General features: G+C 59.6%; 51 protein-coding genes (2 of these 51 cut by a window edge). 23 read left to right on the plus strand and 28 right to left on the minus strand.

Going from position 1 to position 57,671, the window contains the following annotated elements; translation table 11 throughout:
- On the plus strand, positions 1–750 hold the 3' portion of the coding sequence (locus ACTWLJ_RS00320) for a DMT family transporter (RefSeq protein ID WP_445179459.1). The gene continues 141 nt to the left of window position 1, outside the view; only the last 750 of its 891 coding nucleotides appear in the window; its start codon lies off the left edge, out of view; it ends in the stop codon at positions 748–750.
- Positions 751–839: 89 nt separating this feature from the next.
- Here ACTWLJ_RS00320 and ACTWLJ_RS00325 read toward each other — a convergent pair whose 3' ends face one another.
- The 4 genes from ACTWLJ_RS00325 to ACTWLJ_RS00340 all read right to left on the minus strand — a co-directional run bounded on the left by ACTWLJ_RS00325 (position 840) and on the right by ACTWLJ_RS00340 (position 4,208).
- Complete coding sequence (locus ACTWLJ_RS00325) at positions 840–2,066, minus strand: class I SAM-dependent methyltransferase (protein WP_445179460.1); 1,227 nt, start codon at positions 2,064–2,066, stop codon at positions 840–842.
- Between the two features lie 104 nt (positions 2,067–2,170).
- Positions 2,171–2,788: a TPM domain-containing protein gene (locus ACTWLJ_RS00330; protein ID WP_445179461.1), complete on the minus strand. Its 618-nt coding sequence runs from the start codon at positions 2,786–2,788 to the stop codon at positions 2,171–2,173.
- Positions 2,789–2,821: 33 nt separating this feature from the next.
- The gene (locus tag ACTWLJ_RS00335) at positions 2,822–3,574 is read right to left on the minus strand and encodes a TPM domain-containing protein (protein ID WP_401215773.1); all 753 of its coding nucleotides are present in this window, start codon (positions 3,572–3,574) and stop codon (positions 2,822–2,824) included.
- Positions 3,575–3,599: 25 nt separating this feature from the next.
- The gene (locus ACTWLJ_RS00340; RefSeq protein ID WP_401215775.1) at positions 3,600–4,208 is read right to left on the minus strand and encodes a LemA family protein; all 609 of its coding nucleotides are present in this window, start codon (positions 4,206–4,208) and stop codon (positions 3,600–3,602) included.
- A gap of 261 nt (positions 4,209–4,469) precedes the next feature.
- On the opposite strand from ACTWLJ_RS00340, the gene bglX reads away from it, so the two are divergent.
- The gene (gene bglX / locus ACTWLJ_RS00345) at positions 4,470–6,761 is read left to right on the plus strand and encodes a beta-glucosidase BglX (RefSeq protein WP_445179462.1); all 2,292 of its coding nucleotides are present in this window, start codon (positions 4,470–4,472) and stop codon (positions 6,759–6,761) included.
- Positions 6,762–6,874: 113 nt separating this feature from the next.
- Here bglX and ACTWLJ_RS00350 read toward each other — a convergent pair whose 3' ends face one another.
- The 5 genes from ACTWLJ_RS00350 to ACTWLJ_RS00370 all read right to left on the minus strand — a co-directional run bounded on the left by ACTWLJ_RS00350 (position 6,875) and on the right by ACTWLJ_RS00370 (position 11,180).
- Positions 6,875–8,032 carry a phospholipase D-like domain-containing protein gene (locus ACTWLJ_RS00350; RefSeq protein ID WP_445179463.1) on the minus strand — a complete coding sequence of 386 codons (1,158 nt, stop codon included), beginning with the start codon at positions 8,030–8,032 and terminating at the stop codon, positions 6,875–6,877.
- A gap of 1 nt (position 8,033) precedes the next feature.
- Complete coding sequence (locus ACTWLJ_RS00355; protein ID WP_445179464.1) at positions 8,034–8,624, minus strand: YceI family protein; 591 nt, start codon at positions 8,622–8,624, stop codon at positions 8,034–8,036.
- Between the two features lie 114 nt (positions 8,625–8,738).
- Positions 8,739–9,044, minus strand: coding sequence for an amidase (locus ACTWLJ_RS00360; RefSeq protein ID WP_445179465.1), 306 nt, complete (start codon positions 9,042–9,044; stop codon positions 8,739–8,741).
- Entirely contained in the window at positions 9,041–10,120 is a 1,080-nt protein-coding gene (locus tag ACTWLJ_RS00365; protein ID WP_445179466.1) for a serine hydrolase domain-containing protein, read from the minus strand. Before ACTWLJ_RS00365 ends, ACTWLJ_RS00360 begins: the two co-directional genes overlap by 4 nt.
- A gap of 181 nt (positions 10,121–10,301) precedes the next feature.
- Entirely contained in the window at positions 10,302–11,180 is an 879-nt protein-coding gene (locus ACTWLJ_RS00370) for an acyl-CoA dehydrogenase (RefSeq protein WP_445179467.1), read from the minus strand.
- Positions 11,181–11,333: 153 nt separating this feature from the next.
- On the opposite strand from ACTWLJ_RS00370, the gene olsB reads away from it, so the two are divergent.
- Together olsB and ACTWLJ_RS00380 are read left to right on the plus strand one after the other, a co-directional pair.
- Positions 11,334–12,089, plus strand: a complete 756-nt coding sequence (gene olsB / locus ACTWLJ_RS00375) for an L-ornithine N(alpha)-acyltransferase (RefSeq protein WP_401215787.1) — start codon at positions 11,334–11,336, stop codon at positions 12,087–12,089.
- Entirely contained in the window at positions 12,089–12,883 is a 795-nt protein-coding gene (locus tag ACTWLJ_RS00380) for a lysophospholipid acyltransferase family protein (RefSeq protein WP_445179468.1), read from the plus strand. Before olsB ends, ACTWLJ_RS00380 begins: the two co-directional genes overlap by 1 nt.
- A gap of 106 nt (positions 12,884–12,989) precedes the next feature.
- Here ACTWLJ_RS00380 and ACTWLJ_RS00385 read toward each other — a convergent pair whose 3' ends face one another.
- Positions 12,990–13,568, minus strand: coding sequence for an acyl carrier protein phosphodiesterase (locus ACTWLJ_RS00385; protein WP_445179469.1), 579 nt, complete (start codon positions 13,566–13,568; stop codon positions 12,990–12,992).
- Between the two features lie 170 nt (positions 13,569–13,738).
- Between ACTWLJ_RS00385 and ACTWLJ_RS00390 the strand changes: the two genes are divergently transcribed.
- From ACTWLJ_RS00390 to ACTWLJ_RS00400, 3 genes are read left to right on the plus strand one after another with little or no spacing between them, the layout of a single operon-like run.
- The gene (locus tag ACTWLJ_RS00390) at positions 13,739–14,041 is read left to right on the plus strand and encodes an ArsR/SmtB family transcription factor (RefSeq protein WP_401215792.1); all 303 of its coding nucleotides are present in this window, start codon (positions 13,739–13,741) and stop codon (positions 14,039–14,041) included.
- A 34-nt stretch (positions 14,042–14,075) separates the two neighbouring features.
- Entirely contained in the window at positions 14,076–15,242 is a 1,167-nt protein-coding gene (locus tag ACTWLJ_RS00395; RefSeq protein WP_445179470.1) for an MFS transporter, read from the plus strand.
- Positions 15,243–15,273: 31 nt separating this feature from the next.
- Complete coding sequence (locus ACTWLJ_RS00400) at positions 15,274–16,323, plus strand: alkene reductase (protein WP_445179471.1); 1,050 nt, start codon at positions 15,274–15,276, stop codon at positions 16,321–16,323.
- Positions 16,324–16,530: 207 nt separating this feature from the next.
- On the opposite strand, the gene emhR is transcribed toward ACTWLJ_RS00400, so the two are convergent.
- The gene (gene emhR / locus ACTWLJ_RS00405) at positions 16,531–17,163 is read right to left on the minus strand and encodes an efflux system transcriptional repressor EmhR (protein WP_445179472.1); all 633 of its coding nucleotides are present in this window, start codon (positions 17,161–17,163) and stop codon (positions 16,531–16,533) included.
- A gap of 267 nt (positions 17,164–17,430) precedes the next feature.
- Between emhR and emhA the strand changes: the two genes are divergently transcribed.
- The 5 genes from emhA to ACTWLJ_RS00430 all read left to right on the plus strand — a co-directional run bounded on the left by emhA (position 17,431) and on the right by ACTWLJ_RS00430 (position 25,969).
- Entirely contained in the window at positions 17,431–18,588 is a 1,158-nt protein-coding gene (gene emhA, locus ACTWLJ_RS00410) for an efflux RND transporter periplasmic adaptor subunit EmhA (protein WP_445179473.1), read from the plus strand.
- A 3-nt stretch (positions 18,589–18,591) separates the two neighbouring features.
- Positions 18,592–21,744, plus strand: a complete 3,153-nt coding sequence (gene emhB, locus ACTWLJ_RS00415) for an efflux RND transporter permease subunit EmhB (protein ID WP_445179474.1) — start codon at positions 18,592–18,594, stop codon at positions 21,742–21,744.
- Positions 21,741–23,201 carry an efflux RND transporter outer membrane subunit EmhC gene (gene emhC, locus ACTWLJ_RS00420; RefSeq protein WP_401215803.1) on the plus strand — a complete coding sequence of 487 codons (1,461 nt, stop codon included), beginning with the start codon at positions 21,741–21,743 and terminating at the stop codon, positions 23,199–23,201. Before emhB ends, emhC begins: the two co-directional genes overlap by 4 nt.
- A gap of 421 nt (positions 23,202–23,622) precedes the next feature.
- Positions 23,623–24,882, plus strand: coding sequence for an OprD family porin (locus tag ACTWLJ_RS00425; protein ID WP_445179475.1), 1,260 nt, complete (start codon positions 23,623–23,625; stop codon positions 24,880–24,882).
- Between the two features lie 283 nt (positions 24,883–25,165).
- Positions 25,166–25,969: a methyltransferase domain-containing protein gene (locus ACTWLJ_RS00430; protein WP_445179476.1), complete on the plus strand. Its 804-nt coding sequence runs from the start codon at positions 25,166–25,168 to the stop codon at positions 25,967–25,969.
- A gap of 104 nt (positions 25,970–26,073) precedes the next feature.
- Here the strand turns inward: ACTWLJ_RS00430 and pcaC are convergent, their stop codons facing one another.
- The 11 genes from pcaC to pcaR all read right to left on the minus strand — a co-directional run bounded on the left by pcaC (position 26,074) and on the right by pcaR (position 37,089).
- Positions 26,074–26,466 carry a 4-carboxymuconolactone decarboxylase gene (gene pcaC / locus ACTWLJ_RS00435; protein ID WP_003222417.1) on the minus strand — a complete coding sequence of 131 codons (393 nt, stop codon included), beginning with the start codon at positions 26,464–26,466 and terminating at the stop codon, positions 26,074–26,076.
- Between the two features lie 10 nt (positions 26,467–26,476).
- The gene (pcaD, locus tag ACTWLJ_RS00440; RefSeq protein ID WP_445179477.1) at positions 26,477–27,268 is read right to left on the minus strand and encodes a 3-oxoadipate enol-lactonase; all 792 of its coding nucleotides are present in this window, start codon (positions 27,266–27,268) and stop codon (positions 26,477–26,479) included.
- A gap of 11 nt (positions 27,269–27,279) precedes the next feature.
- Positions 27,280–28,644, minus strand: a complete 1,365-nt coding sequence (locus ACTWLJ_RS00445) for a 3-carboxy-cis,cis-muconate cycloisomerase (RefSeq protein ID WP_445179478.1) — start codon at positions 28,642–28,644, stop codon at positions 27,280–27,282.
- 46 nt (positions 28,645–28,690) lie between these two features.
- Complete coding sequence (locus ACTWLJ_RS00450) at positions 28,691–29,986, minus strand: MFS family transporter (RefSeq protein WP_401215811.1); 1,296 nt, start codon at positions 29,984–29,986, stop codon at positions 28,691–28,693.
- Between the two features lie 192 nt (positions 29,987–30,178).
- Entirely contained in the window at positions 30,179–30,745 is a 567-nt protein-coding gene (gene pcaG / locus ACTWLJ_RS00455; RefSeq protein WP_445179479.1) for a protocatechuate 3,4-dioxygenase subunit alpha, read from the minus strand.
- Between the two features lies 1 nt (position 30,746).
- The gene (gene pcaH / locus ACTWLJ_RS00460; protein ID WP_445179480.1) at positions 30,747–31,451 is read right to left on the minus strand and encodes a protocatechuate 3,4-dioxygenase subunit beta; all 705 of its coding nucleotides are present in this window, start codon (positions 31,449–31,451) and stop codon (positions 30,747–30,749) included.
- Positions 31,452–31,487: 36 nt separating this feature from the next.
- Positions 31,488–32,693 carry a 3-oxoadipyl-CoA thiolase gene (gene pcaF / locus ACTWLJ_RS00465; RefSeq protein WP_445179481.1) on the minus strand — a complete coding sequence of 402 codons (1,206 nt, stop codon included), beginning with the start codon at positions 32,691–32,693 and terminating at the stop codon, positions 31,488–31,490.
- Positions 32,690–33,469 (minus strand): CoA-transferase subunit beta, encoded by a 780-nt coding sequence (locus ACTWLJ_RS00470; RefSeq protein WP_445179482.1) that lies wholly within the window; start codon positions 33,467–33,469, stop codon positions 32,690–32,692. The genes pcaF and ACTWLJ_RS00470 overlap by 4 nt, the downstream gene beginning before the upstream one ends.
- Complete coding sequence (locus ACTWLJ_RS00475; RefSeq protein ID WP_445179483.1) at positions 33,469–34,326, minus strand: CoA transferase subunit A; 858 nt, start codon at positions 34,324–34,326, stop codon at positions 33,469–33,471. The genes ACTWLJ_RS00470 and ACTWLJ_RS00475 overlap by 1 nt, the downstream gene beginning before the upstream one ends.
- A gap of 279 nt (positions 34,327–34,605) precedes the next feature.
- Positions 34,606–35,952 (minus strand): MFS transporter, encoded by a 1,347-nt coding sequence (locus ACTWLJ_RS00480; protein ID WP_445179484.1) that lies wholly within the window; start codon positions 35,950–35,952, stop codon positions 34,606–34,608.
- A 294-nt stretch (positions 35,953–36,246) separates the two neighbouring features.
- Positions 36,247–37,089 (minus strand): pca regulon transcriptional regulator PcaR, encoded by an 843-nt coding sequence (gene pcaR / locus ACTWLJ_RS00485; protein ID WP_096819491.1) that lies wholly within the window; start codon positions 37,087–37,089, stop codon positions 36,247–36,249.
- A 652-nt stretch (positions 37,090–37,741) separates the two neighbouring features.
- Here pcaR and ACTWLJ_RS00490 point away from each other — a divergent pair.
- The gene (locus ACTWLJ_RS00490) at positions 37,742–37,942 is read left to right on the plus strand and encodes a hypothetical protein (protein ID WP_401215820.1); all 201 of its coding nucleotides are present in this window, start codon (positions 37,742–37,744) and stop codon (positions 37,940–37,942) included.
- A 373-nt stretch (positions 37,943–38,315) separates the two neighbouring features.
- Positions 38,316–39,791, plus strand: a complete 1,476-nt coding sequence (locus tag ACTWLJ_RS00495) for an inorganic phosphate transporter (protein ID WP_445179485.1) — start codon at positions 38,316–38,318, stop codon at positions 39,789–39,791.
- 461 nt (positions 39,792–40,252) lie between these two features.
- Here the strand turns inward: ACTWLJ_RS00495 and ccoM are convergent, their stop codons facing one another.
- The 3 genes from ccoM to ACTWLJ_RS00510 form a co-directional block, all read right to left on the minus strand.
- Complete coding sequence (gene ccoM, locus ACTWLJ_RS00500) at positions 40,253–40,369, minus strand: cytochrome c oxidase subunit CcoM (RefSeq protein ID WP_007959205.1); 117 nt, start codon at positions 40,367–40,369, stop codon at positions 40,253–40,255.
- Between the two features lie 146 nt (positions 40,370–40,515).
- Positions 40,516–40,677, minus strand: a complete 162-nt coding sequence (locus tag ACTWLJ_RS00505; RefSeq protein ID WP_445179486.1) for a hypothetical protein — start codon at positions 40,675–40,677, stop codon at positions 40,516–40,518.
- 93 nt (positions 40,678–40,770) lie between these two features.
- Entirely contained in the window at positions 40,771–41,112 is a 342-nt protein-coding gene (locus ACTWLJ_RS00510) for an aspartate-semialdehyde dehydrogenase (RefSeq protein ID WP_445179487.1), read from the minus strand.
- A 251-nt stretch (positions 41,113–41,363) separates the two neighbouring features.
- On the opposite strand from ACTWLJ_RS00510, the gene rapA reads away from it, so the two are divergent.
- Complete coding sequence (gene rapA / locus ACTWLJ_RS00515; RefSeq protein ID WP_445179488.1) at positions 41,364–44,210, plus strand: RNA polymerase-associated protein RapA; 2,847 nt, start codon at positions 41,364–41,366, stop codon at positions 44,208–44,210.
- Positions 44,211–44,757: 547 nt separating this feature from the next.
- Here rapA and ACTWLJ_RS00520 read toward each other — a convergent pair.
- Complete coding sequence (locus tag ACTWLJ_RS00520) at positions 44,758–46,107, minus strand: spinster family MFS transporter (RefSeq protein ID WP_445179489.1); 1,350 nt, start codon at positions 46,105–46,107, stop codon at positions 44,758–44,760.
- A gap of 302 nt (positions 46,108–46,409) precedes the next feature.
- Between ACTWLJ_RS00520 and ACTWLJ_RS00525 the strand changes: the two genes are divergently transcribed.
- Positions 46,410–46,778: a YkgJ family cysteine cluster protein gene (locus tag ACTWLJ_RS00525; RefSeq protein ID WP_445179490.1), complete on the plus strand. Its 369-nt coding sequence runs from the start codon at positions 46,410–46,412 to the stop codon at positions 46,776–46,778.
- 148 nt (positions 46,779–46,926) lie between these two features.
- A complete protein-coding gene (locus tag ACTWLJ_RS00530; protein WP_445179491.1) occupies positions 46,927–49,209 on the plus strand; it encodes a putative bifunctional diguanylate cyclase/phosphodiesterase in 2,283 nt (760 codons plus the stop codon).
- On the opposite strand, the gene ACTWLJ_RS00535 is transcribed toward ACTWLJ_RS00530, so the two are convergent.
- Positions 49,100–49,996 (minus strand): NAD(P)-dependent oxidoreductase, encoded by an 897-nt coding sequence (locus ACTWLJ_RS00535; protein WP_445179492.1) that lies wholly within the window; start codon positions 49,994–49,996, stop codon positions 49,100–49,102. The two genes, ACTWLJ_RS00530 and ACTWLJ_RS00535, sit on opposite strands and share 110 nt — an antisense overlap.
- 197 nt (positions 49,997–50,193) lie before the next feature.
- Here ACTWLJ_RS00535 and ACTWLJ_RS00540 point away from each other — a divergent pair, with 197 nt between their 5' ends.
- The gene (locus ACTWLJ_RS00540) at positions 50,194–52,395 is read left to right on the plus strand and encodes a hypothetical protein (RefSeq protein ID WP_445179493.1); all 2,202 of its coding nucleotides are present in this window, start codon (positions 50,194–50,196) and stop codon (positions 52,393–52,395) included.
- 290 nt (positions 52,396–52,685) lie between these two features.
- Here ACTWLJ_RS00540 and ACTWLJ_RS00545 read toward each other — a convergent pair whose 3' ends face one another.
- The gene (locus tag ACTWLJ_RS00545; RefSeq protein ID WP_445179494.1) at positions 52,686–53,006 is read right to left on the minus strand and encodes a DUF2288 domain-containing protein; all 321 of its coding nucleotides are present in this window, start codon (positions 53,004–53,006) and stop codon (positions 52,686–52,688) included.
- Between the two features lie 353 nt (positions 53,007–53,359).
- On the opposite strand from ACTWLJ_RS00545, the gene ACTWLJ_RS00550 reads away from it, so the two are divergent.
- The 5 genes from ACTWLJ_RS00550 to ACTWLJ_RS00570 all read left to right on the plus strand — a co-directional run.
- The gene (locus ACTWLJ_RS00550) at positions 53,360–54,487 is read left to right on the plus strand and encodes a branched-chain amino acid ABC transporter substrate-binding protein (protein WP_445179495.1); all 1,128 of its coding nucleotides are present in this window, start codon (positions 53,360–53,362) and stop codon (positions 54,485–54,487) included.
- Positions 54,488–54,717: 230 nt separating this feature from the next.
- Complete coding sequence (gene livH, locus ACTWLJ_RS00555) at positions 54,718–55,641, plus strand: high-affinity branched-chain amino acid ABC transporter permease LivH (protein ID WP_401216550.1); 924 nt, start codon at positions 54,718–54,720, stop codon at positions 55,639–55,641.
- On the plus strand, positions 55,638–56,894 hold the full coding sequence (locus ACTWLJ_RS00560) for a high-affinity branched-chain amino acid ABC transporter permease LivM (protein WP_445179496.1): 1,257 nt from the start codon (positions 55,638–55,640) through the stop codon (positions 56,892–56,894). Before livH ends, ACTWLJ_RS00560 begins: the two co-directional genes overlap by 4 nt.
- Positions 56,891–57,658 (plus strand): high-affinity branched-chain amino acid ABC transporter ATP-binding protein LivG, encoded by a 768-nt coding sequence (gene livG / locus ACTWLJ_RS00565; RefSeq protein WP_401216553.1) that lies wholly within the window; start codon positions 56,891–56,893, stop codon positions 57,656–57,658. The genes ACTWLJ_RS00560 and livG overlap by 4 nt, the downstream gene beginning before the upstream one ends.
- Positions 57,659–57,671, plus strand: partial view of an ABC transporter ATP-binding protein gene (locus tag ACTWLJ_RS00570; RefSeq protein ID WP_445179497.1) — the 5' end (the start) only. It continues 689 nt past the right edge of the window; 13 of the gene's 702 nt are visible here — the first part of the coding sequence; its start codon is at positions 57,659–57,661; the stop codon falls past the right edge of the window.

Raw genomic sequence — 57,671 nt, forward strand, 5'->3', positions numbered from 1 at the left:
ATTCCGGCGGCGTTGCTGTTGCTTTGGCATCGAGAGAAATGGCCGACCTGGACGCAGATCAAAGGTCTGAGCCTGGTGATTGCCGGGGTAATCCTCGGCTTCCCGGTGCTGTCGGCGTGGGCGATGCAGACCTTGCCGGCGTCTCACGGCGCGCTGGTCAATGGTTTACAGCCACTGTGCGTGGCGCTGTATGCCGCGTGGTTGTCCCATGAGCGACCATCAAAAGCGTTCTGGGCCTGCGCCGCACTGGGCAGTGCGCTGGTGCTGGGTTATGCGTTGTATACCGGCGCGGGCAGCATTCAGGCTGGCGATTTGCTGATGCTCGGGGCGATTGCCGTTGGTGGGCTGGGTTATGCCGAGGGTGGCCGACTGGCCAAGGAGATGGGCGGCTGGCAGGTGATTTGCTGGGCCCTGGTGCTGTCGACGCCGCTGCTGATCGGCCCGGTTTTGTATCTGGCACTGCAACATCAGGGCGCGGTGTCGGCCAAGACCTGGTGGGCCTTCGGCTACGTCGCGCTGTTCTCGCAGTTTCTCGGTTTCTTTGCCTGGTACGCCGGTCTGGCGATGGGCGGCATTGCCCGGGTCAGTCAGATCCAGTTGTTGCAGATCTTCTTCACCATCGCGTTTTCGGCGCTGTTCTTCGGTGAACATGTCGAGCCGATCACCTGGGTGTTTGCCTGCGGCGTGATCGCGACAGTCATCCTCGGCCGCAAAACCGCCATCCGCCCGGCTCGCATAGCCACTGCCTAATCTGTAGGAGCTGCGGCACGCTGCGATCTTTTGACTTTGTTTTCAAGATTAAAAGATCGCAGCGTGCCGCAGCTCCTGCATGAATGGGGTCAGTTCAGGTAACCGTCTGCGCGCAGCAGGGTTTCCAGGCAGTGTTCGCTGATGTTGTAGAAGTCCTTCAGCTCCTGAATCTTCACCAACAGCTGAGCCGGGTCCACCGGTTCGGCGCGTTTCACCGCGAGGATCATCTTGTTCTTGTTGGTGTGGTCCAGCGAGATGAACTCGAACACCTTGGTCTCGTAACCGCAGGCTTCGAGAAACAACGCACGCAGGCTGTCGGTGACCATTTCCGCCTGCTGACCGAGGTGCAAACCGTATTGCAGCATCGGCTTGAGCAACGCCGGGCTCTGGATTTGCAGGCGAATCTGTTTGTGGCAGCACGGCGAGCACATGATGATCGACGCGCCGGAACGGATACCGGTGTGGATCGCGTAATCGGTAGCGATGTCGCAGGCATGCAGCGCGATCATCACGTCCAGCTCGCTCGGCGCCACGCTGCGCACGTCACCACACTTGAACACCAGCCCCGGATGTTCCAGCTTCGCCGCTGCGGCGTTGCACAGGTTGACCATTTCTTCGCGCAATTCGACGCCGGTGACTTCGCCCTCGGCCTTCAGGGTGTTACGCAGGTAATCGTGAATGGCGAACGTCAGATAGCCCTTGCCCGAACCGAAATCCGCTACCCGCACCGGTTTGTCCAGCGCCAGCGGCGACGAAGTCAGCGCATGGCTGAACACTTCGATGAACTTGTTGATCTGCTTCCACTTGCGCGACATCGCCGGAATCAAGTCGTGCTGGGCATTGGTCACGCCCAGGTCCTTGAGGAACGGTCGGCTCAGTTCGAGAAAGCGGTTCTTCTCGCGGTTGTGCTCGGCGGACGGCACTTCGCGCAATTGCTGAGGTTTGCTCTTGAACAGCGAACTCTTGCCCTTTTTGCTGTATTCGAGCTGCGCCTCGTCAGTCACGGTCAACAAGTGCGCATTTTTGAACGCGGTCGGCAACAGTTCGGCAACCGCTGCAACTCCTTCGGCCAGTGGCAGGTTCTTGGTGATGTCGCGGGTCTTGTAGCGATAGACGAATGACAGATTCGGCTGCGCCTTGACCGTCACCGGTTTGATGATGATCCGCTGCAGTTCGGCTTCGTCACCAACGTACTTGGCCAGCACCAGTTTGATGAAATCATTCTGATCGAGGCTGGTTTGCAGCAGCTCGATGAACTGCGCGTGATGATCCGGCGCAGGTTTGGCATATGGCGCGGAGGGGGCGGTGACGGACATGGAAAAACAGCCTCGGGCGGAGCAAATCGGGAATGGCGAGTATTTTAGGGGGGATGGGGGTTAGGGACACGCTCTTATTTACCGAACGGCAAAAATCGAAAGATCTATCCCAACACAATCAAGCGGTTCGGCAATTCATTCCTCACCTGCGTCACCGGCACATGCACCTTGAGCAATTCACCGCACGCCTCGATGCAGGTGACGAACCCTTCAAGCGTGCGCCCCTGACGAACCTGCTCGGTAAACACCGCGACAATCGAATCCCAGGTCTTGTTGTCCAGCCGCTTGGAAATCCCTTCATCCACCAGAATCTCCACGTACCTCTCAGCCTCGCAGACAAAAATCAGCATCCCGGTGCTGCCCACCGTGTGGTGCAGGTTTTGCTCGAGAAACTGCCGCCGCGCCAGATTCGACGCACGCCAGTGCCGCACATGGCGTGGAATCAGATGCGTGGTGACCTTGGGCAGACGAAACAGCAGGCACAGCACGACGAAACTGACCCACTGCACCACCAGCAAACTGTGCATGGTCAGCCAGCCTGTCAGGTAATGCACGACGCCCGGTATCACCAGCGCCAGCAAACTGGCCCATAACAGCGGGATGTACGCGTAGTCATCGGCGCGGGCAGCCAGCACCGTGACGATTTCCGCGTCTGTTTCACGCTCGACCCGGGCAATCGCCTCGGCAACTTTGCGTTGTTCGTGTTCTGTCAGTAATGCCATGTTGAAAAGTGCCTGATCATTATTGTTATGTCGTCACCAGCCGCCGGACGAACCACCGCCGCCGAAACTGCCCCCGCCGCCGCTGAAGCCCCCGCCTCCACCGCCGCCGCCAAATCCACCACCGCCAAAGCCTCCCCCTCCTCCGGAGCCGCCCCGACCGGCGGGAAGGATACCGAGCATCTGGCAGACAAACACCGTCAGGATGAACAACATCACCAGAAACACGAACAGCAGCGGATGCCGCGAGATGAAATCATCCGCCGGATCACCGTTTGACTGATACACCGTCGACGGTTCATCCAGCGGATTGCCGCCCAGCACCACCAGCATCGCGGCAACGCCGTCACTGATGCCCTTACTGAAATTGCCGGTCTTGAATGCGGGGGTGATGACCTGATGGATGATCACTGAAGTCTGCGCATCGGTCAGGCGATCTTCCAGGCCATAACCGACTTCAATGCGTAATTTGCGCTCATCCCGGGCGACGATCAGCAATGCACCGTTGTTCTTGTCCTTTTGCCCGATGCCCCAGTGGCGACCGAGTTGAACGCCGTAATCCTCGATCGTGGTGCCTTGCAGATCAGGCAGCGTGACCACCACCAATTGCTCGCCGGTCGCCTGTTCATGCGCCTGCAACTGCTGGCTCAATTGCGCGCGCACCGAGGGCTCGATCATCTGCGCCTCGTCCACCACTCGCCCGCTCAGCGCCGGGAACGTCAACTCGGCCCGGGCGCTGACGGCGAACAGCCACAGCATCAACACCAGGCCCATTTTCAACACACGCATGGGCAACCTCAGCCGTGATGAAGAATCAGAACTTCACTTCCGGGGCCTTTTCCGCGCCGGGGGTGGTGGCTTCGAAGGTCTCGCGGATCGGCAGATCGCTGTACATCACCGAATGCCACAAACGACCGGGGAAGGTGCGGATCTCGGTGTTGTATTTCTGCACCGCCAGAATGAAATCACGGCGGGCCACAGCGATCCGGTTTTCAGTGCCTTCAAGTTGCGACTGCAAGGCCAGGAAGTTCTGGTTGGCCTTCAAGTCCGGATAACGCTCGGACACCACCATCAGGCGACTGAGCGCGCCGCTCAGTTGATCCTGCGCCTGCTGGAACTGTTTGAGTTTTTCCGGGTTGTCGAGGGTGCTGGCATCGACCTGAATCGACGTCGCCTTGGCCCGCGCTTCAACCACGGCGGTCAGGGTTTCCTCTTCATGCTTGGCATAACCACGGACGGTTTCCACCAGATTGGGGATCAGATCGGCGCGGCGCTGATACTGGTTTTCCACCTGACCCCAGGCCGCTTTGGCCTGTTCGTCGAGGGTCGGGATATTGTTGATGCCGCAAGCGGTCAACAGCGTGGCCAGCACCAGCAGCGTGGCGACCTGCAAACGCGAGCGGTAGGTTGGACTTACATTCATCAGACTGATGCTCCCTGACACATTTCATGAAAAAACCGACCGCGAAACATCCTGTAGCGGCTCTTGGGGCATAATCGCCCGCGCCACTGGATTGCAACGGGCCAATGGGCTAAAAAGAGGCCCTGCGCGATGATGCCGTCAACCATTGGCGGTGTTTATTCGGCTTTGATTTTTGAATCAGCACCCGAACAACAATAGACGCTCCCTAACTTTTGGCTGGCCGGTATTTCATTGCCGTTTGTGCCCGTGAGAAAAATATTCATGAAGAAGCTGTGTTTGCTGGGTCTGTTCGTCAGCCTGGCCAGTCATCAAGTATTGGCCGCCACGACCCCGGCACCCCTGGAAAACAAGGACGCGTTCATCAGTAACCTGATGAAGCAAATGACCCTCGACGAGAAGATCGGCCAGTTGCGCCTGATCAGCATCGGCCCGGAAATGCCCCGCGAGCTGATCCGCAAAGAGATCGCTGCCGGCAATATCGGCGGCACGTTCAACTCGATCACTCGCCCGGAAAACCGTCCGATGCAGGACGCAGCGATGCGCAGCCGGCTGAAGATCCCGATGTTTTTCGCGTACGACGTGATCCACGGTCACCGTACGATTTTCCCGATTCCGCTGGCCCTGGCGTCGAGCTGGGACATGGACGCCATCGGCAAGTCCGGGCGCGTCGCTGCCAAAGAAGCCGCCGCCGACAGCCTCGACATCACCTTCGCGCCAATGGTCGATATCTCCCGCGACCCGCGCTGGGGCCGCAGCTCCGAAGGTTTCGGTGAAGACACCTACCTGACTTCGCGCATTGCCGGTGTCATGGTTCGCGCCTATCAGGGCGCCACGCCGAGCGCCGCCGACAGCATCATGGCCAGCGTCAAACACTTCGCCCTGTACGGCGCAGTCGAGGGCGGTCGCGACTACAACGTCGTCGACATGAGCCCGGTGAAGATGTACCAGGACTACCTGCCACCGTACCGCGCTGCGATTGATGCCGGTGCCGGTGGCGTGATGGTCGCGCTGAACTCGATCAACGGCATTCCGGCCACCGCCAACACCTGGCTGATGAACGATCTGCTGCGCAAGGACTGGGGCTTCAAAGGCCTGGCGGTCAGCGACCACGGCGCGATCTTCGAACTGATCAAGCACGGCGTGGCCCGCGACGGGCGTGAAGCGGCGAAGCTGGCGATCAAGGCCGGCATCGACATGAGCATGAACGACACCCTGTACGGAAAAGAGCTGCCGGGGCTGCTGAAGTCCGGCGAGATCGAACAGAAAGACATCGATAACGCCGTGCGCGAAGTGCTCGCCGCCAAGTACGACATGGGCCTGTTCAAAGACCCTTACCTGCGCATCGGCAAGGCTGAAGATGATCCGGTCGACACTTACGCCGACAGCCGTTTGCACCGAGCCGAAGCCCGTGACGTTGCCCGTCGCAGCCAGGTGTTGCTGAAGAATCAGAACGAAACACTGCCGCTGAAGAAAACCGCGAAAATCGCGCTGGTCGGCCCGCTGGCCAAGGCGCCAATCGACATGATGGGTAGCTGGGCGGCGGCTGGTAAACCAGCGCAGTCGGTGACCCTGTTCGACGGTATGAGCAACGTTATCGGCGATAAATCGAACCTCATCTACGCCCGTGGCTCCAACATCACCAGCGACAAGAAAGTTCTCGATTACCTGAACTTCCTAAACTTCGATGCGCCGGAAGTGGTTGATGATCCACGTCCGGCCAACGTGCTGATCGACGAAGCGGTGAAAGCCGCCAAGGATGCCGACATCGTCGTTGCAGCCGTCGGCGAATCCCGTGGCATGTCCCACGAGTCGTCGAGCCGTACCGACCTGAACATCCCGGAAAACCAGCGTGCGCTGATCCGTGCGCTGAAAGCCACCGGCAAGCCGTTGGTGCTGGTCTTGATGAACGGCCGTCCGCTGACGATTCTCGAAGAGAAAGACTCGGCTGACGCGATTCTGGAAACCTGGTTCAGCGGCACCGAAGGTGGCAACGCCATCGCTGACGTGCTGTTCGGCGACTACAACCCGTCGGGCAAACTGCCGGTGACTTTCCCGCGCTCCGTGGGCCAGATTCCGACCTACTACAACCACCTGAGCATTGGCCGGCCGTTCACGCCGGGCAAACCGGGCAACTACACCTCGCAGTATTTCGATGACACCACCGGCCCGCTGTTCCCGTTCGGTTATGGCTTGAGCTACACCGATTTCAGCCTGAGCGATATGGCACTGTCGTCGACCACGCTGAACACCACCGGCAAACTCGACGCCAGCGTCATGGTGAAGAACACCGGCAAACGTGACGGCGAAACCGTGGTGCAGTTGTACATCCAGGACGTCACCGGCTCGATGATTCGCCCGGTCAAGGAGCTGAAGAACTTCCAGAAGATCATGCTCAAGGCCGGCGAACAGAAAGTCGTGCACTTCACCATCACCGAGGATGACCTGAAGTTCTTCAACGCCCAGCTCAAATACGCGGCAGAGCCAGGCAAGTTCAACGTGCAGATCGGCCTGGATTCGCAGGACGTGACGCAGCAGAGCTTCGAACTGCTGTAACCCCCTGTAGGAGTGAGCCTGCTCGCGATAGCGGTCATTCAGCCAAATCAATGCTGACTGACACACCGCTATCGCGAGCAGGCTCACTCCTACAATGATTTCAGGTGTGGCTGCTAGCCGCGTCTATCGAGAATGTTGACCACCAGCCGATCCACCCAACCCCAAATCCTCTGCTTCACCCGCCGCCACAACGGCCGCCGCTGCCATTCCTCCAGACTGACCTGCTGACTCAGGCCGAAGTCGCGCTCGAAACTCCCCGCCACCGCCGCCGTCAGTTGCGGATCAAGCGCCTCCAGATTAGCCTCAAGATTGAAGCGCAGATTCCAGTGATCGAAGTTGCATGAACCGATGCTCACCCATTCGTCCACCAGCACCATTTTCAGGTGCAGGAAGCACGGCTGGTATTCAAATATTTTTACGCCAGCCTTGAGCAGTCGCGGGTAATAGCGGTGCCCGGCGTAGCGCACCGACGGGTGATCGGTGCGCGGCCCGGTCAGCAGCAAGCGCACATCGACACCACGGGCGGCGGCTTTGCGCAGAGAACGGCGGATCTTCCAGGTCGGCAGGAAATACGGTGTGGCCATCCAGATACGCTTCTGCCCGCTGTTCAATGCGCGGAACAGCGATTGCAGAATGTCGCGGTGCTGACGGGCGTCGGCATACGCCACACGGCCCATGCCCTCGCCCTTTTCCGGCACCCGTGGCAAACGCGGCAAGCCGAAATGCGCGGCCGGTCGCCAGGCACGACGATAGCGGTTGGCGATCCACTGACGGTCGAACAGCAATTGCCAGTCGATCACCAACGGGCCGCTGATCTCGACCATCACTTCGTGCCATTCGCTCGTGTCGTGGCCCGGAGTCCAGAATTCGTCAGTAACGCCGGTACCACCGACCACGGCCAGGCACTGATCGACCAGCAGCAACTTGCGATGATCGCGGTAGAAGTTGCGCACCCAGCGCCGCCAGTTCAGGCGATTGTAGAAACGCAACTCGACCCCGGCGTGGATCAGCCGCTGGCGCAGGTTCAGGGTGAATGCGAGGCTGCCGAAATCGTCGAACAGGCAGCGCACGCGTACGCCACGTTCGGCGGCTTGCACCAGCGCCTGAACCATCGCTTCGGCACAGGCGCCGGCCTCGACCAGATACAACTCCAGTTCGATCTGTTCCTTGGCTTTAGCGATGTGCTCAAGCATTCGCGGAAAGAATTGCGGGCCGTCGATCAGCAACTCGAAACGGTTGCCGTCACGCCAAGGGAACACCGCGCCGCGCATGTCAGCGCGCCGTGAAAATCAGCACCGCACCCACCGGTACCGACAGACTGATGGCCGACAGGCCGGCCATTTTGCGCAGGCTTTCGAGGCCCGGCGTCAGATCAAAATCCTCGGCGTTGATCACCAGCGGCTCCAGCGTCACCACTTGAAAGCGTCGATCATCCAGACGCGTGGCGAGCAGTTCGGCCGGGTATTGGTGTTGCTTGCCGTGCAGGTTGACGGTCAGCGGCAGGCGTAATTCCAGCTGTGCGCCGGGGGCCAGATCATTGATCGGGCGCAGATCGATTTGCGTGGTGATGGTCGCGTCCGGGAATTGCTCGATCTGGAACAGCTCCTTGCGCATACGCTCGTCACGCAGCGGAATGCCGCTGTTGATCGAATCCAGTTCGACTTCGACTTCGGCCTTGCCATCGGGATCGACTTTGCCGTGCAGCACCAGAAAGCGCTGCACTTCGGAAACATTGGCGTTTTTGGTGCTGACGAACGACAGCCGCGACGACTCGCCGTCCAGATACCAATTGGCCTGAGCCGGCAATGCGGCGGCGGTCAGCAGCACGCTGGCGAGGGTTTTATAGAGGGAACGGTTGAACATTGAAAACCCGTGGGGCCGATAAACCTGCACGAACCTTAACTGCCTGCCGGGTTATTGCAAACCTCAAGAGCAAAAGATCACTGCCTGCCCTCTCACAGCGAGCATTTATGCACATCAGGGATTGAGACGGCAGCCTTGGTGTTCGCTCCGCCATTGCGCGCTGTTGCTGCGGCCCATGCCGCTGACAGTGATGGTCTTGCTGATCGGGTCATCGTTGAAGGTGCTGGTCGGCAGCCACTGTTTCACGTAGCCGCGACAGTATTCGGCGTCGTTGTTCATCACATAACGGCACGAACAATATTCCTTCGCCGTGTACGCGCTGATGATGTCCGGGAAGGCCCACAAGTTTTCGCGTTCGAGCCAGCCCCAACCGAGCAGCACGATCAGCAGCACCAGCAAAATTCGTTTGAGCAACTTCATGGCCGCACCGCCGCAAGCACACGCTTGAGCAGTTCGTTGTGACGGTAGCTGCCGTCACGATCATCGCCATAGCGCACGATCACCAGTTTTTCACTGGGGATCACGTACAAGGCCTGCCCCCAATGACCGAGCGCGGCGAAGGTGTCGGGCGGTGCATCCGGCCAGGGTGAGGCGGCACCGTCCGCCGGGCGATTGAGCCACCATTGGCCGCCCGGCACGGCTTCGTCCTGATGGGCCTTGTAACCGGCGAAGGGTGTGCGATTGAACGCGAGCCAATCCTTGGGCAGCAATTGCCGCTCGCCCCAGCGTCCGTCGCGCATCATCAACAGCCCGACTCGCGCCAGATCCCTCGCCGTGAGGTAGGCATAGGACGAGGCGACGAGTGTGCCGCTGGCGTCGGTTTCCCACACGGCGCGGCGGATGCCTAATGGTTCGAACAGCGCGGTCCACGGATAGTCCGGATAGCGCTGCGGGCCAACGATAGTCTTCAGCGCCGCCGCCAGCAGATTGCTGTCGCCACTGGAATATCGAAAGGCTTGCCCGGGCGCGGCGTAGGCTGGGTGATCGGCGGTGAACGCGGCCATGTCGCGATGACCACGGGTGTAGAGCATCGCCACCACCGAAGACTTCAGCGGGGCGTATTCGTAGTCTTCCTGCCAGTCCAGACCCGAGGCCCAGTGCAACAGATCGGCGATGGTGATTGCGGGATGTTTTTCCAGCGCCGGATAAAACTTCTGCGCTGGATCATCCAGTTTGAACAGGCCTTCGCCGTAGGCAACGCCAAACACCGTGGCCATCAGACTCTTGCTGATCGACCAGGTCAGGTGCGGCGTTTGAGCCGTGGTCGGGCCGGCGTAGTGTTCGTAGATGAGTTGGCCGTCGCGGATCACCAGCAGGGCGTCAGTGCGAATGCCTTGGCGGGTGCTGTCGTCGCGGGGTGGGAAGGCGTAGGCCTCCAGAGTCTGGACTGCGGGGTCGCTGATTTGCGGGCCAGTCGGCCATTGTTCGATGGGCCACTGCTCGGCATGGGCCGTGAGGCTGATCAATAGCAGAAACAGGGACAGGCCTTTGAACATGTTGAGGGCTCTTGGGGAGAACCTGCTGAGACTATTCTGTATTGATGACAGATTTGAGGTTTCTGCTGTTCTTGCAACCGCCATCGCGGGCAAGCCCGCTCCCACAGGTTCCGCAGTTGTTCACAAATTTTGTGTGCACTGAAGAACCCTGTGGGAGCGGGCTTGCCCGCGATAGGGCCCGTCAATTCAACGCCATAGCCTTGGCCAAGCGCTTGGCTCTGGCTCCTGCGGCCATTTGCATGACGGCCTGGTCGCGCTGCCACATCGCCGCCCACTCGGGATTGCCTGCGGCCAAGGCTTGATCGACTTCAGGCTTCAGCCCGTCAAACTGCGCAAACAACCCGCCCAACAACACATGCCCCGCCTGATTGTTCGGCGCCTGCCGACTGACCTCCGCACACCCGGCCAACAGCGCTAGTAAACGAAGTTGCAGGGCCTGCGGCCAGTCGCTGTCCTGAGCAACGCCGTACAACCACGCGGTCATTGCGCTCAGCACATACAAATCTTCCAGACTGCGAAACGGCTTCACATAGGCATCCCAACCGTCGCCCGCGAGCAATTCGCACAGTGCATCGTCGAGGTGCAGCCGACCGTGACTGACATCCGGCATCAACGGCAACGCCGGCAGTTTCTCCACACGCACGCCGGGTTCGCCGGGATAGACCACCGCCAGACTCAGGCGCGGCGTTTCGCCGGGGGCCTCACTGCGTGCCGCGATCAGTAGCCAATCCGCCGCATCGCCAGCGGTGACGAAATCCTTGCGTCCACTCAAGCGCAAATCCGTGAGCCGGGTCTGCATGTCTGCCGGGCGCAAGCTGCGCTGTTCGGTCGCACATAACGCGCCGAGACTCAGCGGCGCACTTGGCCACAGCATCCGCAACGCCGCTTGATAACCCACCAAAAACGCCAGCCCCGGGGTCGCCATTCGCCGCCCACCAGCCACCGCCAATTCGAACGGCGTGACGCTGCCCAGTTGATGCAGCAGCGTGGCAAATCCCTCCGCCAGATCAGCAACGGCGGGCAATCGTTCACGGCTTTCGAGCAGGGTTGGCCAGGGCATAAGAGGCTCCTTGTGGGCTGTCATATAAGCATCACCAAACTTTCATGGCGATGACACCGGGGCTACATAGCCTGACTTTGCACAACACAGCGGCATAAAGAAAGTCGATCGGCTGTAACCCACGACGGGTTAAAGGCCCGTACGGAGATTCAAATGACTCAGATCGCCCGCATCAGCGACACCGGCAATGAACGCCGTCTGCAAGCCGAACGCCTGATCGGCGCCGAGGCCTTGCAGCAAGCCCAGGCCCTGCGCTTCAACGTGTTCAGCGGCGAGTTCAACGCCAAGCTGAAGGGCGCGGAACTGGGTCTGGACATGGATGATTATGATGTTCACTGCAGCCACATCGGCGTGCGTGACTTGAACACCGGCCGCCTGGTGGCGACCACTCGCCTGCTCGATCACACCGCCGCCAGCAGCCTTGGCAAGTTCTACAGCGAAGAAGAGTTCAGTCTGCACGGCCTCGCGCATCTGCAAGGGCCGATTCTGGAAATTGGCCGCACCTGTGTTGACCCGGCGTACCGCAACGGCGGCACCATCGCGGTGTTATGGGGCGAGCTGGCCGAAGTGTTGAATCAGGGCGGTTACAGCTACTTGATGGGTTGCGCGAGCATTCCGATGCAGGACGGCGGCGTGCAAGCGCACGCGATCATGCAACGTCTGCGCGAACGTTATCTGTGCACCGAACACCTGCGCGCCGAACCGAAAAAACCGCTGCCGTCGCTGGATATTCCGTCGAACGTGATCGCCGAAATGCCACCGCTGCTCAAGGCTTACATGCGTTTGGGCGCAAAGATCTGCGGCGAGCCGTGCTGGGACGAAGACTTCCAGGTTGCCGACGTATTCATCCTGCTCAAGCGCGACGAACTCTGCCCGCGTTACGCCAAACACTTCAAGGCGGCAATGTAATGAGCCGGTTGCGGGTGTACGCGCGAATTGCGCGAGTGCTGATAGTGGTGGCGCTGGGCTTGAGCATGGCCAGCCTCTTCGGGGTTTTCGAACGCTTGGGCCTGGCGCATTCGATGCAGCGCCGCCAGCGCTGGTCGCGTTTTTTCATGGCGCGTTTGAGCAACGCCCTGCCCTTTCGCGTAACGGTTCACGGTGAACTGCCGAAGCAGCCAATGCTGTGGGTCAGCAACCATGTGTCGTGGACCGACATTCCGTTGCTCGGCATGCTCACGCCGCTGTCGTTTCTGTCCAAGGCCGAAGTGCGCACCTGGCCGGTGGCCGGCTGGTTGGCGGCGAAGGCTGGCAGTCTGTTTATCCGCCGTGGATCGGGTGACAGCCAGTTGATCCGCAAACAGATGACCCGTCATCTGCAAACCGATCATCCACTGCTGATGTTCCCGGAAGGCACTACTACTGATGGCCGTTCGCTGCGTACCTTTCACGGGCGTTTGCTGTCGGCGGCGATTGATTCAGAGGTGCAACTGCAACCAGTGGCGATCCGTTATCTGCGTGAGGGTGAAATCGATACCCTGGCACCGTTTATTGGCGATGACGATTTGCTGTCGCACCTGATGCGGCTGTTCAGCAATGATCGGGGTGATGTGGAAATTCATCTGCTCAAGCCGATTGCCTGCGAAGGCCGGGAGCGTGCGGCGTTGGCGTTCGACGCGCAGCAGGCGGTGCAGAAGGCGTTGTTTGGCGAGATTGCGAAACCTGCGGAACCACGTCGCACAGGCGAATTGATCGCAGCCTGAATACCGGTCCCGTGTAGGAGTGAGCCTGCTCGCGATAGCGGACTGTCAGTTGATACTGATTTGACTGATCCACCGCTATCGCGAGCAGGCTCACTCCTACAGGGGTTCAGGGTGTTGACTGATGCTGGGCAAAGTCTTGAAGTTGTGGATAGAACAACCGGAAGTCGTCACTCAACGGTTCATACAACCGCCGCAATTCCTGCATCGCCCCCGCCAGCTCTTCAGGCCGGCTCAGGCGCCGGGAGATCCCGCGCAGCACCTGATCCAGCACTTCAAATTCCTGATACGAGCCCAGCCAGTCATTGGCGACCATGTGCGGGGCGATTTTCGCCAGACGCTCGGGCAACTCGCGTTCGCTGGACAGCACCCGATACACATCCGAGGTGAACTGCGCCAGCGGCCCTTCGGCATACAGTTGCCAGTCTCGCGCCAGACAATGATCAAAAAATACGTCGAGAACGATCCCGGCATAACGTCGACGCGTATCGGTAAACCGCTCGAGCGCGACGAGCACCAGCGGATGACGGTCAGTGAACACGTCGATGCGTCGGTGCAGTTGAATCGCCGCCTCGATCTCCGGCGCAAACTGCCCTTGCAACCGCCCTTTGACGAAATCGCCATACAGGCTGCCGAGTAATTGACCGGGGCGCTGGCCACCGAGGTGCAAATGTGCGAGATAGTTCATGGGCGCAGCTTAGCACTGCGCGCCTTCATCGTTGCACTCCATATATCGTTATAACCCGATATACCGATTTACACGGTCATCAGATCAAAATCATATTGGTATATCGCGAAGTACCGATTTAAAGTTCGCCTCATCGCGATATAGCGTTTTACACACCCGAGCACCCTGCCATGAACCTCGACCTCGACGAAATAATAAAAGCCCTGGCGCACCCAGTACGGCGAGACATCCTCAACTGGCTGAAAGACCCGAAAGCCCAGTTCCCGGAACAACTGCACAACCACGAATACGGCATCTGTGCCGGACAGATCGATCAGCGCTGCGGCCTGTCGCAATCGACCGTTTCCGCACACTTGGCGACCCTGCAACGGGCGGGACTGATCAGCAGCCAGAAGGCCGGTCAATGGCACTTTTTCAAACGTAACGAGGACGTGATTCAAGCGTTCCTCAGCACCCTCAGTAAAGAGCTCTGACCCTTAACGTCGGCCAGCCCACAAGGAATCAACGATGCCCCTCTCGCTACTCATTCTGGCCCTCAGCGCCTTCGCCATCGGTACCACCGAGTTTGTCATCATGGGCCTGCTGCCCGATGTGGCGGCCGATCTCGGTGTGTCGATTCCCGGAGCCGGCTGGCTGGTGACCGGCTACGCGCTGGGCGTGGCCATCGGTGCGCCGTTCATGGCACTGGCCACCGCCAGGTTGCCGCGCAAGGCCGCACTGGTGGCGTTGATGGGCATCTTTATTGTCGGCAACCTGCTCTGCGCGATTGCCAGTGACTACAACGTGCTGATGTTTGCACGCGTCGTGACCGCGCTGTGCCACGGCGCGTTCTTCGGCATCGGTTCGGTGGTAGCGGCAGGTCTGGTTGCACCGAACAAGCGCGCTTCGGCTGTCGCACTGATGTTCACCGGTCTGACTTTGGCCAACGTCCTCGGCGTGCCGCTGGGTACGGCGTTGGGTCAGGAAGCCGGCTGGCGCTCGACCTTCTGGGCCGTGACAGTGATTGGTGTGATTGCGCTGATCGGCCTGATCCGCTTTCTGCCAGCCAAACGTGACGAAGAAAAACTCGACATGCGCGCCGAACTGGCCGCCCTCAAGGGTGCCGGGATCTGGCTGTCGCTGAGCATGACCGCACTGTTCGCCGCCTCGATGTTCACTCTCTTCACTTATGTTGCGCCATTGCTTGGCGACGTCACCGGGGTTTCGCCAAAAGGCGTGACCTGGACGTTGCTGTTGATCGGCCTGGGCCTGACCGTCGGCAACATCATCGGCGGCAAACTGGCGGACAAACGCCTCGGCGCCACGCTGATCGGCGTGTTCGTGTCCATGGCGGTGATTTCCACCGTGTTGAGCTGGACCAGCGTCGCGCTGATCCCGACTGAAATCACCCTGTTCCTCTGGGCCACCGCGTCGTTCGCTGCCGTACCGGCACTGCAAATCAACGTAGTGACCTTCGGCAAAGCGGCGCCGAACCTGGTTTCGACCCTGAACATCGGCGCGTTCAACGTCGGTAACGCCCTCGGCGCCTGGGTCGGCGGCAGCGTCATCGCCCACGGCTTCGGCCTGACCAGCGTGCCTCTCGCGGCCGCTGTACTGGCGGTGCTCGCGCTGTTGGTCACGCTGATCACTTTCCGTCAGAGCGGCAATGCCGAGCTGGCCACTGCTACCCGTTGATTCATTAATTACCTCACGAGGGTTGTATCTCATGGCAACAATTTTCGATCCGATCAAACTGGGCGACCTTGAGCTGTCCAACCGCATCATCATGGCGCCGCTGACCCGCTGCCGCGCCGACGAAGGTCGCGTGCCGAACGCACTGATGGCCGAATATTACGTACAGCGCGCGTCCGCTGGCCTGATCCTCAGCGAAGCCACTTCGGTAACGCCGATGGGCGTTGGTTACCCGGACACCCCGGGCATCTGGTCCAACGATCAGGTTCGTGGCTGGAGCAACGTGACCAAGGCAGTCCACGCTGCTGGCGGCAAGATCGTTCTGCAACTGTGGCACGTCGGTCGTATTTCCCACGAGTCGTACCTGAATGGCGAAACCCCGGTCGCACCAAGCGCTCTGCAGCCGAAAGGTCACGTCAGCCTGGTTCGCCCTTTGGCCGACTTCCCGACGCCGCGCGCACTGGAAACCGCTGAAATCGCCGACATCGTCGACGCTTACCGCACCGGTGCCGAGAACGCCAAGGCTGCCGGTTTCGACGGCGTGGAAATCCACGGCGCCAACGGTTACCTGCTCGACCAGTTCCTGCAAAGCAGCACCAACCAGCGCTCCGACAACTACGGTGGCTCGCTGGAAAACCGTGCGCGCCTGCTGCTCGAAGTGACCGATGCCGCCATCGAAGTCTGGGGCGCCGGCCGCGTCGGTGTGCACCTGGCACCGCGTGCCGACTCGCATGACATGGGTGACGACAACCTCGCCGAGACTTTCACCTACGTCGCGCGTGAACTGGGCAAACGCGGCATCGCCTTCATCTGCTCCCGTGAAAAAGAAGGCGCCGACAGCCTTGGCCCACAACTGAAAGAAGCCTTCGGCGGCCCGTACATCGCCAACGAACGCTTCACCAAGGACAGCGCCAATGCGTGGCTGGCCAGCGGCAAGGCTGACGCTGTCGCGTTCGGCGTGCCGTTCATTGCCAACCCGGATCTGCCGGCACGTTTGAAGGCTGACGCGCCGCTCAACGACGCTCGTCCAGAGCTGTTCTACGGTAAAGGCCCGGTCGGCTACATCGACTACCCGACGCTGTAAGCCACAGCGCAGAAACGCAAAAGCCCCCGACTTGTGAGAGTCGGGGGCTTTTTATTGGGTCTGCAATGGTCGCGTAGCTAACATTCGTTCACACGGAAGACACAAAATCCCTACAAAATACGTAGTTCGCTATGTATAAACTGCGCGCCGCAAACCTATATAAAGGCAGGCCAATTGACATAAGCTGTGCCGACTGCGAATTTTGTTTCATTTGCGCAGGCTGGGGCTCCAGCGCAGCATGTCCAGTCCTGTATCGACCCAACGCTCGGCCTCGGCATGCAGCTCAAAGCTGTCCGGCGCCAGAAGCCAGCCATACAGGAGGCCATCGATATAAGCATGAATGCTGATGGCCGCACGGGCAGTGTCGAGATCTTCCGGCAACTGGCCGCGATTCACCGCATTACGCAGGGTCAGACCGATGCGCAGGTTGCAATCGAGACTGGCCTCCCGGCGCTGCTGGCGCAAATCGCACATTTCATCGGTGAATTCGCACTTATGAAACAGAATTTCGTTGATGCGGCGGGTCTTCGGGTCCAGCGCAACTTGATGAAACAAATGAATCAGCAGTTTGCGCATGCAACCCAGCGGGTCGAGTTCGTCCTCGCTTTCACTGGCTTTGGCCAATTCATCCAGTGGTTCCTTCAGCGAATCGAGCATGGCCTGCACCAGGTCGGCCTTGTTGCTGAAATGCCAATAGATGGCACCACGCGTGACACCGGCCAGGGTCGCGATATCCGCCAGCGTGGTGCGGGCAACGCCCCTTTCATAAAAGGCTTTCTCGGCAGCTTCCAGAATCTGGCTTCGGGTTTCCTGAGCTTCCTCTTTGGTGCGACGGACCATGGCAGTAAAACCTCAAACAGGATGTTTCAGGGATGGCTGAATATCCGCTGAATAAATATGGGGGTGATCTCTCGCGAATCGACTCCCCGGCCTACAATTTCAAACCTTGCGACGACTTTTGTAACAGGGTGGGTACGACGCCAAGGTGTTTACAAACAACCATGAACGTAAGTATATTCCTTAGCAAGCTACTTATCCACCCGGCCCGATTTTTTTACCCTTCCACACTTCTTGTGCGCAATGTGCGCGCCTGACCCGAGGATTTTCATGCAATTCAAGCCAGCTGTTACCGCTCTGGTCACTGCCGTCGCCTTGGCATCGCTGCTCAGCGGATGCAAAAAGGAAGAAGCGGCACCGGCCCCTCCGCCCCCTCAGGTCGGTGTTGTCACCCTGCAACCACAAGCCTTTACCCTGACCTCGGAACTGCCGGGGCGCACCAGTGCGTTCCGCATTGCCGAAGTTCGACCACAGGTCAACGGCATCATTCTCAAGCGTCTGTTCAAGGAAGGCGGCGACGTAAAATCCGGCCAGCAGCTGTATCAGATCGATCCGTCGGTCTATGAAGCGACCCTGAAAAGCGCCGAAGCCAACCTGCGTTCGACCAAGTCGATCTCCGACCGCTACAAGCAACTGGTCGATGAGCAGGCTGTGAGCCGTCAGGAATACGACACCGCCGTGTCCAACCGCATGGAATCCGAAGCCTCGTTGCAGAGCGCGCAGATCAATGTTCGTTACACCAAGGTTTACGCGCCGATCTCCGGGCGTATCGGTCGCTCTTCGGTCACCGAAGGTGCACTGGTCAGCAATGGCCAGACCGACGCCATGGCGGTGATCCAGCAACTCGACCCGATCTACGTTGACGTGACCCAGTCGTCGGTAGAACTGCTGGAACTGCGCCGCGAACTGGAAAGCGGTCGTCTGCAAAAGGCTGGCGACAACTCGGCAGCGGTCAAGCTGACCCTTGAAGACGGTAGCCAGTACAAACTCGACGGTAAGCTGGAATTCTCCGAAGTGACGGTAGATCCGACCACCGGTTCCGTAACCCTGCGTGCAGTGTTCCCGAACCCGGATCACACCCTGCTGCCAGGCATGTTCGTCCGCGCCCAGTTGCAGGCCGGTGTCAACGCCGCCGCCATTCTGGCACCGCAGCAAGGCGTGACCCGCGACCTCAAAGGCACCCCGACCGCTCTGGTCGTCGGCGCAGACAACAAGGTCGAGTTGCGTCAGCTCAAGGCCAGCCGCACTGTCGGCAGCCAGTGGCTGATCGAAGACGGCCTGAAAGCCGGCGATCGTCTGATCACCGAAGGGCTGCAATACGTTCGTCCGGGCGTCCAGGTGAACCCGACCGAAGCCACCAACGTAGCGACAAAGAACCCGGCCCCCGCTCAGGCAGCTGATAAAGCCGCCGGCGGCAAAGGGGAGTAACCCATGTCAAAATTCTTCATCGACCGTCCGATTTTCGCCTGGGTAATTGCCCTGGTGATCATGCTGGTCGGGGCACTCTCGATCCTGAAATTGCCGATCAACCAGTACCCGAGCATTGCGCCACCGGCCATTGCGATCTCCGTGACCTACCCGGGCGCTTCGGCGCAAACCGTGCAGGACACCGTGGTTCAGGTGATCGAGCAACAGCTCAACGGTATCGACAACCTGCGTTATGTATCCTCGGAAAGTAACTCCGACGGCAGCATGACCATCACCGCGACCTTCGAGCAAGGCACCAACTCCGACACCGCGCAGGTTCAGGTTCAGAACAAGCTGAACCTGGCCACACCGCTGTTGCCGCAGGAAGTGCAGCAACAAGGTATCCGTGTCACCAAGGCAGTGAAAAACTTCCTGTTGGTGATCGGCGTGGTATCGCGTGACGGCAGCATGACCAAGGACGACCTGTCCAACTACATCGTGTCGAACATGCAGGACCCGATCTCGCGGACCGCCGGTGTCGGTGACTTCCAGGTCTTCGGCGCCCAGTATGCGATGCGTATCTGGCTCGATCCGGCCAAGTTGAACAAGTACAACCTGACCCCGGCCGACGTCAGCACCGCGATCTCGGCACAGAACGTTCAGGTGTCTTCCGGTCAACTCGGTGGCTTGCCGGCGCTGCCTGGCCAGCAACTGAACGCCACGATCATCGGCAAGACCCGTCTGCAGACTGCCGAGCAGTTCAAGGCGATTTTGCTGAAGGTCAATCAGGACGGCTCACAAGTCCGTATCGGTGATGTTGCCGATGTCGGTCTGGGTGGTGAAAACTCCACTATTTCGGCACAGTTCAACGGCAAACCGTCTTCCGGTCTGGCAGTGAAACTGGCCAACGGCGCCAACGCCCTCGACACCGCCAAAGCCCTGCGCAAGACGATTGACGAGCTCAAGCCGTTCTTCCCGGAAGGCATGGAAGTGGTGTTCCCGTACGACACCACGCCAGTGGTGACCGAATCGATCAAGGGTGTGGTTGAAACCCTGGTCGAAGCGATCGTGCTGGTGTTCCTGGTGATGTTCCTGTTCCTGCAAAACTTCCGCGCCACCGTCATCACCACGATGACTGTGCCGGTGGTGTTGCTCGGTACGTTCGGCATCCTCGCGGCGTTCGGTTTCAGCATCAACACCCTGACCATGTTCGGTATGGTGCTGGCCATCGGCTTGCTGGTGGATGACGCCATCGTTGTGGTGGAAAACGTCGAACGGGTGATGAGCGAAGAAGGCTTGTCACCGAAGGAAGCGACCAAAAAGTCCATGGGCCAGATCCAGGGCGCACTGGTCGGTATCGCACTGGTTCTGTCGGCGGTACTCCTGCCGATGGCGTTCTTCAGCGGCTCTACCGGTGTGATCTACAAGCAGTTCTCGATCACCATCGTTTCGGCCATGGCCCTCTCGGTAATGGTCGCGCTGATCTTCACCCCGGCGCTGTGCGCCACCATGCTCAAGGCGATTCCGAAAGGCGAGCACGGCACACCGAAAAAAGGTTTCTTCGGCTGGTTCAACCGCAACTTCGACCGTGGCGTTCGCAGCTACGAGCGCGGCGTCGGCAACATGTTGCAGCGCAAGGCGCCGTACCTGCTGGCGTACCTGCTGATCGTGGTTGGCATGATCTGGCTGTTCACCCGCATTCCGACCGCGTTCCTGCCGGAAGAAGACCAGGGCGTACTGTTCGCTCAGGTACAGACACCTGCCGGTTCCAGTGCCGAACGTACTCAAGTCGTGATCGACGAAATGCGTTCCTACCTGCTGGAGAAAGAATCCGGTGCGGTCGCTTCGGTGTTCACCGTGAACGGCTTCAACTTCGCCGGTCGTGGTCAAAGCTCCGGTCTGGCATTCATCATGCTCAAACCGTGGGGCGAGCGTGACGCCAGCAACAGCGTGTTCGCCCTCGCTCAGCGTGCCCAGCAACACTTCTTCACCTTCCGCGATGCGATGGTGTTTGCCTTCGCCCCGCCAGCGGTACTGGAATTGGGTAACGCCACCGGTTTCGACGTGTTCCTGCAGGATCGCGCCGGTATCGGTCACGACAAGTTGATGGAAGCCCGTAACCAGTTCCTCGGCATGGCTGCGCAGAGCAAGGTGCTCTACCAGGTACGTCCGAACGGTCTGAACGACGAGCCGCAATACCACCTGGAAATCGACGATGCGAAAGCCCGCGCCCTCGGCGTGAGCATTTCCGACATCAACAGCACCCTGTCGATCTCCTTCGGTAGTAGCTACGTCAACGACTTCATCGACCGTGGTCGGGTGAAGAAGGTTTACGTGCAAGGTCAGGCCGGTGCTCGCATGAGCCCTGAAGACATGAAGAAGTGGTACGTGCGTAACAGCGCCGGGACCATGGTGCCGTTCTCCGCATTCGCCAAGGGTGAGTGGATCTACGGTTCGCCGAAACTGGCCCGTTACAACGGCGTCGAAGCGATGGAAATCCTTGGTTCTCCGGCGCCGGGTTATTCCACCGGTGACGCGATGGCCGAAGTCGAAGCGATTGCCAAGAAGCTGCCGGCCGGTGTCGGTATCTCCTGGACCGGTCTGTCCTACGAGGAACGTCTGTCTGGCTCGCAAGCGCCAGCGCTGTACGCCCTGTCGCTGCTGATGGTGTTCCTGTGTCTGGCGGCGTTGTATGAAAGCTGGTCGATTCCGATCGCGGTCATGCTCGTGGTACCGCTGGGGATCATCGGTGCGCTGCTGGCCACCAGCCTGCGCGGTCTGTCCAACGACGTGTACTTCCAGGTGGGCCTGTTGACGACTATCGGTCTGGCGGCTAAAAACGCCATTCTGATCGTCGAATTCGCCAAGGAACTGCATGAACAAGGACGCAGCCTGCGCGATGCCGCAATTGAAGCCTGCCGCATGCGTCTGCGACCGATCATCATGACCTCGCTGGCGTTCGTCCTCGGTGTTGTACCGTTGGCGATCTCCACTGGCGCCGGTTCAGGCAGTCAACATGCGATCGGTACTGGCGTGATTGGCGGTATGCTCACGGCCACAATCCTGGCGATCTTCTGGGTCCCACTGTTCTTCGTCACGGTTTCGTCCATCGGTCAGCGCAAAAATACCGACCAGGAAGACGACGCTAAAGAAACTCCTAAAGAGGCTGGCCAATGAGCAAGTCGCTACTCTCCATCGCAGTCGCGGCCTTCGTGCTGAGCGGTTGCTCGCTGATACCTGACTATCAGCAGCCAGAAGCACCGGTCGCGGGCCAATACCCGCAGGGCCCGGCGTACTCGCCGGCCCAGGCTCCGGCGCAAGCGGCTGCCGAACAAGGCTGGAAGCAGTTTTTCCATGACCCGGCCCTGCAACAGCTGATCCAGGTGTCCCTGGAAAACAACCGCGACCTGCGTGTCGCGGCGCTGAACATCGACGCCTACGCGGCTCAATACCGCATCCAGCGTGCCGATCTGTTCCCGGCTGTTTCGGCGAACGCCACTGGCAGCCGCCAGCGGGTGCCGGCACGTGCTTCGCAGACCGGTGATTCAACGATCACCAGCTCCTACTCCGCGACCGTCGGCATCAGCGCCTACGAACTCGACCTGTTCGGTCGGGTTCGCAGCCTGAGCGAACAAGCGCTGCAACAATACTTCGCCACTGAAGAAGCGCGTCGCAGCACCCAGATCAGTCTGGTGGCCAACGTGGCCAACGCCTACCTGACCTGGCAGGCCGACAAGGAACTGCTGAAGCTGACTCAAGACACCCTCGGTGCCTTCGAAGAAAGCTACAAGCTGACTTCTCGCAGCAACGAAGTCGGTGTGGCTTCGGCACTGGATCTGGCGCAGTCGCGTACCTCGGTGGAAAACGCCCGGGCGCAACTGGCCAAGTACACCCGTCAGGTGGCTCAGGATGAAAACGGCCTGACCCTGCTGCTCGGCACCGGTATCCCGGCCAATCTGCAAGCGGCCAAACCGCTGTCGGATGATCTGCTCAGCGACGTTCCGGCCGGTCTGCCATCGGACCTGCTGCAACGTCGTCCGGACATCCTGCAAGCCGAGTACAACCTGAAAGCGGCCAACGCCAACATCGGCGCGGCACGTGCAGCGTTCTTCCCGAGCATCAGCCTGACGGCCAACGCCGGTTCGCTGAGCCCGGATCTGTCCGGTCTGTTCAAGGGTGGTTCGGGGACCTGGTTGTTCTCGCCGCAGATCAACCTGCCGATCTTCAACGCAGGCAGCCTGCGCGCCAGCCTCGACGCCGCCGAAATCCAGAAGGACATCGGCGTGGCGAACTACGAGAAAGCCATTCAAACCGGCTTCCAGGAAGTCGCCGACGGCCTGGCCGCACGCCAGACCTACACCGAGCAGTTAAAGGCGCAACGTGACTTCGTCGCGGCCAACCAGGACTACTACCGTCTGGCCGAGCGTCGTTATCGCATCGGGGTCGACAGCAACCTGACCTTCCTCGACGCCCAGCGTCAGTTGTTCAGCGCCCAACAGGTGCTGATCACCGACCGCCTCGCGCAGTTGGCCAGTGCGGTCAACCTGTACAAGGCACTGGGTGGCGGCTGGAATGCACAGACTGCGCAGAACGAACCGCTGAAAGAAGAAGCACCGAAGATGAAGTTTTTCTGATCATCCGGTGATGACAAGGAGCCCGCCAATTGGCGGGCTTTTTGTTGTCCTTGGGAAAGTTGTGTTGCCTGGACTGGCCTCATCGCTGGCAAGCCAGCTCCCACAGGTTTTGCGTACACCGCAGGACACTGTGGGAGCTGGCCTGCCAGCGATGAGGCCCTGTCACTCGACACAAAACCCGGCTGCATCTTGCGTTCGATAATCGCCCAAAACCCGCTTTCACCGATTGAATCCATACATCTACGCCCCGCACCATTCGTCCCACAAAACCAATAACAACAGGTTCGACATCATGCTCCCGCGCCCCGCCCCGTCCGGCTGATTTCCTCCGTTTCACCCCTGAACATTTTTAGATGTCTGCACCCCGAAAACGGCGGCAGCACACCCGTTCGCCTTAAAAAAACAAGAGAGACCCGAGCCCATGACAACCTCCACTGCGCCTTACGCACTTCCCGGTCTGATCGCCCTGGCACTGGCTGGCGCCGCCCTGCCCGTCGCGGCCGAAGAAGCAGGCTTTGTTGAAGGTGCCAAGGCCAACCTCAACCTGCGCAACTTCTACATCAATCGCAACTTCACCAACCCTACCAAAGCGCAGGGCAAGGCTGAAGAGTGGACACAAAGCTTCATCCTCGACGCCAAATCAGGTTTCACCCAAGGCACCGTTGGTTTCGGCATGGACGTGTTGGGCCTGTACTCGGTGAAGCTTGATGGCGGCAAAGGCACCGGAGGTACACAACTGCTGCCGCTGGATCACGACGGGCGCCCGGCGGACAACTTTGGCCGCACAAACGTCGCGTTCAAGGCCAAGCTGTCGCAAACCGAAATCAAGGTCGGTGAGTGGATGCCGGTGCTGCCAATCCTGCGTTCGGATGACGGCCGCTCGCTGCCGCAAACCTTCCGTGGCGGCCAGATCACCTCAAAGGAAATCGACGGCCTGACCCTCTACGGTGGCCAGTTCCGCGCCAACAGCCCGCGTGATGACAGCAGCATGAGCGACATGTCGATGTTCGGCAAAGCCGCGTTCACCTCCGACCGCTTCAACTTTCAGGGCGGCGAATACGCGTTCAACGACAAGCGTACGCAGATCGGTCTGTGGAACGCCGAACTCAAGGACATCTACAGCCAGCAATACGTCAATCTGATCCACAGCCAGCCTCTCGGCGACTGGACCCTCGGCGCCAACCTCGGATTTTTCTACGGCAAGGATGACGGCAGCGCCCGTGCCGGCGATCTGGACAACAAGACCTGGTCGGGCCTGTTCTCGGCCAAGTACGGCGGCAACACCTTCTACGTCGGTTTGCAGAAGCTGACGGGCGACAGCGCCTGGATGCGGGTCAATGGCACCAGCGGCGGAACGCTGGCCAACGACAGCTACAACGCCAGTTACGACAACGCTCAGGAACGTTCCTGGCAAGTGCGCCACGACTACAACTTCGCCGCCCTCGGCATTCCCGGCCTGACCCTGATGAACCGCTATATCAGCGGCGACAACGTACACACCGGCACCATCACCGACGGCAAGGAATGGGGCCGCGAATCGGAACTGGGCTACACCGTGCAGAGCGGCACTTTGCGCGACCTCAACTTCAGATGGCGCAACTCGACCATGCGTCGGGATTTCAGCAACAACGAGTTCGACGAAAACCGCTTGATCGTCAGCTACCCGATCAGCCTCTTGTAACCACCATCTCCCCTGTAGGAGTGAGCCTGCTCGCGATAGCGGTGGTTCTGTCAGCATCAATGGTGGCTGAACCACCGCTATCGCGAGCAGGCTCACTCCTACAAGGGGTCTACGCCATCCGTCAGGCAGGCTGGCGCTTTGCTGGCCGTTGAGTAGAGTGAGAAAACCTGAAGGACTCAGGCGCCACACCCTACCCGCTTCCGCTATCTGTTGATGTTGGTCCCCCCAGGACTTGAGCCAGGCTGTCATCGGAAGACACAGTTGATCACCAGAGGACCACCTCATGATCACCCAGCTCCCCAACACCCAATGGGACGCCAAGGCGTACCAGCAGTTTTCCCGCCTCAGGCAACAACCGGTCAACGAACTGCTCGACCGCGTTGACCTGGATAACCCCAAACGCATTTATGACCTCGGCTGCGGCACCGGCATCGCCACGCAACTATTGGCCAAGCGCTGGCCGCGTGCGCAATTGCGCGGCATCGACAGCTCGGCACAAATGCTCGATGAAGCGCGCTGTTTGCCGATCAAGGCGTCATGGACGCAGTGCGATTTGATCGACTGGCGGCCCGAGCAACCAGCAGATCTGTTGCTAGCCGCTGCCGTGCTGCACTTCATCGATGGTCACCAACAATTGCTGCCGAGCCTGCTCGGCCATCTGAATCCGGGTGGCTGTCTGGCCGCGCACATGCCGGACTGGCGTGATGCGCCGTGGTATCGATTGATGCTCGACGCGCTTAACGAGGATGGGGTCGGCGGCAGACCTTTGGGTACGGCGCAACTGCGCCAGCGCATGGCCGCGCGACCGTTGTTGTCGCTGGAAGATTATTACCGCCTGCTCGCGCCGTTGACCGAGTCGCTGGACATCTGGGAAACCGAGCAATTGCAGGTTGTTGACGGCAAATCGCCGGTGTATGACTGGGTCAAGGTCTCGGCGCTACGGCCGGTGATGCAGGCGCTTGATAGTGCGGAACAGGCGCGCTTCATTTATCACTACCTGATGCGGGTGCACGCGCATTATCCGCAGGAGGGAAACGGGCACACGTTGTTTCCGTTCAAGCGGATATTCATTGTCGCCAAGGTGTGATGCATTACGGCGACTACCGCTATCGCGAGCAGGCTCACTCCTACATAGGAATGCGGTCAACTGTAGGAGTGAGCCTGCTCGCGATGGCGTCTATTCAGGCACCATCATTCCCGGGATTCGACACCCAGCTCATCCCAAACCGATTCCGCCAGATGAAACGTCGCATTCGCCGCCGGAATCCCGCAGTAGATCGCGCTCTGCATGATCACTTCCTTGATCTCGCCACGGCTCACGCCATTATTGGCCGCCGCGCGTAAATGCAGTTTCAGCTCAGCCTCACGGTTCATCCCGATCAGCATGGCAATGGTGATCAGACTGCGGGTATGCCTAGGCAGCCCCGGGCGTGTCCAGATATCGCCCCAGGCATGACGGGTGATCATCTCCTGAAACTCCGAATTGAACTCGGTCAGCGCATTCAGACTGCGATCGACGTGAGCATCACCCAACACCGCGCGGCGCACTTGCAGGCCTTCGTCGTAACGTTGTTTCTCGTCCACAAAATCTTCCTCAATTGGCCCGCAGAAACGTCAACACACGGTCGCTGAAATCAGCCCCGGCCTGCACGTTGGAAAGGTGCGCGGCATAGAACTCGGCGTACTCGGCGCCGCGCACATGCGCCTGAATGAACTGACCGCCAGACGGCGGCGTCACTGCATCTTCAGAACCGGCGATCACCAGCAACGGCACCTTGATCGATGCCAGTTGCTGGCGAAAATCGGCATCGCGCACCGCTGCGCAATTGGCTGCATAACCTTCGGGGGAAGTGGCCGCGAGCATGTCGGTAATCTGCTTGGCCGCTGCCGGATTGGCCGCCGCGAAGTCCGGGGTAAACCAGCGGGCAATCGAGGCATCGCGCAACGCGACCATCGCTGCCGCGCCGTCACGCAGCACGGTTTCGATCCGTGGATTCCATATCGATGGATCACCGATTTTCGCGGCGGTATTGCACACGATCAGCTTGTGCAAACGCTCACCGGCATTGATCCCCAGCCATTGGCCGATCAACCCGCCCATCGACAGACCGCAAAAGTGCGCACGCTCGATATGCAACGCATCCAGCAGCGCCAGCACGTCACGCCCCAGTTGCTCGATGCTGTACGGCCCCGGCGTCACCAGCGATTGACCGTGACCGCGAGTGTCGAAACGCAGCACGCGGAAATGTTCGGTGAATGCCGACATCTGCGCATCCCACATGTGCAGGTCGGTGCCCAGCGAGTTGGACAGCACCAGCACGGGCGCATCGACCGGCCCTTCAATCTGGTAATGCAGTTCGCCATCGGCGAGTTGAACGAAAGCCACAGCCCTCTCCTTCAGACAGTCAATGCGTTGTGTTCAGCCACCGCACGCTCGACCCAGACTTTGGCCTGACCGAGGTAATGCGCGGGATTGAGCAGATGATCCAGTTCAGCGCCGCTGAGTTCGGCGGTCACTTGCGGCTCGTCACCGAGCACGGCGCGCAGATGCCGTTGTTCGGCCACCGCGCGTTTGCAGCATTGTTCGAGCAAATGATGCGCCGTGTCGCGACCGACCCGTTGCGCGAGGACGATGCTCACCGCTTCGGCCAGCACCAGCCCTTGAGTCAGTTCGAGATTGCGTGCCATGCGTGCGGCATCGACTTCCAGCCCGTCGGCCAGCAATCGCGCCTGTTGCAGTGAGCCCGAAACCAGGCAGCAGATTTCCGGCAGGGTTTCCCATTCCGCATGCCACAAACCGAGGCTGCGTTCGTGCTCTTGCGGCATCGCACTGAACAACGTCGAAACCAGCCCCGGCACCCGAGTCGCCGCGCCGATCAGCACCGCCGCGCCGACCGGATTGCGCTTGTGTGGCATGGTCGAAGAACCGCCCTTGCCCGGTGCCGAAGGTTCGAACACCTCGGCGGCTTCGGTCTGCATCAACAGGCTGATGTCACGCCCAAACTTGCCGAGGCTGCCGGCGATCAGGCCGAGCACCGCGCCAAACTCGACGATGCGATCACGCTGGGTGTGCCACGGTTGTTCCGGCAGGCTCAGTTGTAGTTCTTCGGCCAACGCTTTGGCAATCGGCAATGCTTGTTCGCCCAACGCCGCTAACGTTCCGGAAGCGCCGCCGAATTGCAGCACCAGCAAACGTGGCTTGAGTTCGCGTAGACGCTGGCGACTGCGGGTCACGGCGCCGAGCCATCCGGCGATCTTCATGCCGAGGGTTACTGGCGTTGCGTGTTGTAGCCAGGTGCGCCCGGCCAGTGGTGTCGCCGCATACCGCTGAGCCTGAACAGCCAGTGAATCGGCCAGTTGTGCCAGATCGTTTTCGATCAGCGCCAACGCCTGCCGCAATTGCAGCACCAGCCCGGAATCCATCACGTCCTGACTGGTAGCGCCCAAGTGCACATAACGCTCGGCCTCGGCATCCGTTGCGGCAATCTGCTTGCCCAACGCCTTGACCAGCGGAATCGCCGAATTGCCCGCCGTGGCAATCGCCTCGCCCAGCGCCGCAAAGTCATACAGACCGGCATTGCACGCTGCCGCAATCGGCGCGACCGCACTTGCCGGAATCAACCCGACCCGCGCTTCGGCCCGTGCCAGCGCCGACTCGAAATCGAGCATCGCCTGCACCCGGCCCTGATCGCAGAACACCTCGCGCATATCGCGGGCAGTGAAGTAGGCATCGAACAATTGATTGCCCGGTCGCTCAGTCATAAACAGTCCTTGCCGGCGCGGGCCGAGTTGGCCCGCGCGCATCGGTTTAGAGATCGTGGTGCAAATACGCCGCTTGCTTCGGCAAGCGCAGGCTGAACAGGAATGCTATCGCCATCATCGCCGTGACGTACCAGTAGAAGGAGTTCTCCATGCCGATGTTCTTCAAGCTCAGAGCGACGAACTCGGCCGAACCACCGAAGATTGCGTTGGCCACCGCGTAGGCCAGACCAACGCCGAGGGCGCGGACTTCCGGCGGGAACATTTCGGCTTTCACCAGACCGCTGATTGAGGTGTAGAAACTGACAATCGCCAGAGCCACGGTGATCAACACAAATGCCAGAAACGGACTGCTGACGCTTTTCAGGCTGAGCAGAATCGGCACAGTGAACAGCGTACCCAACGCGCCGAACCAGAGCATCGAGTTACGTCGGCCGATCTTGTCCGCCAACATGCCGAACAACGGTTGCATGCACATATAAAGAAAGAGCGCGCCGGTCATGATGTAGCTGGCGGTCTTGGCGTGCATGCCGGCAGTGTTCACCAGGTATTTCTGCATGTAAGTGGTGAAGGTGTAAAAAATCAGCGAACCACCAGCGGTGTAGCCGAGCACGGTGATGAATGCGGCTTTGTGATCGCGGAACAGTGCACGAATGCTGCCGGCATCTTTGTGTTCGCGGGTTTCCTTGTTGGTGGTTTCTTTTAGCGAGCGACGCAGGAACAGCGAAATCACCGCGGCAATTGCACCCACTACAAATGGAATCCGCCAGCCGTAGGCGCGCAGATCGTCTTCGGTGAGGAACTGCTGCAGGACCACCACCAGCGACACCGCCAGCAGTTGCCCGCCGATCAGGGTCACGTACTGAAACGAGGCGAAAAATCCGCGCTGGCCTTTAAGGGCGACTTCGCTCATGTATGTGGCAGTGGCGCCGTATTCGCCGCCGACCGACAGGCCTTGCAGCAGACGCGCGAACAGCAACAGGATCGGCGCCCAGACGCCAATGCTGTTGTAGGTCGGCAGGCAGGCGATCAGCAACGAACCAAAACACATCATCAAAATCGAGATGAGCATGGATTTTTTGCGGCCGTGTTTGTCGGCGATCCGACCGAAAATCCAGCCGCCAATCGGCCGCATCAGGAACCCGGCGGCGAACACGCCAGCCGTGTTGACCAGTTGCACGGTCGGGTTGTCGGAGGGGAAAAACGCCGGGGCAAAATAGATCGCGCAAAAGGCGTAGACATAGAAGTCGAACCATTCGACAAGGTTGCCGGACGAGGCGCCGACAATGGCGAAGATCCGCTTGCTGCGTTCTTCGCCGGTGTAATGAGCGGTAGTCGTTGTCATTGTTTTTTACTCGATGGGGACCCGTGAGAGTCTAGACACACTTCGCAACAGTCCCGTTCCACAGATACATCTTCAACACAGTTCCCTTGTGGGAGTGAGCCTGCTCGCGATGACGGTGTGTCATTCAGACCATTTAAATCTGACACACCGCCATCGCGAGCAGGCTCACTCCTACAGGGATTGGGATGTTCTTCAGTAATCGAAAAACACCGTCTCGGCATCGGTGCCCTGCAGAATCACGTTCCACTGATAAACACCCGACGCATCCTGCTTGGCCAGCAACGTACGGCGGCGTTCAGCGGGCACACATTCCAGCAGCGGATCACTCACGTTCGCCGGGTCGCCCTCAAAGTAAATCCGCGTCAGCAAGTGTTTGACCAAGCCCCGTGCAAACACCAGCACCACCAGATGCGGCGCCTGGGTCGACCCCTTCAAACCTTCGACCGTACCCGGTTTGATCGTGGTGAAACGAAACCGCCCTTCGGCATCCACCGGCACCCGGCCGAAACCTTCAAAGTTCGGGTCCAGCGGTTTGTCCTGTTCGTCTTCCGGATGGTCGTACTTGCCGGCCGCATTGGCCTGCCAGACTTCAAGCATCGCGTCGTTGACGACATCGCCGTTGCCATCCAGCACTTGCCCGGTGATCGCCACGCGCTCGCCGAGGGTTTGTTCGACGGTGAGGTCTTCACGGTTCAGCCAGGTCAGGCCGATGTGGTAGTACGGCCCGACGGTGTGGGACGTGGTCGCAGTCAGCGTCATCTTATTTCTCCATCGGCGTGGCATCACGGCCGCGCAGCACGATGTCCCAGCGATAACCGAGGGCGTAGGACGGAATGGTTTTTTCCAGATCGAAACTGGCGATCAGGCGTTCCTTGGCCGAAGTGTCCGGCACGCAGTTGTAGATCGGGTCGTAAGCCAGCAGCGGATCACCCGGAAAATACATCTGCGTCACCAGCCGCGTGAGGATGCTCGGCCCGAACAGCGAAAAATGGATGTGCGCCGGGCGCCACGCATTGTGGTGGTTGCCCCACGGATAGGCGCCGGGCTTGATGGTCTGGAATTGATACCAGCCATCCGCGTCGGTCACGGTGCGGCCGGAGCCGGTGAAGTTCGGATCGAGCGGCGCGTCGTGCAGGTCGCGTTTGTGGTTGTAGCGGCCGGCGGCATTGGCCTGCCAGATCTCCACCAGAATTCCCGGCACCGGCAGACCGTTTTCGTCCAGCACACGGCCGTGAATGATGATGCGCTCGCCCTGCGGTTCGCCCTCATGCTGCGCCGTCAGGTCGTTGTCTTTCTCGGCAACGCGTTCGGCGCCGATGGTCGGCCCGGTGATTTCCGACAGCGAATGCGGCAGAAACACCAACGGCTTGGATGGCGAGCGCAGATTGGTGGATTGATACGTCGGGTGCAGATACTCAGGCTGGGTGCCTTCCTGTGGGCGACGGTAACCAGGCTTGTCAGTCATTTCGCTTTCCTCTGTTCTTATTCGTCACGGCTTGCGTCAGACGCGTTCGATGGCCAGGGCCAGACCTTGGCCGACACCAACGCACATGGTCGCCAGACCTTTCTTGCCGCCAGTCTTTTCCAGCTGATGCAGCGCGGTCAGTACCAGACGCGCACCGCTCATGCCCAGCGGATGGCCGAGAGCAATTGCGCCGCCGTTCGGGTTGACCTGCGGCGCGTCGTCCGCTAATCCCAGTTCCCGCAGTACCGCCAAGCCTTGGCTGGCGAACGCTTCGTTGAGTTCGATCACATCAAAATCGCTGACCGCCACACCGAGGCGCTCAATGAGTTTGCGCACCGCTGGCACCGGGCCGATACCCATGACTCGCGGCGCCACGCCGGCGCTGGCCATGCCGAGCACTTTGGCGCGGGCAGTCAGACCGTGTTTTTTCACCGCATCGGCGGAGGCGAGAATCAGTGCGGCGGCGCCGTCGTTGACGCCCGAGGCATTGCCGGCGGTGACAGTCTTGTCCGGGCCGTTGACCGGTTTCAGTTTGCTCAGTGCTTCAAGCGTGGTGTCGGCCCGAGGGTGTTCATCCTGGCTGACCACGGTTTCGCCCTTCTTGTTGGCGATCCGCACTTCGACGATTTCTTCGGCGAAATAACCTGCGGCCTGCGCGGCGGCGGTGCGCTGCTGACTGCGCAGGGCGAACGCGTCCTGATCGGCGCGGGACACTTGATAGTCATCGGCGACGTTGTCGGCGGTTTGCGGCATTGCATCGACGCCGTACTGCGCCTTCATCAATGGGTTGATGAAACGCCAGCCGATGGTGGTGTCTTCCAGTTTCATGTTGCGCGAAAACGCCGCGTCAGCCTTGCCCATCACGAACGGCGCACGGGACATCGATTCGACGCCACCGGCAATCGCCAGCTCCATCTCGCCGCTGGCAATTGCGCGGAATGCGGTGCCGATGGCATCCATGCCCGAAGCGCAGAGACGATTGAGGGTTACGCCAGGAACGCTTTCCGGCAGCCCCGCCAACAGCAGCGCCATGCGTGCCACGTTGCGGTTGTCTTCGCCGGCCTGGTTGGCGCAACCGAGGAACACCTCATCGATAGCGCTCCAGTCCACCGAGGGATTGCGCGCCATCAGCGCCTTGATCGGCACGGCGGCCAGATCATCGGCACGCACCGCCGCCAGACCACCGCCAAAACGGCCGATCGGAGTACGGATCGCATCGCAGATATACACGTCACGCATCATGCTTCTCCCGGTGCCTGGCCATGGGCGGCTGCGGTGCGGGCTTCAAGGTCACGCAACGCGGTGAGTTCGATGTCGGTTGGCTCGGCGGTTTGCTCGACGCTGTCGGCAAAACGAATCGCCCAACCGGTGGCGGCGATCACTTGCTCGCGGGTCACGCCCGGGTGCAGCGCGGTGACCACGAATTCGTGAGTGCCGGCCTCGGGTTCCATGGTGCACAAATCGGTGATGATGCCGACCGGTCCGGCGCCCGGCAGGCCCAGACGTTTACGTGAATCACCGCCCTCGCCGTGCCCGACCGAGGTAATGAAATCGAGCTTCTCGACAAACGAGCGCGCCGACTGTTTAAGGATGATCAGCACACTTTTCGCCGAGCCAGCGATTTCCGGCGCGCCACCGGCACCCGGCAGACGTACTTTCGGCGAGAAGTAATCACCGACCACGGTGGTGTTGATGTTGCCGAAGCGGTCAACCTGCGCGGCGCCGAGAAAACCGACGTCGATGCGTCCGCCCTGCAACCAATAGCGAAAAATCTCACCGGTCGGAACGACCGTGTCGGCGGTTTCCGCCAGTTCGCCGTCACCGATGGACAGCGGCAGCACGCTTGGCTTGGCACCAATCGGGCCCGACTCGTAGATCAGCACCACATCGGGCGAAGACGTCAGACGCGCCAGGTTCGCGGCTTTCGATGGCAGGCCGATGCCGACGAAGCATACCGAACCGTTCTTCAGTCGGCGGGCGGCGGCGACGGTCATCATTTCATTGGTGGTGTAAGTCATTACTTGGCCTCCGAAGCAGCAGCCAGCTTGGCCTGAAACTCGCTGAAGTCAGCGCAGCCATGGATGTATTCGTTGATCCACGCGGTAAACGTCTCACGGTCACGGGCGATCGGGTCCCACGCCTGATAGAAACGATTGTCGCGTTCGGTGTAACCGTGGGCGTAGGACGGATGCGCACCACCCGGCACATGGCAAACCGCGCTCAGGGCCCAGGTCGGCAATACGCAGGCGTTCATCGGCGCTTTCAGGTCGTCTACGATTTCTTCAACCGTGACGATGCAGCGCTTGGCCGCCAGTGCGGCTTCTTTCTGCACGCCGAGAATGCCCCACAGCAACACGTTGCCTTGGCGGTCGGCTTTCTGCGCGTGGATCACCGTCACGTCGGGACGCACCGACGGCACCGCCGCCAGCACTTCGCCGGTGAATGGGCAGGTGACGGATTTGATCAGCGGATTGACCTTCGGCAGGTCAGAACCGGCGTAGGCGCGCAGCACTGCGAACGGTAGGCCTGAGGCGCCAGCGACGTAGGCATTCGCCAGATCGGCGTGGCTGTGCTCTTCGATTTCCAGTGCGTGCGGCCATTGCTTCTCGACGGCGTCACGCAGACGGTGCAGCGAACCGACGCCAGGATTACCACCCCAGGAGAAAATCAGTTTGCGCGCACAACCAGCGCCGATCAGTTGGTCGTAGATCAGGTCAGGCGTCATCCGCACCAGCGTCAGATCTTTCTTGCCCTGGCGAATGATTTCATGACCTGCGGCCGTAGGGATCAGGTGAGTGAAGCCTTCGAGCGCGACGGTATCGCCGTCGTTGACGAATTGCTTCACCGCGTCGTGCAGCGAAAGGATCTCAGCCATGGAGCGGGCTCCCGTTTTTGTAATGGATCGCCAGTGATAAAAAGGCGCGAGGTTCAGCGCCGGAGTCACTGCAGATTAAGCCGCTGAAAATCGCCAAACAATCCGATAATCGACTGAGTGTTCGTTTATCGAACAGATTGTTACCAACCTAACAATCAACCGAAAAAGCAAAAGCATCGCGAGCAGGCTCACTCCTACAGAGGATCACGCGATACCTGTGGGAGCGTGGCTTGCCCGCGATGAGGCCGGAACATTCAGCGAAAATTTGCGCCTATCAACTCAAGTCGCATCCGCATGACTGACCATGCCTTTAATCACCACCGCCGCAGTCGCCAACGCCGCCGGAATCACCAACGCCGTCAACACTTGCTCGAAATTCCAGCCCAACCCCAGCAACGTCGCGCCCATCCACGCCCCGAGAATCGCACCAAACCGACCAATCCCCAGCATCCATGAAACCCCGGTCGCCCGGCCCTGAGTCGGATAAAACCGAGCCGCCAGCGAGGGCATCGCCGATTGCGCGCCGTTGACGCACATCCCCGCCACCAGCACCAACGTCGCAAGCAGCGTGATGTTGCCCAGGCTCTGCCCCACCGCGTAGGCAAACACCCCGGCCAGCAGGTAGAAAATGCCGATAACCTTGTGCGGATTGAACCGGTCCATCGCCCAGCCTACGCCGACCGCGCTCAACACCCCGCCGAACTGGAACAACGCACCGATGAATGCCGCCTGTTCCATGCTCGCGCCGCTGTCACGCATCAGCGTCGGCAGCCAACTGGTCAGCAAGTACACGATCACCAGGCCCATGAAATAGGTCAGCCACAGCAGCAGCGTGCCGGTGCTGTAGGTGCCGGAGAAAATCACCGCGAACACGTTGCGCGCCTTGATGGTCTTCTGTTCCGGCACGCTGAAACTCGATGCCTGAGCGACCACGGCCGGATCAATCGGCGCCAGGGTCTTACGCACCTTGTCGGTGCCACGGTTACGCACTACAAGAAAACGCGCCGATTCCGGCAGCCAGAACAACAGCACCACTGCGAGAATCAGCGGCAGAATCCCGCCGATCAGCAGCAGTGCGTGCCAGCCGAAGGCCGGAATCAGCTTTGCCGAAATGAACCCGCCGCCGGCCATGCCGAGGTTGAAACCGCAGAACATGCTGGTCACCAGCAGAGATTTCTTGCGCTCCGGGGTGTATTCCGAAAGCAGCGTCGTGGCATTCGGCATGCCCGCACCGAGACCCAGTCCGGTGAGGAAACGCAGTACCAGCAGTTGCTCGACGTTCGTGCTGTAGGCCGAGGCCAGACTGAACGCGCCAAACAGAATTACCGCGCCGACCAGTACGACTTTTCGCCCGAAACGGTCAGCCAGAGGGCCGGAACCCAGTGCGCCGAAGACCATGCCGATCAACGCGGCGCTCATCACCGGGCCAAGGCTGGCGCGGTCGATGCCCCAGTCCTGCGAGAGTGCCGGCGCAATAAAACCCATGGCTGCGGTGTCGAGGCCATCGAGGAACACAATCAGGAAACACAAGATCACCACTCGCCACTGATAGCGCGAGATCGGTTGGGCATTGATGAAGGACTGCACGTCGAGGCAGTTACCCACAGCGGACTGAGGCTGGTTCATTATTTTTATTCCACGCAAAAAACGCAGTCGAACGGCGGCCGGCCAAAGAGCGGCACGGGCACAAGAATAGAAGGTTTGAATCAGGCGTTGCGCGCAACCTGGCAACAGCAACGGCAGTGGCGACAGTCGGGGAACGTGCTCATGGGGTGTTGCCTCTTGTCATTATTATGGGAGTCGGCATTCGGGCTGACACTTGGCGGTCAGCGCCGGATGACGCTGCCGCGACATTAATGACCCGAGGGTTTTAGCGTCAATTCGATAAACGCAACACTGTGCGTTTATCGAACAGCTTCATCAGGCAAACAACTGCGCACTCAGGTCGCGGCTGGCACTCAACAGCCCCGGCAGGAAGCGCTGTTCCAGCTCGGTGCGGCTGACTCGGCCGGCGTGGGTGCTGACATTGAGCGCGGCCACCACTTGCCCGGATGCGTCGTACACCGGCACGGCAATCGAGCGCAAACCTTGCTCCAGTTCCTGATCGACGATGCACCAGCCCTGTTGCCGCACTTCTTGCAGACATTCGAGCAAAGTGTCCGGGGTGTGCAGCGTGCGACTGGTCTTGGCTACCAGTTCGGCATGGTCGAGGTATTCGCGCAGAGACGTGTCGTCGAGCGCCGCCAACAGAATTCGCCCCATCGATGTGCAATAGGCCGGCAAGCGCCCACCCACCGACAGATCCACCGAAATCAGCCGTTGCGTGGTTGCCGAGCGGGCGATGTAAAGAATGTCGTCACCCTCCAGCGTGGCCATGTTGCAGGCCTCGTGCAGTTGCTCGCTCATACGGTCGAGATAGGGCTGGGCCGAAACCGCCAACGGTGTCGAAGACAAATAGGCATGACCGAGGGTCAGCACTTTCGGCAGCAGCGAATAGGTGCGGCCATCAGTGGTGGCGTAGCCGAGTTTGATCAAGGTGTGCAGGCAACGGCGCACGGCGGCGCGAGGGATTTCCGTGCGGTGACTGATCTGCGCGATGGTCAGGTGCCGCTTGCGCTCCTGAAATGCCTGCACCACTGCCAGACCACGGGCCAGCGAGGTCATGAAGTCAGGATCACCGGTCAGGGCCTGGATGCGTTTGGCCGGCGAGGCGACAATCGGCGGCGCCACGGAGGTGAAGGAATTGCGCATTTGATCGTTCATTTCAGGTCCTTTTTCCGGCACGGATCAGCGGCTATACAAACGATTCGCGGGCAGATGCACAAGCGTCCGGCCCTGAACATTGTGCGATTATCGAACCGACGACCGATAATCGCAATCAGCGGCCTCGCCGCCAACGGTGCGCTTCATGTTGCGTGCCGGGGAACTTGCTCAACTTGGACAGCGGTATCTTAGTTGTTCGACTTAATGGCGCCAGAAACAGAACGCGACGTAAATAACGAAAAGACCAGACTTCAACTACCGATAAAATTTGTCAGTCACAAAACAATCACACATCCCGAACCGTTTTTAACTTGGCAAAGATAGTCATTCCCGAATCGGCCGCTATAATGCACCTCAGTGGCGCCGCGTTTTCATTGGCCGATGGCGCCCGCCGTTGACGCAATGCCTATTGCTGTCAGCCCAGGCCGCCGCCTGACGTTCATTTATGCATGTATCGCCAGTGCGCGCTGAAACAGGAAACTGATGCTGCGTCAGTTTTAATCTGGTGCCGTAGCCGCCCAGCAACATGGAAGTCTTGATCGCCCTCCGATTACACCAATGCCTGTTCAGGCATTGCTCCTCGGTGGATTCGTTCTTGCGACCGTTGCCGTGCGTTCACCAGACATTTATCTCAACTCAAACAGGTAGCACTGTGACGAAAGACGAACTGCGCGCGGAACTTGAGCGCCAGGAACAACGTTACAAGGATGTTTACGGCGGGGAAGTCACCACCTACGCCGCTCAACCCGAACCAGAACGCAAACCCTGGCGTAAGCGCGCCACCGTTCAGGATCAGGTTTTCCAGCAAGAACTTGAAAAAATGGAAAAGGAACTCAAAACCGAAGAGCCATGAGCCTGCGGATTTGAGTCTTTCCAGGGTCTGCGTCGCACCGGCTACAAGCACGGTGAATAGACGTTGCCTTGCACGCCCGTTACCCGCGGGCGGCGGCCACTCCCCCGTCCTGCACGGGAATGGAGCATGTCCGACTCGTTTCAGAGATATTTCACACAAGCGTTTCAGCCCTTTCCGACGCGGGTCAAAAGCCCGATTTCAGAGTTTTTCTCCAGGCCAATCAATGACTTGAAAAACCCTGTAAAAAACTCGGCTTTAACGCATTGCAACAAATTAAATCGTCGATGTGTGTGACCGATTAGCAGGTAGGGCATCGATTTCCAGTCTTTTCTGGCATAATCGCGCCCCCTTATGACCGGGTCAGAAAACCTTCATGATCGATTTATTCAGCGGACTGGATGCCTGGGTGCTTGTGAGCCTCTTGCTCGCCCTGACTTTTGTCCTCGCCTTCGAGTTCATCAATGGATTTCATGACACCGCTAACGCGGTAGCCACTGTTATCTACACCAAAGCCATGCCGCCTCACCTCGCGGTGTTCTTTTCCGGTGTGTTCAACTTTCTCGGCGTGCTGCTGGGTGGTGTTGGCGTGGCGTATGCCATCGTCCACTTGCTGCCGGTGGAACTGCTGATCAATGTGAACACGGGCCACGGTTTGGCTATGGTGTTCTCCTTGCTCGCCGCCGCCATCACCTGGAACCTGGGCACCTGGTACTTCGGTATCCCGGCCTCCAGCTCCCACACCCTGATCGGCTCGATCCTCGGTGTTGGTCTGGCGAACGCCCTGATCAACGACATTCCGTTGGCCGACGGTGTGAACTGGCAGAAAGCGATCGATATCGGCGCCTCGCTGGTGTTCTCGCCGATGGCCGGTTTCCTCATTGCAGCGCTGATCCTGATCGGCCTGAAATGGTGGCGCCCGCTGTCGAAGATGCACAAGACGCCTGAACAGCGCCGCAAGCTCGACGACAAGAAGCACCCGCCGTTCTGGAACCGTCTGGTTCTGGTGATTTCGGCGATGGCGGTGAGCTTCGTGCACGGTTCCAACGATGGCCAGAAAGGCATCGGCCTGATCATGCTGGTCTTGATCGGTATCGTTCCGGCGCAGTTCGTACTCGACCTGGGCAGCACCACTTACCAGATCGAACGCACCCGCGATGCGACCCTGCACTTGAGCCAGTTCTACAAGCGCAATTCCGATTCGCTTGGCGAGTTCCTGGCCCTGGGCAAAAGCGTAGAAGGCGACCTGCCGGAGAAGTTCCGCTGCAACCCGCAGCAGACTGAACCGACCATCAGCGCCCTGCTCGGCACCCTTAAAGGTGTAGCGGACTATCACTCGCTGTCGTCGGAAAGCCGCATCGAGGTACGTCGCTACCTGCTGTGCCTGGACGACACCGCGAAGAAAGTCGGCAAATTGCCAGGCCTTGAGCCACGCGAAAAGGCTGACCTGGACAAACTGCGCAAAGACCTGACCACCACCACCGAATACGCCCCGTTCTGGGTAATTCTGGCGGTAGCACTGGCCCTCGGCCTGGGCACCATGGTCGGCTGGAAACGCGTAGTTCTGACCATCGGCGAGAAGATCGGCAAGCAAGGCATGACCTACTCGCAAGGCATGTCGGCGCAGATCACTACCGCCAGTTTGATCGGCCTGGCCAACATCTTCAGCTTGCCGGTGTCCACCACCCACGTCCTGTCCTCGGGCGTGGCCGGCACCATGGTCGCCAACAAAAGCGGCCTGCAAGGCGGCACCGTGCGCACCATCCTGCTGGCCTGGGTCCTGACCCTGCCAGCGACAGTCGGCCTGTCGGCTGGCCTGTTCTGGCTGGCATCCAAGGCATTGGGTAGCTGATAGATAGCTGTACTGAAAAAGGCGCGATTCGAAAGGATCGCGCCTTTTTTGTTTTTGGAGTTTGGGGTTTGGGGTTTGGGGGCATATCCGTTGCTGCGGGTGTTGCCACTGGCGGTTTCGCTCTTACAGCGACTCCCTTTTTCAAACGCCAAAAAGGAACCAAAAGGCTTTGCCCCGGGCGTACGGCCCGCTCGCTGGGGCTCGGGGTTCCCGAGCTACGGTATCCCGGAGCGAAGGAACCCCGAGCCCCAGCGAGCGGGCCGGACGTCAGGGCACCAGACTTTTGCTTCCTTTGGGGCGTTTGCCAAAGGGAGTCGCTGTAAAAGCGAAACCATAAGCAGCCATTACCGCAGCAACGGATAAGCCCCCAATCTCAAACCCAACCCAAAAAAAAGGCAAAAAAAAAGGGGCAACCGAAGTCGCCCCAAAATGCCTTGCGTGCTCATCAAACCCAAAAAGACCTACGGTTTCTTCCGCTTATTCGCATCTTTCCAGATAAAAAATCCAAACCCTGCAAAAAACAGAACCATAAGGCCAACCGTCAAAACACCGGCAAACACCACGTTATCGAAAAACATGACTGGCCTCCTGGCCCCTGCTTTGCTGCGATGGAACTAAGTTAACCAATCAGGCAGGCGCAAGAATTGACCGGGATCAATGCTCAGAGAGACGGGAGATAAAGGAGGGGGAAATAACTGACCTGCATCAACGGATGCAGGGGGGATCAACGCTTTTTCGGTTTGTTTTTCGGCTTTTTCTTCGCTTTTGCCAACGGCATCGCCTGCTCGAAAGCCTGACGCACTTCGTTCAGACGCTTATCGTTAAGGTCATGAACCCGCTTGGCGCGCTCGGAATTAAGGTCGATCAGTTTGTCGTCTTGGCTCATGGCATTCGTTACATCGCAGAAGAACAATCACAACTGCCGGAACACCAGCAGAACTGCGCCAATAATGCGGCTTTGCCTGCCTGCCGGACAACCTCAGATTTCAATATCAACCCACAAGCCCTGGCGCGGCTGGTCTTCCATCAGCGGCACCACCGGCACGGTGTTGTCGGCATTGAGTTCGGTACCGGGCACGGCAAGGTGTTCTTCGGGGTCTTCATCGGCCTCCCGGCGACGACGATCGCGCTCCTGCTGACGGCGCTGTTCTTCACGCAGTTGCAGCGCAGCCTCTTCGGGGTCGCGTTTTTGCAGATCGATCGTGCTTTCGCTGGAGCTTTCCTGCACCGGTACCACCGGAGGAATGTCCGGCCGCTGGCGGATCGGGTCCTGCTGGGAGGTGATCGGCACAGCGCTCAGGGGGAGCATCGGTAGCAGCATATAAGGGGTCTCCTGTCAGAAGGCTATCGGCTGCGGCCAAGGTGCCTTGAGCCACCGGTCGTAAATCTGTGACGTGCTTGGCACCTGTTGGCGCTGTCGAAGGCTGCGAACTTCATCAGACAGCGCAAAACCCAAGGGTTCTCAAACATCAAAAGATCACAGTCTGTGGCAGCTTTTGCCCAGTAATCTTTGGCCCTGAAGCCCGCATTCCGTTAAGATAGCCCGCTTTTTCAAGGTGGGAGTCAGGCAGCATGGCGCAGCAGTATCAACCGGGGCAACGCTGGATCAGTGATAGCGAAGCCGAGCTGGGTTTAGGCACCGTTCTGGCACAGGACGGCCGCTTGTTGACCGTGCTCTACCCGGCCACTGGCGAAACTCGCCAGTACGCGCTAAGGAATGCGCCCCTCACCCGCGTGCGGTTCTCGCCGGGTGACTCGATCACTCACTTCGAAGGCTGGAAACTGACCGTACAGCAAGTCGACGACGTCGATGGCCTGCTGGTCTACCACGGCCTCAACGCACAGAACGAAGCCGTTACGCTGCCGGAAACCCAGCTGTCGAACTTCATTCAGTTCCGTCTGGCCAGCGACCGTCTGTTCGCCGGGCAAATCGACCCGCTGTCGTGGTTCTCCCTGCGTTACAACACCCTCGAACACACCAGCCGCCAGTTGCAGTCTTCGCTGTGGGGCCTGGGCGGCGTTCGTGCTCAGCCAATCGCTCACCAACTGCACATTGCCCGCGAAGTCGCTGACCGTATCGCGCCACGGGTTTTGCTGGCGGACGAAGTGGGTCTGGGTAAAACCATCGAAGCCGGTCTGGTGATCCACCGCCAACTGCTCTCGGGTCGCGCCAATCGCGTGCTGATCCTCGTGCCGGAAAACCTCCAGCACCAGTGGCTGGTCGAGATGCGCCGCCGCTTCAACCTGCAAGTCGCGCTGTTCGACGAAGAACGCTTCATCGAAAGCGATGCCGCCAATCCGTTCGAAGACACCCAACTGGCGCTGGTTGCGCTGGAATGGCTGGTCGACGACGAGAAGGCCCAGGACGCGCTGTTCGCCGCCGGTTGGGATCTGCTGGTGGTCGACGAAGCCCACCACCTGGTCTGGCACGAAGAGAAGGCCAGCGCCGAATACACCCTGGTCGAACAACTCGCCGAAGTCATCCCGGGCGTGCTGTTGCTCACCGCAACCCCGGAACAACTCGGTCAGGACAGCCACTTCGCGCGTCTGCGCCTGCTCGACCCGAACCGTTTCCATGACCTGGCCGCTTTCCGCGCCGAGAGCGAAAACTATCGCCCGGTGGCCGAAGCCGTTCAGGAGCTGCTGGACAAGGGCCGTCTCTCGCCAGAAGCGCACAAGACCATTCACGGTTTCCTCGGCAACGAAGGTGAAGCCCTGCTGGCCGCCGTCAACGATGGCGACACCGAAGCCAGTGCCCGCCTGGTGCGTGAACTGCTTGACCGCCACGGCACCGGCCGCGTGCTGTTCCGTAACACCCGCGCCGCCGTGCAGGGTTTCCCGGAACGCAAACTGCACCCGTACCCGCTGCCGTGCCCGGACGAATACCTCGAACTGCCATTGGGCGATCACGCCGAGCTGTACCCGGAAGTCAGCTTCCAGGCGCAGCCGGACGCCAGCGAAGAAGAGCGCTGGTGGAAATTCGACCCTCGTGTCGAATGGCTGATCGATCAGCTGAAAATGCTCAAGCGCACCAAAGTGCTGGTGATCTGCGCCCACGCCGAAACCGCGATGGACCTGGAAGACGCGCTGCGCGTGCGTTCCGGCATCCCGGCCACGGTGTTCCATGAAGGCATGAACATCCTTGAGCGTGACCGCGCCGCCGCCTACTTCGCCGACGAAGAGTTTGGCGCACAGGTGCTGATCTGCTCGGAAATCGGCAGTGAAGGTCGCAACTTCCAGTTCGCTCACCATCTGGTGCTGTTCGATCTGCCGTCGCACCCGGACCTGCTGGAGCAGCGTATCGGTCGCCTCGACCGGATCGGTCAGAAGCACATTATCGAGCTACACGTGCCGTACCTGGAAACCAGCCCGCAAGAGCGTCTGTTCCAGTGGTATCACGAAGCGCTGAACGCATTCCTCAATACTTGCCCGACCGGCAACGCCTTGCAGCATCAGTTCGGCCCGCGCCTGCTGCCGCTGCTGGAAGAGGCTGACGACGGCGAGTGGCAAGCGCTGATCGACGAGGCGCGCACCGAGCGCGAGCGTCTGGAAAGCGAACTGCACACCGGTCGCGACCGTCTGCTGGAGCTCAACTCCGGCGGCGCTGGCGAAGGTGAAGCACTGGTTGAAGACATCCTTGAGCAAGACGATCAGTTCGCCCTGCCGATCTACATGGAAACCCTGTTCGACGCGTTCGGCATCGACAGCGAAGACCATTCGGAAAACGCCCTGATCCTCAAGCCGAGCGAGAAGATGCTCGACGCCAGTTTCCCACTGGGCGACGACGAAGGCGTGACCATCACCTACGACCGCAACCAGGCGCTGTCGCGTGAAGACATGCAGTTCATCACCTGGGAACACCCGATGGTGCAAGGCGGCATGGATCTGGTGCTGTCCGGTTCGATGGGCAACACCGCCGTCGCGCTGATCAAGAACAAGGCGCTGAAACCTGGCACCGTGTTGCTTGAACTGCTTTACGTCAGCGAAGTGGTTGCTCCGCGCGCGCTGCAACTGGGGCGTTATCTGCCGCCGGCCGCCCTGCGCTGCCTGCTCGACACCAATGGCAACGACCTGTCTTCTCGTGTGTCGTTCGAAACACTGAACGACCAACTGGAAAGCGTACCGCGTGCCAGCGCCAACAAGTTCATCCAGGCCCAGCGCGATCAGCTGACGCCACGGATCAACGCCGGTGAAGAAAAGATCACCCCGCGTCACGCCGAACGCGTGGCCGAGGCCCGTCGCCGTCTGGCGGCTGACACCGACGAAGAACTGGCACGCCTGACCGCGTTGCAAGCGGTCAACCCGACCGTGCGTGACAGCGAACTGGTTGCCTTGCGTGAACAACGCGAGAAAGGCCTGGCGATGCTGGACAAAGCCGCGCTGCGACTGGAAGCGATTCGGGTGTTGGTCGCGGGTTAATCTCCCCGCTCCGCCGCTGAAAACAAGAAGGCCCGCAGCGATGCGGGCCTTTTTGTTTGCCTGTCATTTAGCCAGTGAGAGGGCTCGCCTCATCGCTAGCAGGCTAGCTCCCACATTGGATCTCCAGTGTGAACACAATCACTGTGGGAACTGGCTGCAACACTGGATCTCCAGTGTGAGCACAATCACTGTGGGAACTGGCTGCAACACTGGATCTCCAGTGTGAGCACAATCACTGTGGGAACTAGCTGCAACACTGGATCTCCAGTGTGAGCACAATCACTGTGGGAACTGGCTGCAACACTGGATCTCCAGTGTGAGCACAATCACTGTGGGAACTAGCTGCCACACTGGATCTCCAGTGTGAACACAATCACTGTGGGAGCTAGCTGCCACACTGGATCTCCAGTGTGAACACAATCACTGTGGGAGCTAGCTGCCACACTGGATCTCCAGTGTGAACACAATCACTGTGGGAGCTAGCTGCCACACTGGATCTCCAGTGTGAACACAATCACTGTGGGAGCTAGCCTGCTAGCGATAGCAATCATGCAGTCGCCACCGCAACATCAGGCTCAATTACAGCAACCAACCCCTCCTTCATCCGCTTCGCATCCCGCACAAAACACCGTGCAGCCAAAAACAGAAACACCATCGTGAAGAACAGCGCCACCGGGATCAGGTACATCGCGTCATGCAGCCCCACCGCCTTATAAGCCTCGGTCATCTGCTCCGCGCCCTCTGCCAGCATCGCCGTATGCGCGAAATGGTCCGACAACGCGCCCACCACCACTGGCCCCAAACCGCCGCCGAGCAAGTACAACCCGGCAAAGAACAGCGCCATCGCCGTGGCCCGCAGGCGCGGTTCGACCACGTCCTGAATCGCCGTGTACACGCAGGTATAAAAGTTATAGGCAAACAGCCAGCCGACACTGAACACCGCAACAAACATACCAATCTCGATTCGCCCGGCGTGCAACGCCCACGCCGTGCACAGCGTCGAAATGATCAGGCTGAACGCCGCGAACAACAGTCTTCCGTTGGCCACACGCTGGTGGATCTTGTCAGCAATCCAGCCACCCAAGGTCAAACCGACCAACCCGGTAACGCCCACAATGACACCAGTCGCCACCGCTGCTTCCTGCAACGGCATCAGGAAATAACGTTGCAGCATCGGCACCAGAAACGAGTTGCAGGCATAGGTGGCGAAGTTGAAGCACAGCCCCGCCATCACCAGCCACAAGAAGGTCGGCACGGCCAGAATTCGCCGGATCGGCTTGTCGACTTTCTCTTGCGAGACCTGCACGGTTTCCGCCGCGCCGCGTTTCGGCTCTTTGATGAAGAACATGAAGATCGCCAGGATCAGCCCCGGCACCGCCGCGATAAAGAACGGCGCGCGCCAGCTGTCGAAAGCCTTGACCATCGCGCCGATGGTGAAGAACGCCAGCAACAACCCCAGCGGCAGACCGAGCATGAATATGCCCATCGCCCGCGCCCGACGATGCGCCGGAAACAAGTCACCGATCAGCGAGTTGGCCGCTGGCGCGTAACTCGCCTCGCCAATGCCGATGCCCATGCGCACGATCAGGAAACTCCAGAAACTGCCCACCAGGCCGTTGACTGCGGTCAGCGCGCTCCACGTCGCCAGGCCCCAGCCCATCAGTTTGCTGCGTGAGCCGGTGTCGGCCATGCGCCCCAGCGGCAGGCCGGCAATCGCATAGACGAGAGTGAACGCGGTGCCGACGATCCCCAGCTGAAAGTCGCTGAGGTGCCATTCCATGCGAATCGGCTCGATGATAATCGCCGGAATGGTGCGGTCGAAAAAGTTGAACAGGTTGGCGAGGAACAGCAGGAACAGAATGCGCCAGGCATTCGCCGCTTGGGTCGAGTTCTGCATGGGTCCGTCTCTTTATTGTTATAGGGCTTCACTGCCGACGCATCCGAGCCCGGAACCTGCAATCTAGTCAGGCGTATCCGGCCTGTCTTCGATCATTCGTCAGCCTGATATCGGGCCATGGCACTGTAACGAAACGTAAGCCCTTGATATGCCTGACATCCCCCGAAAACCGGGGCGTTTGCGGCAAAATCTTGCCACAAAAAAATACTTTCCCGCCCCCCTTCCCAAGTCCGTGGCGAAGCCTAGAATAGCCGCCGAATCCGTCCGGATTCGAGCCGATCAATCCTTTGATACCCTCCCCCATGTCCCACGTCAGTCCGTGTCTGAATTGCGGTGCCTGCTGTTCCCATTTTCGCGTGTCTTTTTTCTGGGGTGAATGCGCTTCCTCCGGCGGTACGGTGCCCGACGATCTGGTCACCCAGATCACACCGAGCCGGGTGGCAATGATCGGTACCGACCGCAAACCGGTGCGTTGCACCGCGCTGGTCGGTGAAGTCGGCAGCACCGTGCAATGCTCGATTTACGAGAAGCGCTCCAGCACCTGCCGCGAGTTCGAGGCATCGTGGGAGAACGGCGAGCACAACGCCGATTGCGATACCGCCCGCGCTGCATTCGGTCTGCTGCCGCTGGAGCAATACTGGGCAGAAATGCCTTATGAACAGATCGCCTGAGCCTTAGCGCCAAACGCTATGAAGCTAATGTCAAAATCATTAGCGCCAATGTGCCACTACCGCTTGCGCCTTCCATACGGCCTCTATACTGCAGTCATTCACTTGCGTTGCTGACGCAGGAAGGACGACTTCAGAGACGGGGCATGCTATGGAGTGGCTTGGTTTGCAGTTTGTTACCGAGCTGCCGGAGAGCGGGCAGGTCATTCTCGATTGCACCCACAATCCGGTATTGGTGCTGGTGGCCTATCTGGTCGCCTGCGCCGCGAGTTTTGCCACCCTCGATATGGCAGAAAGGCTCGGCCACGCCGAAGACCCGGGTTCGCAACGCCTCTGGCGCTGGATCGGCGCGACCTGTCTGGCCGGCGGCATCTGGGCCATGCACTTCATCGGTATGCTGGCGTTCCAGGCGCCCATCGAAATCCATTACGACCTGGGCATCACCCTGTTCTCCCTGCTGATCGCCCTGCTCGCTTCGTGGCTGGCCATGCACACCCTCAGCGAGCCGCATCCGACGCTGCTGAAATACCTGAAAACCGCCATCGTCATCGGTTTCGGCATCGCCGGCATGCACTATGTCGGCATGGCCGCGATGCACTCGGTCGCCACTGCTTATTACCAGCCAATGCTGTTCAGCCTGTCGATTGCGATTGCCATCGGCGCCAGTTTCGCCGCGCTGTGGGTGGCCGGGTATCTGCGCGAAGGCAGCGGCATGCTGCATCAGTTGCTCAAGTACACCGCTGCGCTAATTCTCGGCGCGGGTATCTTCAGCATGCATTTCACCGGGATGGCCGCGCTGCAACTGGTACTGCCCGAAGGCACTGCGCTGACGATGCCGCGAGAAACCAATCATCTGCAACTGGGCCTGACCGTGGCGCTGATCATCTTGCTGATCCTCGGCAGTGCCGTCAGCGCAGCGCTGGCCGACAAGAAATTGCAGAAGAAGGATCACGATCTGCGTCGGGTCAACGCCCTGCTCAGCCAGCTCGATCAGGCGCGCATGTCGCTGCAACAGGTGGCCAATTACGACGCGCTGACCAACCTGATCAACCGCCGAGGCTTCAATCAGATCTTCGCCGAGAAGCTCAGCCAGAAGGCCAGCGAAGGCGGAATGCTGGCGGTGATGTTTCTCGACATCGACCACTTCAAACGCATCAACGACAGCCTCGGCCACGACGCCGGAGACGCACTGCTCAAGGTCATCGCCGATCACATCAAGGGCTCGGTGCGCAGCCATGAAGACGTGGTCGCACGCTTTGGCGGCGACGAGTTCTGCATTCTGATCAACCTGCACGACCGTGAAGAAGCACGCACCATGGCCCAGCGCATCATGCTCAAGATGAAGGAGCCAATCGAGTTGGCCGGGCGGCGCATGGTCATGACCACCAGCATCGGCATCAGCCTGTACCCGGACGATGGCAACACCTGCGAAGAACTGCTCAAGCACGCGGATCTGGCGCTGTATCAATCCAAGGGCAATGGCCGCAACGGTCTGCACTTCTTCAGTTCGAACCTCAAGACCCGCGCCAGCATGGAGTTGCAACTCGAAGAAGAGCTGCGTCACGCCTTGCGTTCGGAAAGCGGCCTGACCCTCTACTACCAGCCGATCTACGAGCTGAAAACCGGCCGTGTGACCAAGCTCGAAGCGCTGATTCGCTGGCAGCATCCGCTGCATGGCCTGTTGGCGCCGGATCGGTTTATCGCGATTGCCGAAACCAACGGCCTGATCGCCGAGCTGGACAACTGGGTGTTGCGCAAGGCGTGCAAGGATCTCGGCGAGTTGTCGCGCCACGGCTGCGAGGATCTGAAAATCGCCTGGAACTGCTCGCCACTGAACCTTGCAAGGGAAGAGCTGGCCGATGAAATCGAAAGCGCGTTGCGCTCGGCCGGGGTCGCGCCTGAGCGGCTGGAACTGGAGGTCACCGAAAACGCGCTGATGGGCAACATCGCCAATACCCTGGTGCTGTTGCGGCAGATCCGCGCCCTCGGCGTGTCGTTGTCGATTGACGATTTCGGCACCGGTTACTCGTCGCTGGCGTACCTCAAGCGTCTGCCGCTGAACACGCTGAAGATCGACCGCTCGTTCATTCTCGACATCCCCAAAGCCACCGCTGACATGGAGATTGTCCAGGCCATCATCGTCATGGCCCACACCCTGCATTTGCAGGTGGTGACCGAAGGCGTGGAAAGCCTGGAGCAATACGAATTCCTTGAGCGCTCAGGCTGCGACTTCATTCAGGGTTACCTGCTGAGCCGCCCGGTGCCGCTGGACGAGTTACGCCCGGTGCTCGAAGAAATCAATCAGCGCAAGAACTCCCACGCGGTCAATCCGCTGAGTCTGGCCCGCGATACATTTGCACCAGTGTTGCAGGGTCCTTCTGCAAAAAGCCCTGCGCCCCATGCAGGCGCATCAGTTGTGCGGCCAATCCGCTGATCGGCGTCGCCGAACCCTGTTCGCGGGAAAACTTCACTGCCGTGTCCAGATCCTTGAGCAACGTGCGTACGTGCCACTTCACCGGTTCGAAACGGCTCTCGGCCATTTGCGGGGCGAGAATCTGCAACGGTTTTGAATCGGCAAACCCACCGGCCAGCGCTTCGGCGATCAGGCTGGCATCGACCCCGGCCTGTTCGGCCAGCGCTACCACCTCAGCAATCACCAAGGCGTTGCAGGCGACGATCATCTGGTTGCAGGCCTTGGTCACCTGCCCGGCGCCAACAGCGCCCATGTGCGTAACGCGCTGACCGAGATTGAGCAGCACCGCGTGCACTCGCTGCAGATCCGCCGCATCACCACCGACCATGATCGCCAGACTGCCCGCCTCGGCCCCGACCACGCCGCCGGATACCGGCGAATCCAGCCAGCTCATGCCGGTTTTGTCCTTGAGTTCGGCGGCCATCTCACGGGTGGCAGTCGGTTCGAGACTGGAAAAATCCACCAGTAACTGGCCGATTTTCGCCCCTTCGGCGATACCTGCTGCACCAAACACCACCTCGCGTACCACCGCCGTATCGGCCAGGCACAGCATCACCACGTCCGCGTGTTCGCACAGTTCGGCAGGCGTCGCCACTTGCCGGGCACCGGCCTCGACCAGTGGCGCGCACTTGGCCGGGTTGCGGTTCCACACGGTCAGCGGATAGCCCGCCGCGAGCAGGCGTCGGCACATTGGCAGGCCCATCAGACCGATTCCGGCGAACCCCAACGAAGGTAGCGTTGACATCATTTAGCCTCTTTTTGATTAAAGATCGCCGAATAATGGCCGATTCATCAACGATCAGGAAAGGATTCCCCCGCGCGATGTTCAGGCCAAGCCCCTGACGCCCGGGCCAAATACGCGCAGTAAAAGACGCGAGATCCTCTTTCCGTGAGGCTCGATGACAACGGTCGCCGAGCCAACCCTGTCCAGGTATATGGCGCAAAATGACTTCTAAAAACAATCCGGCCACTGCGGTATCCGATCTGACCCTGAGCCCCGCCGCGAACAACCCGGCACCCTTGAAGCCATCGCTCCCCTCGCGCCCGCTGTCGACCCAGCAATACCTGTACTTCACAGAAACCAATACCGACCGCATCCTCGACAACCTCGACGGCCTGCGTGACCTGGTGTTCCCGCGTCCACCGCATCTGGACGGCGACAACGAACAGCACAGCGATCAGGAATTCCCCTCGGTGTGCCTGATCGGCCTCGGCCGCTGCGGCTCGAACATCGCTCTCGACGTCGCGGAGCTGGTGTACAACGCACGCAAGTTCTACCTCAACGAATTCAACAACGAAGATCGCCTGTCGCCGGACAAGCGCTACGCCGAAAAAGGCTACAGCCCGGCGCAGTGGATCAAGAACAACCTGCGGATCGGCAACAACAAGGCGAGCAAACCGGTGTTCCTGGTTGAACCGCTGGTGATGCTCGGCGACCTCGACAAGGACATCGCCGGCCGTATCCGCTTCTCGCGCAAAGGCGAGAAAAGCGGCTTCCTGCGCGACTACAGCAAAATGAAGATCATGGACTTGTCCGAAGTCCACGCCGGTGGCGCCGGTAACGCGCCGATCCTCGGCCAGTATCTGGCGAAGATCATCCTCAACAAGGACACCCAGCGTTTCTCCAGCCCTGACTGGAAAATGATTCACTCGTACCTGATCGACAGCTGCGGCATCAAGGCCAACCAGTCGCGCCTGTACTTCTCGATCTTCAGTGCCGGCGGCGGTACCGGTTCCGGCATGGCGTCGGAATTCGGCCTGGCCCAGCAGCACTCGTACATGAACAAGACGTTCGATACCAAGCCGATGGACGAGCATGACGGCAAGAGCGGTCATTCGTTCGTGTTCGAGCCGATCTTCACCAGCGGCATCTGCGTGTTGCCGAACATCTCCGACCACCGCAGCGAAATGTCCGAGGCGCTGCACATCAACGCCGGACGCCTGCTGTGCAAATACCTGTCGGAAGAATGGGATTTCTCTTACAACTTCGACAACGAAGACAGCAGCGAAGCCAGCGTCATGGGCCGTATCCGCCCATGGAACGCGATGATGCTGATCTCCAACGACATCATGCGTTACGCCGAAGAGAGCGATGACGGCAACATCCAGAACATTGATGTCAATGCGATGGAGAAGCACGCCAACCAGTACATCTCGCAGCAGATTTTCAACATTCTGACGGCGCAGGCAGTAACGACCGACTACGACCAGAACTATTTCCGCCGCGCCGGCATCGACATCGGCGAAACCATTCGCCTGGATGCCAATGACCTGTTCATGAGCCTGGCCGGCCCGGTGGCGATTGCCTACGCCGAATCGGTGGTGCCGGAAACTCCGCCGCCGAGCAGCGACAAGTTCAAGGTGTTCGACAAAGAGCCGCAGCGTCTGAACATCGACGACCTGTTCTTCCGTTCGATCGACCTGCCGCACTTCAACAAAGTGACCCAGGCGATCGAAGGCATCAGCCTGCTGCCGATCGAATCCAAGCGTTATCGTGCGTCGCTGGAGCAGTACAAGAATTCCGGTTACGACGCGGCGGCGCTGCACGACCTGCACTTCTTCAAGAACTGCTCGTCGGTGGTGTCGATTGTTTCGCTGCCGAAAGACTACAAGCTGTCGTACATGGACCTGAACCGGTTGAAGACCCACCTCAACAGCCTGTTCCCCAACACCACGCTCAAGCGTTATGCACTGGTGATCGGCGCCTCGGCCAACCTGTCGCTGACCACACTGATCGCCAAGAGCCCGTGCCTGTCGGACGACTTCCTGACGCTGATCGTGGCCTTCATCAAGCGCTGCTTCGCGAAGAACCCGTACCGTTTCGACGACACGCTGGACAACTCGATCCTCGACTTCATCATCAACGAAGAATTCGACGAAGACCGTATCGACGACTTGCTCAATGAGTTCGAGAACCCGGCGAAGATCCTCGATACCAACTGGTACGCGATCAAACCGATGTACGAGAAGAAGTACCGCGAGTTGATCAACGACAAAGAGAAGTTTGTTTCGATCAACGACATTCGCCTGTCGCGCGATTGCGTGAAGAAGTCGATCAAGTACCTGCGCGAGATCTACCGTCACCGGATCGGCAAGACCAAGGTTATTTCGCTGAATAACCATACAGGCAAGTCGTTCACGGTCTGATCCGCGATCGAGTCGCCGCCTTCGCGAGCAAGCTCGCTCCCACAGGGGATTTGTGAACATTGCAGATCCAGTGTGGGAGCGAGCTTGCTCGCGAAGGGGCCGGCACATTCACTGAAGATTTCAGCCTTTCCAACATCCAGAAACAATTAAGCAGCCCGACGGCTGCTCAATAAACTGTTCCCGTTACGTTTACGTCACCGTGATGCCACCCGCGCCTGTGGTGTTTCTCTACGGCAACGTGCCATCACGCTACTCGGCTACACACTTTTCTCCGGCAAGCGCTCGCACCATCAAGGTGCATCACTTTCAGGCGCTGCCCTTTCCTGGATCAGAATCCACGGCGAAACCACCACGGCCCAGAGCGCAGGATCGCGTTCGAAAAGATCCAGCGCCCGCGTTTCAGACAGCTTGGCGACTTTGTCTTCGGCCAGCCAGGCGGCGACTTTCTCACCTTCGTCCGACGCCACGGCCTCGGCGGCAGCGATCAAATCAAGGCTTGGGTCGACCCACAATAGGGCACCCTTGGCAAAGAACGGTTCCAGCTCCTTCCAGGTAATAGATGCGGTTTCACCAAGCAGCTTGGCATAGAGGGTGCTAGGTTCTTGATTCATGGGAGCTGTCCGGAAAAGAAATCGACGCGAATGATAACGTCGGTGGTCCGCCAGAAAAACCCGGTTGCAAATGGCTTTACCGAACGAAAAGAGCAGGAACGCCAAGGAATGCTGCTGATTGGGATATATGCCCACGAACGCCCCGCCGCAATTCTGTCTTTTTCATTCAAAAATGCGACACCCCCAAGTTTTGCCCCTCGGCGCCCGCTTCCCAGGCTGACAACCGGCGCTCTACACTGTACCGGTACAGTTGCCGGGGGCATTTCCGGAGGGTATCGCAAAGATATCTGACCCGGTTCTTGCTGCTACGGCGCCAGAACTCAAAAAAAATACAACAGTAAGAGTGGAGCACTATGACTAAGGCTACTAAGCAGATTTCCAAACTGTTTGCCGCAATGGTTCTGGCCGGGGTTGCCAGCCATTCGTTCGCAGCTGACACCATCAAGATCGGTATTGCCGGCCCTAAAACCGGCCCAGTAGCCCAATACGGCGACATGCAGTTCAGCGGCGCTCGCATGGCCATTGAACAGATCAACGCCAAGGGCGGCGTCGACGGCAAGAAACTCGAAGCCGTTGAATACGACGATGCCTGCGATCCGAAACAAGCCGTAGCCGTAGCGAACAAGGTCGTCAACGACGGCGTCAAGTTCGTGGTCGGTCACCTGTGCTCCAGCTCCACTCAACCGGCTTCAGACATCTACGAAGACGAAGGCGTGATCATGATCACCCCGGCTGCCACCAGCCCGGACATCACCGCCCGTGGTTACAAAATGGTCTTCCGTACCATCGGTCTCGACAGCGCCCAGGGCCCTGCCGCCGGTAACTACATCGCCAAGTTCGTGAAGCCGAAAGTCGTCGCTGTTCTGCACGACAAACAGCAATACGGTGAAGGCATCGCCACCGCAGTCAAATCGACCCTGGAAAAAGATGGCGTGAAAGTCGCTGTGTTCGAAGGCATCAACGCCGGCGACAAGGACTTCTCCTCGATCATCGCCAAGCTCAAGCAAGCCAACGTCGACTTCGTCTACTACGGCGGCTACCACCCGGAGCTGGGCCTGATCCTGCGTCAATCGGCTGAAAAAGGCCTGAAAGCCAAGTTCATGGGTCCGGAAGGCGTGGGTAACGACTCCATCTCGCAGATCGCCAAGGACGCTTCCGAAGGCCTGCTGGTAACCCTGCCGAAATCCTTCGACCAGGACCCGGCCAACGTTGCTCTGGCTGATGCATTCAAGGCGAAGAAAGAAGATCCGAGCGGCCCGTTCGTGTTCCCTTCCTACTCGGCTGTTGAAGTGATTGCCGGCGGTATCGCCGCTGCCAAGAGCGAAGACCCGGCCAAAGTGGCTGAAGCCATTCACGCTGGCACCTTCAAGACCCCTACCGGCGACCTGAGCTTCGACGCCAAGGGCGACCTGAAGGACTTCAAATTTGTGGTTTACGAGTGGCACTTCGGCAAACCAAAAACTGAAGCTTCGCCTCAGTAAGGCCCGGCCTGACTGACTGCCAATAAAGCCCACGGCGTGCCGTGGGCTTTGTTTTACGAATGTATGGGCCGCGCTGGCGTGATCCGCCAGTCTCCCCACCTGAAAATCTCAAAACCGTCATCAGCGGTTCGCTGGCAAAACCCGGATTCGAAGTGGATATAGATCCACGGGGCCGGGCGGGAAAATGACTCCACCAGTGAAATGCGTATCAGGTTTTTAGGAGCGTTGTAATGCCTGACATCTATCACTTCTTCCAGCAGCTGGTTAATGGTCTGACCATTGGCAGCACGTATGCCTTGATCGCCATCGGCTATACGATGGTTTACGGCATCATTGGAATGATCAACTTCGCCCACGGCGAGGTGTACATGATCGGTTCCTACGTGGCGTTCATCGCCATCGCCGGGCTGACCATGATGGGCCTCGACAGTGTTCCGCTGTTGATGACCGCCGCGTTCATCGCCAGCATCGTCGTCACCAGTTCCTATGGTTACAGCATCGAACGGATCGCCTACCGCCCTCTGCGCGGCAGCAACCGTCTGATCCCGCTGATTTCCGCCATCGGTATGTCGATCTTCTTGCAGAACACGGTTCTGCTCGCGCAAGACTCCAAGGACAAATCCATCCCCAACCTGATCCCCGGCAACATCTCCTTCGGGCCAGGTGGCGCACATGAAGTGCTGATTTCCTACATGCAGATCGTGGTGTTCGTGGTGACTCTGATCGCCATGCTCGGCCTGACGTTGTTCATCTCCCGCTCTCGTCTGGGTCGCGCCTGCCGCGCCTGCGCCGAAGACATCAAGATGGCCAACCTGCTCGGCATCAACACCAACAACATCATCGCCCTGACCTTCGTCATTGGTGCTGCGCTGGCGGCCGTTGCCGCTGTGCTGTTGAGCATGCAATACGGCGTGATCAACCCGAACGCCGGCTTCCTCGTCGGCCTCAAAGCCTTCACCGCTGCGGTACTCGGCGGCATCGGCAGCATCCCCGGCGCCATGCTCGGCGGGTTGGTGCTTGGGGTGGCGGAAGCCTTTGGTGCGGATATCTTCGGCGACCAGTACAAGGACGTCGTGGCTTTCGGCTTGTTGGTTCTGGTGCTGTTGTTCCGTCCGACCGGCATTCTGGGCCGTCCGGAGGTTGAGAAAGTATGACTAGGAATCTTAAACAGGCACTGTTCAGTGCCTTGCTGGTGTGGGCAGTGGCCTACCCGGTACTCGGTCTGAAACTGACCATCGTCGGCATCAACCTGGAAGTGCACAACACCAGCCCGACCATTCTGGCGACCATCGCCATCTGCTCGGTGCTGATGTTCCTGCGGGTGCTGTTCAACCAGCAGATCAGCAAGGCGTGGAAATCCTCGCCGGGCCTGCCGTTGATCCCGGCCAAGGCCAGCAACTTCCTGACCCTGCCGACCACGCAACGCTACTTCATCATTGCGCTGATCATCGGTGCGCTGGTGTGGCCGTTCTTCGGCTCGCGGGGTGCGGTGGATATCGCAACGCTGATCCTGATCTACGTGATGCTCGGCCTCGGCCTGAACATCGTGGTCGGTCTGGCCGGTCTGCTTGACCTCGGTTACGTCGGTTTCTACGCCGTCGGCGCCTACAGCTACGCGCTGCTGTCGCACTACTACGGGTTGAGCTTCTGGATCTGCCTGCCGATTGCCGGCCTGATGGCGGCGACGTTCGGCTTCCTGCTGGGCTTCCCGGTATTACGTCTGCGTGGTGACTATCTGGCGATTGTGACGCTCGGTTTCGGCGAGATCATCCGTCTGTTCCTGCGTAACCTGACCGACATCACTGGCGGCCCGAACGGTATCAGCAACATTGAGAAACCGACGTTCTTCGGCCTGACTTTCGAGCGTAAAGCTGCGGAAGGCATGCAGACGTTCCACGAATACTTCGGTCTGCAATACAACTCGATCAACAAGGTGATTTTCCTCTACCTGGTTGCGCTGTTGCTGGCGCTGGCTGCGCTGTTCGTCATCAACCGTCTGCTGCGCATGCCGATCGGTCGTGCGTGGGAAGCACTGCGTGAAGACGAAATCGCCTGCCGCGCGCTGGGCCTCAATCCTACGATCATCAAACTCTCGGCCTTCACCCTCGGTGCAAGCTTCGCCGGTTTCGCCGGCAGCTTCTTCGCTGCCCGTCAGGGTCTGGTGACTCCGGAGTCGTTCACCTTCATCGAGTCGGCGATCATTCTCGCCATCGTCGTGCTGGGTGGCATGGGCTCGCAACTGGGCGTGATTCTCGCCGCCGTGGTGATGATCCTGCTGCCGGAAATGATGCGTGAGTTCAGTGAGTACCGCATGTTGATGTTCGGTGCCCTGATGGTATTGATGATGATCTGGCGTCCTCAAGGTCTGCTGCCGATGCAACGCCCTCACATGGAGTTGCGAAAATGAGCCGCGAGATTCTTAAAGTCGAAAACCTGAGCATGCGCTTCGGCGGTTTGCTGGCGGTCAACGGCGTGGCCCTGACCGTGAAGGAAAAACAGGTGGTTGCTCTGATCGGGCCGAACGGCGCGGGCAAGACCACCGTTTTCAACTGCCTGACCGGTTTCTACCAGCCATCGGGCGGCACCATCCTGTTGGACGGCGAGCCGATTCAAGGCCTGCCGGGGCACAAGATCGCCCTCAAAGGCGTGGTGCGCACCTTCCAGAACGTGCGGTTGTTCAAGGACATGACGGCGGTCGAGAACCTGTTGATCGCCCAGCACCGTCACCTGAACACCAACTTCCTGGCCGGCCTGTTCAAGACCCCGTCGTTCCGCAAAAGCGAACGCGAGGCCATGGAGTTTGCCGAATACTGGCTGGAAAAGGTTAATCTGAAAGAGTTCGCCAACCGAACCGCCGGTACCCTGGCCTACGGTCAGCAACGCCGTCTGGAAATCGCCCGCTGCATGATGACGCGTCCGCGCATCCTCATGCTCGACGAACCGGCTGCCGGTCTGAACCCGAAAGAAACCGAAGACCTCAAGGCGCTGATCAGCGTGCTGCGTGAAGAGCACAACGTGACCGTGCTGCTGATCGAACACGACATGAAACTGGTCATGAGCATTTCCGACCACATCGTCGTGATCAACCAGGGCACGCCTCTGGCCGACGGCACGCCGGATCAGATCCGCGACAATCCTGAAGTGATCAAAGCCTACCTGGGGGAAGCGTAAATGCTGCAATTCG

This window comes from Pseudomonas sp. McL0111, assembly GCF_052567255.1.

Coding starts and splice junctions, on each gene's coding strand:
- ACTWLJ_RS00325 (WP_445179460.1), bottom strand. CDS start 2,066: ATGTCCGTCACCGCCCCCTCCGCGCCATATGCCAAACCTGCGCCGGAT.
- ACTWLJ_RS00330 (WP_445179461.1), bottom strand. CDS start 2,788: ATGGCATTACTGACAGAACACGAACAACGCAAAGTTGCCGAGGCGATT.
- ACTWLJ_RS00335 (WP_401215773.1), bottom strand. CDS start 3,574: ATGCGTGTGTTGAAAATGGGCCTGGTGTTGATGCTGTGGCTGTTCGCC.
- ACTWLJ_RS00340 (WP_401215775.1), bottom strand. CDS start 4,208: ATGAATGTAAGTCCAACCTACCGCTCGCGTTTGCAGGTCGCCACGCTG.
- bglX (WP_445179462.1), top strand. CDS start 4,470: ATGAAGAAGCTGTGTTTGCTGGGTCTGTTCGTCAGCCTGGCCAGTCAT.
- ACTWLJ_RS00350 (WP_445179463.1), bottom strand. CDS start 8,032: ATGCGCGGCGCGGTGTTCCCTTGGCGTGACGGCAACCGTTTCGAGTTG.
- ACTWLJ_RS00355 (WP_445179464.1), bottom strand. CDS start 8,624: ATGTTCAACCGTTCCCTCTATAAAACCCTCGCCAGCGTGCTGCTGACC.
- ACTWLJ_RS00360 (WP_445179465.1), bottom strand. CDS start 9,044: ATGAAGTTGCTCAAACGAATTTTGCTGGTGCTGCTGATCGTGCTGCTC.
- ACTWLJ_RS00365 (WP_445179466.1), bottom strand. CDS start 10,120: ATGTTCAAAGGCCTGTCCCTGTTTCTGCTATTGATCAGCCTCACGGCC.
- ACTWLJ_RS00370 (WP_445179467.1), bottom strand. CDS start 11,180: ATGCCCTGGCCAACCCTGCTCGAAAGCCGTGAACGATTGCCCGCCGTT.
- olsB (WP_401215787.1), top strand. CDS start 11,334: ATGACTCAGATCGCCCGCATCAGCGACACCGGCAATGAACGCCGTCTG.
- ACTWLJ_RS00380 (WP_445179468.1), top strand. CDS start 12,089: ATGAGCCGGTTGCGGGTGTACGCGCGAATTGCGCGAGTGCTGATAGTG.
- ACTWLJ_RS00385 (WP_445179469.1), bottom strand. CDS start 13,568: ATGAACTATCTCGCACATTTGCACCTCGGTGGCCAGCGCCCCGGTCAA.
- ACTWLJ_RS00390 (WP_401215792.1), top strand. CDS start 13,739: ATGAACCTCGACCTCGACGAAATAATAAAAGCCCTGGCGCACCCAGTA.
- ACTWLJ_RS00395 (WP_445179470.1), top strand. CDS start 14,076: ATGCCCCTCTCGCTACTCATTCTGGCCCTCAGCGCCTTCGCCATCGGT.
- ACTWLJ_RS00400 (WP_445179471.1), top strand. CDS start 15,274: ATGGCAACAATTTTCGATCCGATCAAACTGGGCGACCTTGAGCTGTCC.
- emhR (WP_445179472.1), bottom strand. CDS start 17,163: ATGGTCCGTCGCACCAAAGAGGAAGCTCAGGAAACCCGAAGCCAGATT.
- emhA (WP_445179473.1), top strand. CDS start 17,431: ATGCAATTCAAGCCAGCTGTTACCGCTCTGGTCACTGCCGTCGCCTTG.
- emhB (WP_445179474.1), top strand. CDS start 18,592: ATGTCAAAATTCTTCATCGACCGTCCGATTTTCGCCTGGGTAATTGCC.
- emhC (WP_401215803.1), top strand. CDS start 21,741: ATGAGCAAGTCGCTACTCTCCATCGCAGTCGCGGCCTTCGTGCTGAGC.
- ACTWLJ_RS00425 (WP_445179475.1), top strand. CDS start 23,623: ATGACAACCTCCACTGCGCCTTACGCACTTCCCGGTCTGATCGCCCTG.
- ACTWLJ_RS00430 (WP_445179476.1), top strand. CDS start 25,166: ATGATCACCCAGCTCCCCAACACCCAATGGGACGCCAAGGCGTACCAG.
- ACTWLJ_RS00445 (WP_445179478.1), bottom strand. CDS start 28,644: ATGACTGAGCGACCGGGCAATCAATTGTTCGATGCCTACTTCACTGCC.
- ACTWLJ_RS00450 (WP_401215811.1), bottom strand. CDS start 29,986: ATGACAACGACTACCGCTCATTACACCGGCGAAGAACGCAGCAAGCGG.
- pcaG (WP_445179479.1), bottom strand. CDS start 30,745: ATGACGCTGACTGCGACCACGTCCCACACCGTCGGGCCGTACTACCAC.
- pcaH (WP_445179480.1), bottom strand. CDS start 31,451: ATGACTGACAAGCCTGGTTACCGTCGCCCACAGGAAGGCACCCAGCCT.
- pcaF (WP_445179481.1), bottom strand. CDS start 32,693: ATGATGCGTGACGTGTATATCTGCGATGCGATCCGTACTCCGATCGGC.
- ACTWLJ_RS00470 (WP_445179482.1), bottom strand. CDS start 33,469: ATGACTTACACCACCAATGAAATGATGACCGTCGCCGCCGCCCGCCGA.
- ACTWLJ_RS00475 (WP_445179483.1), bottom strand. CDS start 34,326: ATGGCTGAGATCCTTTCGCTGCACGACGCGGTGAAGCAATTCGTCAAC.
- ACTWLJ_RS00480 (WP_445179484.1), bottom strand. CDS start 35,952: ATGAACCAGCCTCAGTCCGCTGTGGGTAACTGCCTCGACGTGCAGTCC.
- pcaR (WP_096819491.1), bottom strand. CDS start 37,089: ATGAACGATCAAATGCGCAATTCCTTCACCTCCGTGGCGCCGCCGATT.
- ACTWLJ_RS00495 (WP_445179485.1), top strand. CDS start 38,316: ATGATCGATTTATTCAGCGGACTGGATGCCTGGGTGCTTGTGAGCCTC.
- ccoM (WP_007959205.1), bottom strand. CDS start 40,369: ATGTTTTTCGATAACGTGGTGTTTGCCGGTGTTTTGACGGTTGGCCTT.
- ACTWLJ_RS00505 (WP_445179486.1), bottom strand. CDS start 40,677: ATGAGCCAAGACGACAAACTGATCGACCTTAATTCCGAGCGCGCCAAG.
- ACTWLJ_RS00510 (WP_445179487.1), bottom strand. CDS start 41,112: ATGCTGCTACCGATGCTCCCCCTGAGCGCTGTGCCGATCACCTCCCAG.
- rapA (WP_445179488.1), top strand. CDS start 41,364: ATGGCGCAGCAGTATCAACCGGGGCAACGCTGGATCAGTGATAGCGAA.
- ACTWLJ_RS00520 (WP_445179489.1), bottom strand. CDS start 46,107: ATGCAGAACTCGACCCAAGCGGCGAATGCCTGGCGCATTCTGTTCCTG.
- ACTWLJ_RS00525 (WP_445179490.1), top strand. CDS start 46,410: ATGTCCCACGTCAGTCCGTGTCTGAATTGCGGTGCCTGCTGTTCCCAT.
- ACTWLJ_RS00530 (WP_445179491.1), top strand. CDS start 46,927: ATGGAGTGGCTTGGTTTGCAGTTTGTTACCGAGCTGCCGGAGAGCGGG.
- ACTWLJ_RS00535 (WP_445179492.1), bottom strand. CDS start 49,996: ATGATGTCAACGCTACCTTCGTTGGGGTTCGCCGGAATCGGTCTGATG.
- ACTWLJ_RS00540 (WP_445179493.1), top strand. CDS start 50,194: ATGACTTCTAAAAACAATCCGGCCACTGCGGTATCCGATCTGACCCTG.
- ACTWLJ_RS00545 (WP_445179494.1), bottom strand. CDS start 53,006: ATGAATCAAGAACCTAGCACCCTCTATGCCAAGCTGCTTGGTGAAACC.
- ACTWLJ_RS00550 (WP_445179495.1), top strand. CDS start 53,360: ATGACTAAGGCTACTAAGCAGATTTCCAAACTGTTTGCCGCAATGGTT.
- livH (WP_401216550.1), top strand. CDS start 54,718: ATGCCTGACATCTATCACTTCTTCCAGCAGCTGGTTAATGGTCTGACC.
- ACTWLJ_RS00560 (WP_445179496.1), top strand. CDS start 55,638: ATGACTAGGAATCTTAAACAGGCACTGTTCAGTGCCTTGCTGGTGTGG.
- livG (WP_401216553.1), top strand. CDS start 56,891: ATGAGCCGCGAGATTCTTAAAGTCGAAAACCTGAGCATGCGCTTCGGC.